The sequence below is a fragment of the Streptococcus sp. UBA4344 genome, from assembly GCF_002393675.1.
Lineage (GTDB): Bacteria > Bacillota > Bacilli > Lactobacillales > Streptococcaceae > Streptococcus > Streptococcus vicugnae.
Genome location: NZ_DGTE01000049.1, coordinates 1 through 54754, shown reverse-complemented (window position 1 = coordinate 54754; position 54754 = coordinate 1). Strand labels below are relative to the sequence as shown.

Below are 54754 nucleotides of genomic sequence, written 5' to 3'. Positions count from 1 at the left end.
TTGATTTCATTCAGTATATCCCAGCTGGGCTTTCTTTGGGATTGATTTTTAAATGGACAAAATCCATTTATTATCCGATTTTATTACATTTTCTAGTCAACTATGGTCCTAAAATCATTTTTATGATATTAACCTAAAACCCCAGCCATAATAATGACTGGGGTTCATTTTTATAATCCGACTTCTTTTAAGGCGTCTGCTAATTTGGCAAATTCGGCAATTGAGAGGGCTTCTCCGCGAATGGATGGTTTGATTTCTGCGATTTCAAGCGCTTGTTCAAGTTTGGCTTTGGTTTCGTCTGCTTTTCCAAAATGGCTTGTTAGGTTGTTCCAAAGGGTTTTGCGGCGGTGAACAAAGCTAATTTTTGAAACACGGAAGAAGAAATCTTCGTCTTTGACTTGAACGAGCGGTTGTTCACGGCGAGTCATTTTTAAAATCGCTGAATCCACATTTGGTGCTGGTACAAAGACTGTACGTGGTACAACAAAAGCAACTTTTGCTGTCATGTAATATTGCACAGCAATTGACAGTGAACCGTAAGCTTTAGTGTTTGGCTCTGCTGAGATACGGTCTGCCACTTCTTTTTGCATCATCACGACAAATTCCGCAAATGGGATTTTTGATTCAATCAAGTGCATCAAGATTGGTGTTGTGATGTAGTAAGGAAGGTTTGCCACAACCTTGATTGGAAGGTCTGGATTAGCAAATTCTTTGATACGGCTTTGAAGGTCTGATTTCAAGATATCTTCATTGATGACTTTGACATTGTCAAAATCGCGGAGCGTATCAGCTAAAATCGGAATTAAACGGTCGTCAATTTCAAATGCCATGACTTCGGCAGCATTTTCAGCCAAAAATTCAGTCAAAGCACCGATACCAGGACCGATTTCGATAACATTGACGTTCTTGTCAATTTCAGCAGTATCCACAATCTTTTGAAGAATGTTTGTATCTGTCAAAAAGTTCTGTCCAAATGATTTTTTAAACGTAAATCCATGACGCTCAAGGACAGCACGCGTCACGCTGTAATCTGCAATTCTCATAATTAATAATCCCTCATTAGTTAGGGAATGTCTTTCCTTTCATTTCTATCAATGCAAGTTACTATTGTATCACATCTGGCTCAATCGCAAAATGCTGCGACGTTTTCGCATGGTTGCTGTGATATGTAACTGTTTTTCAAGGTAATTGGTATTCAGTCGCTTTTTCTTTGCTTCTCTTGGCAAATAGAGGTACAGGCACTCACTACCAGCTTTCAAGATTTCAGCACCAAAATCCGTCTCTAGTAGTTCATTTAATATCTCTTGGTCAAGCTGGTCGTTGGTAAATACCAAGTGAACACGTGAGTCATCGTAGCTTTCATCAAAGGGACTTTCAGCAAGAGCCGTCGTAAACTGGGCTTGTGTTTTGAGGATAACCGATAAATCAGCACCGATTTTTGCCTGAATCGTGTCATGAATCAATGCACAAACGTCATCGTCAGACAAGGTTGTCTCAAAAACGATATTGCCACTTTGAATATATGTCTTAACATTTTCAAGACCTGCTTCTGTTAAAATCTCTGCCAGATAAGCCATTTTAGGAATACGATTCTGCCCAACTGGCGTAACTCCCCGTAAAAGCGCAACTTTTTTCATCCCTCATATCTCTCCATAGCTTCTTCTACTTCGGCTAAAGTGATGCCAAAGAGCTCTAAGCGTTTAAGAAGTTGTTTACCGTTACTATAGCCAATACGGAGTTCTTCTCCAAGGTATTCACGGCGTTTGCGGCTATCATTTCCCATTAAAAGCCCCATACGCATTAGGTCAGCTCTTGTGATGTCGAATTGATTATCATCATCAAAGTTTCCTAAAACACCTTTGAGAGCTTTTTGTAAGTCTTCAAAGCTAGCGTGTTCAACACCAAGTGAGCGACCTTTACTTTTTGATTTTGGAACGGCTTCACCACGATTTAAAAAGGCATGTTTGACATTAGGAATAGCATTCATGATGATTTTTCGAATGCGTTCCCCATTGTAATCTGGGTCCGTAAAGACAATGACCCCACGCAGGTCATTTAGTTTTTCAATGCGTTCAAGGTCATCGTCATTGATAGCTGAACCTCGTGTTTCGTAAGTGTCCACGTCGTAAAAGCGACGCAAATTTGCAGTATCGTCTTTCCCTTCAACGACCAAGACTTCTTGGATTTTAATTTTTTCAGTCACAGTTAAATAACCTCTTTGCATTGTCTGATGTTGCTTTTGCCACTTCTTCGCTAGTCAATCCGCGTAGCTCTGCAATTTTATCCACAACATAGCGTGTGTAAGCCGTGCGATTTTCACGGCCTCGTTTTGGAACTGGTGCAAGATATGGTGCATCCGTTTCAACTAAAATCTTATCAAGTGGCAATTTTTGCGCGGCTTCTTGAACATCAAGAGCTTTTTTAAATGTGACAACACCTGAAAATGAAATCATCATGCCAAGCTCGACAAAGCGCTCTGCCATTTCCAAAGAACCAGAAAATGAGTGAATAATGCCACCACGTGGTCCAACACCGACCTCTCTGATAACTTTGTAAGTATCTTCCATAGCATCACGAGTGTGCACAATAAAAGGCAGATTATGCTCTTTAGAAAGTTGAATTTGACGTTTGAAAACCTCAATTTGAACGTCTTCTGGGTCTTCCATCCAATAATAATCAAGACCAATCTCACCAAGACCAACCACTTTTGGGTGTGAGAGATTTGAAACAATCATGTCCTCAATTTCTTGATTATAAGAACCTGCTTCAGTTGGATGCCAACCGATTGTGGCATAAATTTCTGGGTATTCTTCAGCTAATTCAATAGCTCGTTTAATGGTTGGTGCATCAAAGCCGACGACATTGTGTCGAGTAACGCCCATTTCTTTAGCAAGAGCCAATTCTTCTGCTTCACGACCAGCAAAATCATCAGCGTTTAAATGCGTGTGTGTATCGAAAATTTCCATGATTTTATTATAACACAGACCGCAAGAGAGACCAAAGTATGTGAGAGGAAAACCAAGAAAAGTTAAGTAATAATTTTATGCAATCGTTTGCTTTATAGCGATATTTCTTTATAATAAAGGTATATTTAACAAAAGGAAATCTTGATCATGCTATCTTACTTGTGGAAGTTAAAAAAAGAAAATCTTATTTTAATCACTATTATCATTCTTTGGGTTGCAATAAATGTCATGAGTTCTCTCTCTTTAACATGGATACTTGATGCCTTAATAAAAAATAATTGGAACGATTTTATTTTTTGGTCTTGTATCGATATTCTTTGTTGGGCTGGCTATAGTCTTCTACAAATTTGGAAAGATAGTCTGAAAGAAAAACTCTGTCAAAAAGAAGTGAATTTCATACGAGATGATTTACTAAATTCCTTGATTGTTAACACTTATTCTGGCAATAACCATCACACCAAATCTGAATACAACTCATGGTTGATTAATGATATGAATCTTTTAAAAGATAATGGATTCAAACAATTTTATGATGCTATTGAAAGTATTGTAACAGTCGCTTTAAATGCTTTTGCCATTATCTATTTCCACTGGTTATTACTCATCGTCAGTATTATAATGACAACCTTCGTTTATTTTATTCCTAAAGTTTTTGAGGGAAAAATCGCTCTAAGAACCGAAGAAGTATCCAATACCTCTAATCAAGCATTAAATAGAACAAGTGACTACCTAGAGGGCTTTGAAATCTTCTATCACAATAATCAAACCGACTTTTTTAAAAATCGTATTTTAACTGATTTTAGTAAACTTATCAAAGCTAAAGTCACGCTAACTAGAGAATCAAGTAGCGCTAATTCCCTTTCCATGATGTCAAGTATTATCGCACAAGTTATAATCTTCATTGCAACAGGTTATTTAGTTATCAAGGGTGAAATCACTACGGGGGTTATCTTTTCAATTGCTAATCTAACTAGCTGCCTATTTAATTACACTAGAGGAGCTGCATACAATATCGTCACATATAAAGCAACTACTAAACTAATTGATAAATACCCTAAAACAATTTCAACCAAAAGAACTATTAGTCTAACAGATTTTAACCAAAACATCACTTGTCATCGGTTAAGTCTCCGTTTCGATAATGGAAAACAAATTACCTTTCCCGACTTTACAATTTCAAAAGGCGAAAAAGTTGCCCTTATTGGCAGCTCAGGTGCAGGGAAGTCAACACTCATTCGTATTTTAACTGGAGAATTAACAGATTATGACGGTGACATTTATTTAGATAGCCATAACTATCAAGAAATATCACTAGAAAGTTTACAAAATATTTTTGCTTTAATTCCGCAGAAAGCTCATCTTTTTAAAGATACATTACGTACTAACCTCACGCTTGGTCGTTCTGTGGATAAGAATTTTTTTAAAAAGGTTTTAACTTTTGCACATGTGGATAAGTTTATCGGCAAAGGCTTAGATACTACTTTCCAAGATGATTTATCTGGAGGTCAAGCTGCCAGAATTGCTATTGCTAGAGAATTACTCGGTAATAAGCCAATTGTCATTATGGACGAAGCGGTATCTAATCTTGATAAGCTAACTGCTATTGATATTGAAAGAAAGCTACTACAAACAAACGAACTCACTGTCATCATGATTACTCACCACTTATACGATGAAAATAGAGCTTTATTTGATCAAATTATAAAACTCTGAACATTCTTAGTTACCTCCTTTTTGTTATTCGTTTTTTATGTAAAAAAATACTATTTTACTTATTTTGAAAAATAAGATACAATAATATCCTAACATTATTTAAAATATTGTGTCTTAATATTCGTAAAAAGGAGAAGTAATGTCTACCAACAATCGTTATGTCATCGCAAGTTGTGGTGTTATCTTGCATTTAATGTTGGGATCTACCTATGCTTGGAGTGTTTATCGTAATCCTATTATTGCTGAGACTGGCTGGAATCAATCAGCGATTGCCTTTGCTTTTTCGCTTGCCATTTTCTGTTTGGGCATGTCGGCTGCATTTATGGGGCAAGTTGTGGAAAAATTTGGACCTCGTGTTACTGGTACCATTTCAGCTATCTTGTACGCATCTGGAAATATCTTAACTGGAGTAGCACTTGCTAATCATAGTCTTTTATTACTTTATCTAGGCTATGGTGTTCTTGGCGGTATTGGCCTTGGTACTGGCTATGTAACACCAGTCTCAATGATTATCAAATGGTTCCCTGATAAGCGTGGACTGGCAACTGGATTGGCAATTATGGGATTTGGCTTTGCCTCTCTTCTAACAAGTCCAGTCGCACATTTCTTAATCACCAAATATGATGTTATCAACACCTTTTACCTGTTAGGGGGAGCTTATTTTCTGGTCATGCTTATCGTCTCACAGTTTCTCAAATTTCCATCCTACAGTGAACAGGATGCTGACGACAGTCATAAGCAATTAAGTCAAGGTATTGGAGCTAAAAAAGCCTTAAAAACAGTTGAATTTTACCTGCTCTGGCTAATTCTCTTCATCAACATTTCTTGTGGGCTTGCCTTAATCTCTGTCGTCTCACCGATGGCGCAAGATTTAGCTGGCATGTCTGCTAACCAAGCTGCGATTATCGTTGGGCTTATGGGAATTTTCAATGGCTTTGGCAGATTGCTCTGGGCTAGTTTATCAGACTACATCGGACGTCCCTTAACTTTCTTGATTTTATTTGTCGTTAATATCCTCATGACGGTATCTCTCATCTTCTTCCATGCTCCAGCATTATTTACTTTTGCTATGGCTGTTCTCATGACCTGCTATGGCGCTGGTTTTTCACTGATTCCACCTTATCTGAGCGATATTTTTGGTTCCAAGGAACTAGCAACCATGCATGGTTATATTTTGACCGCTTGGGCAATGGCTGCGCTAGCTGGTCCGATGCTATTAGCTGTAACCTTCTCAGCAACCCAATCATACAAGACAACTCTTATTCTCTTCATTGTCCTATACCTTGTTGCTTTAGCTATAATGCTCTGGTTGAAACAACAAAAAGCCAATAAATACCTGGATTAACCAAACAACCCCTTAACCTATTCTTAGGTTAAGGGGTTCTGTTTTGTCTAGTTTTTTTCAGAGTTGATAAAAATTTTAAAAGTTATCCAAACACATTTTTAAGGAGTAAAGATTGTTGAATCAATGTAAGAATTGGATTAAGATTCCACCTAGAATGAGGACAATAGTCCCTCCTAGTCGATTCGCCATTTGAGCAAAGGCAATCATTTCCATGCGGTTTGCGGCTGAAAGTACAGCAATATTTCCGGTACCACCCATAGAATTATTAATCATACCAGAACCAATAGCTGTTTCAACTGGATACATACCTAGAACCTTACCAAAAATCCAGCTAGCAAGTCCCATTGAAACAACAGATGTTAGACTGATAAGAACGAATTGCCATGTCATAGCTTGCGCAAGTGATGTTAGATCAATCATTGCAAGTCCAATTCCAGCTAAAACAGCATGCGTTAAATTCACCATAATCACACGGTTAAACATGACTACAGCTTCTTCTAATGGTTTTGGAACGATATCAAGTGCTTTGAGGATAAACACAATGATAATCATAAAGGCGTAACTATGCACTTTAGGAATCAAAGCGTTCAAAATCACACCTACAAGGAAAAGAGCAAACGCAATCAACATTCCAACACCGATTTTAGTTGGGTCAGGTGTTACTGGTGCTTTTTCCAACTCATCCTTGCTAACAGGGATAAGTACACCGTGCCCGTTGAATTTTGTTTTAGCAAAACCACGCGCAATCACGATAGCTCCGATAATGGCAAAAATATTTCCTAATGTAGTTGCCGGTGCTAATTGTGACAAGATTGATGAGGCATCTGTGTGAAGTCCAGCTGCGTAGATTTTTGATAGAGGAACAATCCCTGCTCCCATACCACCTGCCATTTGCGCAAAGGAGATATACATGACAGAATGTCCAAAGCCCTGACCAAGAAGAGCTCCGACAGCACCTGTTGCAAAGAATCCGACAACCATTGATAAAAGAGCAACAGGGATGAATTTAGCAGAGGCTTTCACCAAAAGTTTACGATTCATTCCCAAAATTGAACCACAGATAAGGGCAGCGATATAAAAATCTAGAAAGCCCCAATCACTCATAAAAGTCGATGTTGCTTCAACAACAGATTTTGGCACGAGACCTGTTGCAGCAAGCACCGCTGCTAAAAGAAGAGTAAATACTGAGCCACCACCGAGGTATGTATTCCAAAACGGTAATCTTTCACCAAGGAAGTAAAAGAGATGCCCTAAAACAACTAACATAAAGGTAATTCCCACCATGTTCAGTGGCAATTTATCCATAGCGATAACAGCAGCTAAGACGATAACCAGAGCCGTATAAAGGGGCAATGAAATACCCGCGATTTTAACATCAGAGAATTTTTTCATACGAATGGTTATCCTCCTTCATTAATATTTTGGATACCATTTAAGGTCACGAACAGCTTTAGCCATATCTTTTTCTTCAGCTTGAGCTAAACCTTGTTCTTGAGCTTTTTTAGCAACAGCTTCCGCAACTTTGATAGAAACTTCAGCAACGTATTGGAATGGAGGAAGAACAGGTGCACCTGGTTGACCTGGATCTACAAGACCACTTAGTGAGTGAGCTGCAGCACCAATCATTTCATCTGTAAGAAGTGAAGCTTCTGAAGCCAACATACCAAGACCAAGACCTGGGTAGATCAAAGCGTTGTTAGCTTGTCCGATTTGGTAATCAACACCTTTGTAGCTTACTGTACCTGAAGGCACACCAGTAGCAACGAATGCTTTACCGTCTGACCATTCGATAACTTGTTGGGCAGTTGCTTCTAATTTCTTAGTTGGGTTTGAAATTGGGAAAATAACTGGGCGTTCAGTGTTTTCGCACATAGCTTCAACAACTTCTTTTGTGAAGGCACCAGCATCTGTAGATGTACCAACCAAGATTGTTGGTTTAACTGTTTTAATAACGTTAAGAAGGCTAGTCATATCACCGCAGTCAGCGAAATCTTCACGTTTTTTAGCAAATGGTTTTTGAGCAGGTGTCAAATCTTCCATGTCATCAAAAAGAAGACCTTGTTTATCAATCATGAAGAAGTGTTTGTAAGCTTCTTCTGATGTCAAACCTTCTGAAACCATTTCAGCGTGGACACGGTCAGCAATACCAGCACCAGCAGATCCACCACCGTAGCATAGGTAAACTTGATCAGTTAGTTTTTCACCAGTGATGTCCATGGCACCAAAGATACCACCAAGAACAACGATACCAGTACCTTGAATGTCATCGTTAAATGTTGGAATTTCTTTTTTGTATTTGTTAAGAATGTTAGCAGCATTTGAACGACCGAAATCTTCCCAGTGAAGGTACAATTTAGGGAACATGTTTTCAGCTGTTTGAACGAATTTGTCGATGAATTCGTAGTATTGGTCACCTGTAACACGTTCGTGACGGTTACCAAGGTACATTGGGTTTTCCAAAAGTTCTTTACGGCTTGTACCAGCATCGATAACAAGTGGCATAACTGATGCAGGATCAATACCAGCTGCAGCTGTGTAAATCATCAATTTACCAACAGAGATATCCACACCTTGTACACCCCAGTCACCGATACCAAGGATACCTTCAGCATCTGTTACAACGATCAAACGGATATCGCGGTCGCCAGCAGCATTACGCAATGTTTCTTCGATGTTTTCTGGGTGGTTGATATCAAGGTATGCAGCGTATTGTGGATCAACGTACAATTCACTGTATTCTTCGATTGTTTCAGCGATAACTGGATCGTATACAATTGGGTTGAATTCAACGATGTGTTGGTTGAATAGGTAGTAGAAAAGTGTACGGTTAGTGTTAAAGATTTCCATCAAGAAATGACGTTTTTCAAGATTTGATGGTTTACGCAAGAAATGTTGGTAAGCTTGTTCAGCTTGTTCTTCAATTGTTTGAACGTAAGGTGGTAAAATACCAAGCAAGCCAAGTTCTTTACGTTCTTCCATAGTAAAGGCAGTACCTTTATTTAAAAACGGGTTATTTAGAATTTCATGTCCACGCATGATTTTTCCTCCTGATAGTATATTAAATATGTAGAAAGATCTTATGCGGGTCATTATAAACTTCCAAACTTCTTATAGTCAAACCCATCAGTTTTAATAAATAATATTTATAAGTAGAATCCCAAAGAATATGATAAAATAAGTCAAGGAGGTAGGCATGAACTTACGTGATTTAGAGTATTTTTACCAGTTAGCCAAATCAAAATCCTATACTGGAACAGCGCAGCATTTCAAGGTCAGCCAACCGACAATTTCTTACGCTATCAAACGTTTAGAAAAAGAGTTGGACTGTGACTTAGTCATTAAAGATCCTTCGCACCGTACTGCCGAATTAACCTTACAAGGTGATATTTTCCAAAGTCACGTGGAGGATGTCTTACTACAAATCAAAACAGCAGTTAATGAGGTTCACCAATCACTCAATCCTATGACGACCGTTGGTTTCCCGCCCATTATCTGTAATTATATTTTGACTGAATTGCTGGAACAAAATGAAAACTTGGAACCTTTTTCACAGGTAAAAGCCATTCGTGGCGGTTCAAATAGCCTCATGATGAAATTGCTCGATGGACAAATTGATTTTAGTCTGCTTGGCTCACTAGCTCCTTTAAAAAATGACCAATTGGTCATCCGACAACTCTTCAAAAAAGATTTTTACGTTGTCCTTTCTAAAAATCATCCACTAGCTAAACAAAAAGAATTATCATTCCAAGATATTCTCTTTGAAAAATTCATTCTGCTAGATGAACACAACATCCACTTAACAGCTTTCAACCAGTTAAATCATCGCTATCACGACCAAGCATCTGTCTTATTCAAAATCGATGATGTGTCAGTAATCAAGCAAATGGTTGCTGAAAACATGGGAATTTCACTTCTATCAGATATTGCTTTAGCCAGTGATTCTGACCAGCTCGTCAAAATCCCATTAGCAAAAGAGGATAGCATCACATTCTACGTCAGTTATGCTCATTCAAAACATGCTGTTTTGTCGGAAGAAACTGAAAAACTGATTGAGTTAATTGAAAAAGTGTCATAGTGAATAAAACAAAAAACTCAACCTTATTCGGGTTGAGTTTTTTGTTCTGTTAAATTTTTTAATAGAATGAATCAGGCTCTTTGGTGTAATTTGCCCATTTTTTACTTAGAAATTGTTTGTTGATTTGGTAGCTTGGTTTACTTTGCTTTTCAGTCAAGAACGGGTTAACAGCCTTATCCATAGCTACCCAGCCATTCCAGCCCATGTGGATAGTATCTTGCATGAAGTAAGCCTTATCACCATCTCTTGAGAAATCAGCAATATTTTTAAATCCTTGACTTTGCAACTGGTATTTGATTTTTTCAACTGCTTTTTGGTACATGTCTTCGTTAAGCCCTGTATAATCTGACCATTTGCTATTAACAGGTGGGATAACAAAAAGAACATTCGTATTGTTTTGAGCAAATTGGTTCAATACCAATTGTAGATCGTTGTACTCCGGTGATTTTAAGTAGTTAAATTTACGTTGGGAATTTTTGAGGTCTTTCAATCTTGGCTTAATGCGGATATCATAAAAGCCATTATCGATGCCGAAAGTGTTACCGCTACTTGCCTTTTTACCAGCTGCTGTCGCCTCTTTTTCTAAACAGTGATATGAAAAAGCATTTGGGAGTTTTTTAGCTTGAGTAACTACTTTGCTATCGTAATGATCAATCACAGAAACGCGACTGAAAAAAGCATCTTCTTTTTGATAAACAACACTTTGAGTTCTGAGTTTTCTCTTATCAGCTGCTGATAATTTTTTGCCTTCAGCTACTTTTTCCATCATGTCTTTGAATGAAGACTCTGGATAAAGTTTCAAGAAACGTTTAGCAGCATAACGATCATAAGCTGTTCCTGTTTGGCTTTGCAAGAAATCAATGGCTTGTCCACTGCTAAAATAGGTTTGAAATGCAGCCGCATTTGCTCCTTTAGACGTAAACCACTGAGGTGAAATGAAATAAACAGCCTGCTTATTTTTCAGCTCACCATTAATTTGTTGAATGCCATAAAAGTGTGTCAATGAAGCAGATCCTCTTTGACCAAGCAAATATGGTGTATAAGAACGATTGTAAGCTTCTGCAATGACAGAAGGGTGCATTTTATCAAAGCGCAGCCACTCACTTGAACCAAAGAAAGGAACGAAACGATGATTTGGATCCGTTAAAGCACGAACCTTTTTATATTTGCTCTTAAAACCTGTTTTGCTTAAGGAAACAGCATCTTTCTTTTCAACTTCTAGGGAGTGAGATTTATTGGAAACAGAGACACTGCCAAGGATAATGAATACAAGTAACAGAGCACAAATAACTGGTCCTAGAATTTGCCAGAGGCGTTTAAGCATTGCGAAGTTCCTCTATTCCAGCAATGATTTTATTAGCAGTATTCCAATCATCACGTCCAAATTCTGAAATTGGAATTTCAATATCAAAATGACTTTCCAATTCAACAATCAATTCGACTGTTCCCATACTATCAAGGACGCCTGCATCAAACAAATCTTCATCCATCATGTCTGAAACGTCTTCCATAAAAAGATCATCAATAATTGCTAATACATCTGATTTAATATCCATTTGCTAAACTCCTTTATATTGAATTTTTATTTTGCAGGTGGTTGAGGGAACCGTAATTGATCCAAGAACCCTGAAAATAGTAAGAACGACAACATCACAACGTTAAATGTGATGAAAATACCAAGACCTTGTGTCCATTTATTATCAGGTAATGGCGATAAGCCTTGTTTTTTGCGCTCACGATTGATTTTTTTCTTCTTGCGAACCCATGCATCATTAATCACAAGACCCACACCATGAAATAGTCCATAAGCGATATAGTACCACGTTAAGCCATGCCAAAATCCCATGATTAACATGTTAATAATATAAGCGACGCTTGATGTGACATTGCGATTTTTAAAAACTTTGTGCTTAACCAAAACCTTAACCAAACGCATGAAAACAAAATCACGGAACCAGAAAGACAAACTCATGTGCCAACGGTTCCAAAATTCCTTCAAATCACGTGATTTAAATGGTTGGTTAAAGTTAACTGGGCTCTTGATTCCCATTAGATTTGAAATAGCTAATGCAAACATACTATAACCTGCAAAGTCAAAGAATAAATCAAAACCATAGGCGTACATCACACCCAAAGTTGCAATGTTAAACACACCGCCCATTTCTAGCGCTTCTTCCTTTAACGGCGCCATCAAAAGTGTTCCAAAGATGTAAGCTAGAATAAACTTATAAAGGAATCCCAGCATTAAATAACGAACACTCTCTTCAAGCATATCAAGCAGTTCATCTTTTTCAGGAATGTTCTCATAGTCTTCATCAAAGCGGTTAAAACGATCAATCGGACCACTTGAAAAAGTTGGCATAAAGAGAAGAAAACGCAAAAATTGCCATAAACTAAACTCTTTTAAAACACCATCTCGCATCTCCATAATCGTCCCAACCGCACGGAAGGTTAGGTAGGAAATACCTAAAAATCCAAAGAGCGATTGATGATTATCGATAGTCATTAATGGAGTAACCTTAGTCCAAGCCAAAGGTAAAATAGCTAGAAAAACACTAAGGTAAAAAATCCATTTGTTATTATGATTTTTTCGGTAAGTTTTGTAAGCAAAAACAAGAAATACTTGCCAGACAACATAAGCTAACAGAGAAGTTATTTGATGAAGATTTTTCCCCGTCAACATTAAAATGATAAAAGCCAGGCTAACCAAAGCTTCATAAACGGGAAATCTTTTTTTGAAAAAAAGTCCGATAAAGATAGGTAAAACTGCCACAATCAGATAAAGAAAATATTGCGGATTTCCGTAAGCTTCTAAGTGCGGCAATTGATGGAGAAACTCAATCATCGACTATTTACCTCGTTCATCAAGCCCTTGATATCAATTTTTCCATTTGGTGTCAACGGTAGGCTTTCGCGATAAAGGAATTTTGAAGGCATCATATAATCCATCATGATATCTTTCAAATCTTCTTTGATAGCCTTAGTGATATCCAATTGACGTTCAAATTGCTCTGAAACTCCCTCTTTCAACACCACATAAGCTAGGAGATTTTGTACCTTGTGGTCTTTGTTATAGCGAGGAACAGCGACAGCAGACTTGATGTATTCTGATTTGTTAAGATTTTGAGAAACTTCTTCAAGCTCAATGCGGTAACCGTTGAATTTGATTTGGAAATCCATACGTCCACCATATAGCAAGAGACCTTCATCAGTCATCACTCCTAAATCACCTGTGTGATAGGCTGGTAATCCTTCAAACTCAAAAAATGCAGCTTGGGTACGTTCTGGATTATTGAGGTATCCTTTTGAGACCGCTGGACCAGACACAATAATTTCACCTTGTTCACCATTTGGAAGAGCTTTACCATTTTCATCAATAACAAAGGTTGGTGAATCTTCTTTAGTATATCCAATCGGCAGACGTTTACATGTTTTCAACATCTCATCTGTGATAGCTACCGCAGAAAGCGCAACTGTAGCTTCTGTTGGACCATAAGCATTAACAATGCGTGCTTTAGGGAAACGGCTACGCAATTTTTGAGCTGTTTTTACTGTTAACTCTTCCCCATCGAAATAAAAATGTGTCAAATGTGGCAATGTCTCTTGATTGAAGTCAGTTGACAACATGGCCATATCAGCAAATGATGGTGTTGATGTCCAAACCTCAATCGGCAATTCATTAATGGTTGTGAAGAGTCGCTTGAAGTCAGTTGTTAATTCTTTCGGAAGAGCAAAGAGTGTCCCACCAAGTGCTAAAGTTGGTGCCCAATACATGACTGACAAGTCAAACGAATATGGTGGTTGTGCCAACATTTGTGGACGTTCTGGTACTGAAAACTCTTTATCCGAAATCATCCAATTGGTAAAGCTAAGCAGGTTATCATGGGAAATTTGAACCCCTTTTGGTTTACCCGTTGTCCCAGAAGTAAAGATAATATAATAATTATCATCACCTTTAACAGGATGAGTCAATTGATATTCAGATTTTTGTGCAAAAATCGTTTGTAATTGGTCAAGTGTAATCATTGGAATATTAGTTATTTCCAAAGGAAAGTCACCTACTGCAATAATCAAGCTTGGCTCAGCTACTTCTAAAATAACTTCAATACGTTCAAGAGCTGAATGTTGGTCAACTGGAATATAAGCATGTCCAGATTTTGTCAACGCTACAAAAGTAGCTAACATATCATACTCTTGTCCTCCAAAAACAAGAACAGGAGATTTTTCTTCCAGCTTCAAAAAATCAATATAAGCTGCTAGAGAATCTGAATTTTCCTTCAAGTCACGGTAAGTATGAACTTCCCCTAAGACATTGTAGACTGGAAAATCGCCTTGTATCTGAGCAAAATGCTCAATTTTCTCAATCATATCGTGTAACATGAACAGTTTACCTTTCTAAAACTCATTGTAGATGAAATTACCTTGACCACGACCAAGATAACTGAAAAAATAAATTAAAACCGTAAAAATTACAAAATAAAACAAGGTTTTTAATAGAAATCGAGTAGTATCCTTCATTGAAACTCCTTATTTAATTGGTAGTTGCACCTCAAACGTTAAATTACCGTCAACTTGCCAAACTTTGATACTGCCTTTGTGTTTTTCCACAATAGCTTTGGCAATCGCTAGTCCTAAACCAAAACTTGAACTACTGTTACGGGAATCTTCAGCTTGGTAAAAACGCTCAAAAATATTATTTAACACATCATCTGGGTAGACTTGGCTAGGATTTGACACTCGTAAAAGAGCCGTTTTCTTTTCTTGCAGCAAATCGACCTTAATCTTTCCCTTGTCCAAAGAATGCTTAATCGCATTATCCAAAAGAATAGTAATTAACTGTTTCAACTGAGATTCTTGTCCGAGAACTTCAATATTTTCTGAAATATTGTCCTCAATTAATTTGCCTTCTTCATAGGCTAAGCTTTCGTAACTCAGAATCATTTCTTGGCAAATGCTTGAAAAATTAATTTTGTCAAAATGAGCTCTGCCATCTTTATCAAGTTTAGATAAGCCAAGGAGCTCTTGAATCAAATGTTCCATTCGCTTCGTTTCAGAAAGAATATGATTCAAGTAACGATTAGGGGTAATTTGACTTTGCAAAACTTGAGCATTAGCACGAATAGAAGCAATTGGTGTTTTCAATTCATGGCTAGCGTCTGAAACAAAACGTTTCTCACGATCAATGGCATCTTGAGCTGGTTGAACAATAAATCGTGACAGATAAATACTAACTCCTGTAAGCAAAAGAAGGCCAAAAATGACATAAATCGTAACGAGAAAAATTTGAGCATAGGAAGCTGAATAATTTGAAAAATCAATAAAAACAACTTGCCAAGTTCCATCTTTCTTTTCCTTCAAAGAATAGATGTAATCATGCCATTTCCAACTCTTTTTCCCTCTGTTTAACAAATCTTTGCTGACTTCTTTAACCTCTTTATTGGCTAAAAAAGTGTTGTTAACTTGAATATCTGGTTTGTCATTTTCATCAATGGTGACAAAAGCAATGGCTTCGTCAGTATTTTCTTTGACATAACCATTAGCAGCCACCAATTTAACAATTCGATAAGTATCATATTCATCCCAATACCTATCGTAACGGTCGCTAATAACCAATAAAATCAAAACCATAGCCGTTAACATGGACATGGTAATGAAGACAAATTTTAGCCGAAGATTCTTCATGATGAGCCTTCTTTCTCTCCATCTTCTAGCGAATATCCAACACCTTTGGTTGTTTTAATGGCGGCACTTGCTGCCAAAAACCGAAGTTTTTTACGTAAAAAGGAGATAAAGACTTCCAGCTGATTATAATCGGATTCATCTAAAGGTCCCCAGACCTTCAAAATTAATTGGTTTTTAGGGATAATCTTTTTGGAATTTCGCAAGAAAGTTTCCATCAGCAGAAATTCTTTATTAGACAACTTAACTTCACGCTCTGCCACGCTTAACTCTCTCGTGTCCAGATTCAAAATCAAGTTGCCAAACTTGAGATGATTCACTTGCGTAATAGACGATTGACGTGTCCGCAAACGAATCCGTGCCAATAATTCTTCTGCCTCAAATGGCTTAGTCATGTAGTCATCAGCACCCAAATCAAGTCCCAAAACACGGTCTTCTAATTGAGATTTGGCTGTCAAAAAAATGATAGAAACTTCCATTCCCATTTGGCGAACGCGCTTCAAAACACTGACACCATCAAACTTTGGCAACATAATATCCAGAAGAATTAAGTCATAAAGTCCTGTTAAAATATAATCCAGTGCAGACTCACCATCAAAAACCAAATCAACTTCATAACGATGATTTTCAAGAATGGCTTGAATCGCCTCCGCAATTCCTTGCTCATCCTCGACCACTAAAATTCTCAACTGGCTCTCCTCCCTTTTTTACTCAAAACCTAGTATAAAACGCCAAAATTGAATTAACCTTGAAATTTTCTTTATTTTTTTAAGATTGCCTGGTTGAAACTACATCATTTTTACAGGGACTTATACCAAACCATTATAAGTAAGCCTAGCCCTAAAAGTCCGTGTAAATTGATGAAATTTTAAGGCAAAAATGTGGCAGTTTTCTTTATTCCTAGTTTATACTTAATCTCTCCAAATGTCCTTACAAAGCTGTAAGTTAAGCGAAAAAACCAAAAAAGCCTGAGACAATTTCTCAGGCTTTATAATTCAATCAATTATTACATGGCTTCAGAAGGTTTACTAGCTTTGCTACCTTCTGACCAAATTTTTTCATTCCATTTGACATTATGGTGTGTGTCACGGTATTTTTTAGGAGTGATTCCGACAACTTCTTTAAATTGCTGGATAAAGTGACTTTGAGATGAAAATGATAGATGATTAGCAATTTCAATCATTGAATAATCACTAAATTTCAACAAGTCTTTTGCAACTTCAATTTTCTTATTTTTAACATAAGTGCTAACAGAAACACCAACCTCTTTCTTAAATAAACGTGAAAGATAGCTTGCTGAAATGCCGAATTCAGTTGCCAATTGTTCCACCGTAATACGTTCTTTAACGTGACAATAGATATAATCTTTACAATCTGATACGTGTTTTGAAATGACATCTTTTTGAATTTCACGTCGCATACGTTCAGTGTAATCAATAACCATTTCATCATGTAAATTTTGAACTTCTTGAACAGTGTGAAGATCATCAAGTTTTTGAATATAAAAGTCACTAAGTCTAAACGCTTGTTCCAATTCCATACCATTTTGACCACACATGCGTGTAATCATTGCAGTTGTAATGACAAAATGATATTTCAAATTCGTAATTGGATTACGTGAAAGAGTTCCCACACCATCTTCTGACACAAAACGCTCTTGTTCACAATTTTTACGAACTGCCTCAACATCACCTGTTGCTACCGCTTGATAAAATAAGAACTCTTCCGTCAAAGGACGATGCTCCACATCATCCAAATTATCACTAATGGCTAAAAGTCTCCACTCATCCTTATAATTCATCCCAATCTCCTTTTTGTAAACGATTACTATTTTCTTATCATTTTACCACATTTCTGTACTTTTGATAAAAATCAAATGCAATGAAATAAATAAAATCTCCAATGGAGATTTTATTTCTATTCCTACAAAGAAGATTACCAGTTTTGAATATTAGCTTTTTTAAGATTCTTTATCATAGCTAATCCAATCATAGTAACCGTACAAAGGTGTCTTTCCATCATAATGATCTAGCCAATCATCAACTCCAATTCCTGGCCAAACGTTCATCATGATTTTACCTGGCGTGCTAGGTAGATTTTCTGTCACTGTATGAACCGCTTTTCCATCAACATACCAAGTAATATGGTCTTCGCGCCATTCAAAACCATAGGTGTGCCATTCTTCTGAAGCATCAAACCCCAAGTCATAAAGATACTCATGATTCCCAACACCATCAGTAAAATAGTTGAATTGAACTTTTGTCGTATCTTTTCCAAGAAACTCAATGTCAATTTCATCCCATTTTGTACCATCAGTTGGACCTGTGTAGGTGAAAAACGATGTCACCACACCAGTGTTCTTAATAGCTTTCATACGAACTTGATAAAAGCCGTAATGAAAATAGTCTCTTGTTCGCCATTCACCACCAGTATAACCAGCAGCATCACGATCAATCTTTAAACTAAGACCGTCACCTTCAAAATTAACATTGTCAGGTTGCCAAATGCAATCAAACATGTCGCCATTTGCACCTGTGCGTAATTCCATATAAGACGCATCATAAGTTTCAAAAGTTGTCTTAAAATGTGCTTCTTGATTTATCTTCATGTTTTTAACACTCATACTTTCTTGATATTATAATTTACCTTTTTTAAAAGGAAGTGCTAAGAAGCCAAGGAAGGCTACCAAGACACCAGAAATTGTCAACAATTTGCTTGGACGTTGACCAGTTTCTGGCAAAGCTAAGAATGAATTCTTAGCAAGACTAGCTGTTGATACAGATTGTGTGACTGCTGCTTGATTTGATGTTACTTGTGTTGATGAAATTGTTGATGTTGCAGAGGCTGTTGAAGCTGCCAAATCAGCTGCCGCAGCTTTTGCTTTTTGATATGCCTCAACCGCTGGATTTTCAACTTCTACTTTATTTCCGTTGTAAGAAATCCAATCATAATAAGCAACAAGTGGTGTTTGACCATCATATGGTGCCAACCAATCGTCAACGCCAATTCCTGGCCAAGCATTCATCATGATTTTTCCTGGTGTAACTGGGAGATTTTCAGTCGCTGTGTAAACCGCAACACCATCAACATACCAAGTGATGTGATCAGCTTGCCAATCAAAACCATAAACGTGATAGGCTTGTGAAGCATCAAATCCTAAATCATAAAGGTATTCATGCCCACCAACACCATTAGTGTAGTAGTTGAATTGAACTTTTGTTGTGTCTTTTCCGAGAAATTCAATATCGATTTCATCCCAAGGATTGTTGTCACTTGGCCCAGTATAAGTGAAGAATGATGATACAACACCTGGGTTACTAATTGGTTGCATACGAACAGAATACATACCATAACCAAAGAATTCACGCGTACGCCATTCAGCAGCATTATAACTGTAAGCACGTGTGTTGTTACGGTCAATTGTCAATGTCAATGTGCCATCTTTAACAACCGTATTATCTGGAACCCAGCGACAATCAAATGGATCACCATTGAACCAGTCAGAACGTTCCATTGTAGTATCGTCATAGTTATCAAAATCTACACGATAATCACCTGTGTGAAGAACTTGCTCAGGTGCTTCTGTTGTATCTTCAGAATCTGAATCAGTATTTTCTGTAGCAGTTAACTGAGAATCAGTTTGCTCTTGATTGTCAGTTGATTGAACATTAGTCTGCACTTGTTCATTAGAAGCCAGTACTGTTTGATTAGTGTCACCTGCTTCAGCAGAAGAAACTGCATTTGATTCTGAGGTTTGATTAGAGGCTTGGGCAATAGCTTGATTGCCTGCTTCACTGACATTTTCTTCTGTATTAGTCGTTTGAGCATTTGTCACAAGTGCTGCATTATCTGTTGATGCAACATTATTTACCTCATCAGCTGATACAAAATTAACTCCAATATTTAAACTGCACAAAGCAGTTGCGTAGCAAATGTACTTTACTACATCTTTCTTAGACATGAAATCTCCTTTTTTCTCTTATAAATTATTCCTTAACACCACCGAGTGTAACACCTGCAATGATGTATTTTGAAAGGAAAAGATAAACAATAATAATTGGAACGATAGCAACTAAAATCATAGTGTAGATTTTACCCATATCAAAGTTCATATAGTCTGCACCACGTAATGTTGCAATCAAAATTGGTACGGTCATCTTGCTCTTTGTTTGAATAACCAAGGCTGGAATGAAGTAGTTATTCCAAGAACCAACAAAGGTAAAGATTGCTTGAACCGCAATAGCCGGTTTCATAATTGGAAGGACAATCGTGTTAAATGTTCTAAATTCATTTGAACCATCAATACGTGCAGCTTCTACCAATGAAATTGGTAATGATGATTCCAAGTAGCTATACATGAAATAGAAGACCGCTGGTGAAGCAACTGATGGAATAATCAATGGAAGCCAACTATCGTACATTCCCATGTTAGTGATTAAGCGCAAGAAACCCATTGAAGTAACTTGTGTTGGCATAACCAAAATCGCCAAAATGAAAGTAAAGGCAACTTTTTTCAACTTAAAGTCATAAACATATAAACCATAAGCAGTCAAAGCTGAGAAATAAGTACAGATAGCAGCTGTCAAGCCTGAAATAATCAAGCTATTCAAAATCCCATGAAACATTGGGAAGCTACCATCATTAGCTACCTTACTCAGATTATCAAATAATGAAGCACCTGGTAGCGCTGAAAAGCCTTTTTGCAACTCAGCATGTGAGTGTGTCGCATTGATAATCAAGATATAAAAGAAGAATAGGCACATGAATGATAAGGTAATTAATACAAAATGTGCCACAATAACACGTAATCTGTTTTTTGCTTTTGTTGACATTATTTCGCCTTTCTACCTTTGTGTTTCAATTGGTGTTTGGTCATTTTAATTTCATTGTTAGTCATACGGTAAACGAACCAACAAAGAATAGCACTAACCACAAAGAGGTAAACTGATAGTGCACCCGCCATACCGTAGTTCTTGCTCTTCAAATGATTATTCAAGAACATAATCAAAGTAGTTGACGTACGGTCTGGTGAACCTTGTCCATTTGTCAAGATTTGAGGAACGTCGAACATTTGCAAACCACCGATGATTGAGGTAATCAATGTATAAGCCAAAATTGGTCGAATCATTGGCAAAGTGATATAGAAGAAACGTTGACGACTGTTACAACCATCAATTTCAGCAGCCTCGAAGATATCTGGACTAATCCCCATGATAGCTGCCATCAACATGATTGTTGTATTACCGAACCACATCAAGAAGTTCATCACACCAACCAATGAACGAGTTCCTAGAGCTGATCCCATAAAATCAATTGGTTCTTTAATCCAACCAAGTGATTCTAAAATAGAATTAATCGGACCATTTGTTGAAAAGAGTGTGAAGAATAACATGGCAAATGCTGAGGCCATGATTAGGTTTGGCAAATAAATGACAACTTTAAAAAATTGTCGTCCACGAATTTTAAGTCGTGCATCAACAAACCAGTTGGCAAGCAGCAAAGCAATGACAATCTGCGGAATAAATCCAATCAACCACATAATCATTGTATTTGCCGCATATTTCAACATGTCTGAATGCAGTAAGCTCACGTAATTTTTTAACCCAACAAAGTTAGGTCCAATTTCTGTCATCCCTGAACGATAATATTCAAAGAAACTATACCGAATGGTATCTACCAAAGGTATAAAAGAGAAAATGAAGAAAATTAGGAAGAAGGGAAGGATGAAAATATATCCCCATTTCCCATAATCTATACGCTTACGTCTTTTTTTCATCTTTATCACTCCTCCAAAATACGGGGAGCAAGTCAGAATACCTTCCATCTGGAATCGATTTTCTAACTCGCCCCCGCAAGGTCTACCAAAATTCTAAAAACCTCTATTAAGCGACTCAATCCTCTAAACTAATAGCATTTAAGTCTAGGACAATCGACCCAAACTCTTTAAGCTATTTAGTCTGGCCATTTTACATCTATAATTTCTGGATAACGTTCTTTAATGGCTGTTTCAAAGTTTGATTTAGCTTTGTTGTAGCTTACTTTACCTTGTAGGTAGTCATTAAAGGCATTTTGAATCAATTCAACACAACCTTGGTCATATGATGACAATGGCGCAATCTTGATTTTTTCTGCAACTGGTGCATAGTGAGAATAAGCATTTTCACCACCAAGGAAGTCTGATTTGAAGCTATCATCTTCGGCTGCTGCTTCCATACCAGATTTAGTATTTGTGAAGTCTTGGTAATCTTTAGAAATCTTCAATAGGTTATCTTTATCAGCTGTCAAAGCTTTGATGATTTCTTTAACATGTTTAGGGTTATCAGTACCTTCGGCACCGTGGATATATGAACCACCCCAGTTGTATTCTTGTGGTGGATTAGTAACTGCCCAGTCACCATCTGCGCCATCCCAGTTAGATTTCAAAGTAAAGTCAATACCCCAAGCTGGGAACAAGAATGCAAAGACTTTAGATTGAGAGCCCATAGCTTTATTCCAATCATCAGTCCATTGACCTTTAACTGTCTTATTGAAGTAACCAGCATCAAGCCATTCTTTAGAATCTTTAACCCAGTTCATGATTTGTGGGTCAACACGAACTGTTGTTGATCCTTCTTCAACCCATGGTTTAGAAATACTGTTACCATACAAACGGAAAGTATCTGCATATGAAGCAAATGTGTAGTAACCTTTATCAAGAAGTTCTTGTGATGTTGCTTTCATAGTATCCCAGTCTTTAACTTTTTCACCAACTGCTGTTGGGTCATCAGTACCAAATACTGCTTTAGCAATATCACGACGATAGATTAGAACACCTGGACATGTTTGCCAAGTTGAACCACGTTGCACACCATCTTCATCAGAAGCAGTTTCCTTAGTAAAATCATATTGGTCAGCCAAATCTTTCTTAGGATTAATTCCTAAATCTTTAAGTGGCATTGCAACGTTTGCTTCTTTTGAAGTGTATTTTGTAACGTAGTCAGTTTCTGATAAGAAAATATCAACTTTGTCATCTGCATCAGCTGAATCTTGTTTTCCAAGAGCTTCATCCAATTTTTGTTGATAAACACCGTCTTGGTTTGGATTGATAATCCAGTGGATTTCTGTACCATCTTTTAATTTAGTAACAGTTCCATCTTTAGAAGTTTCTTTAACTTCTGGATAAACGGCTTCAACACGTTGACGGAATTCATCATTCCAAGAATAGATGTTGATGACTTTGCCTTCTGCACCTGAAGCTGATGTGCTTGATTTAGAAGAGCAACCAACCATTGTCCCTGCTGCAAGAGCAATCGCTATAAAAGCGCTTACTTTTTTGTTCATAATCCTTCTCCTTTTTGAGGTTTCCCCTCATGTTTTTTGTAACTGCATTATACCCCGATTGACTGAAGTGTTATATTATAATATTTTAAAAAATATCATTTTTATGACCTAGTTTGAAAAATTTTTACAAAAAATCATGTTTTTCTAATCTTTTTAATAGGTAAACCCTTTCAATAAAATGTGCTTAGTTCCTTTTATATCAATGGTTTTAGTCGTTTTTCTAACTTTAAACCACGTCATTCCCTAATAAAAGTCCTTATGTACAAAAAATGACACTTCTTTAGTTAATATCATAATTATGATATTTTTCTCTTCTTTTTTGTTTTCTCTAAATTCAATTTCGACTAAAATATGTGGCAGAAGATAAAGGAGATAACTATGAAGCCATTAACATTTACTAATAACAAGGGAGATTTCAAACTTTCCCAAGCAGAAAATATCAGTTCTTTGTACTTTCCACTTGCATCTGAAGTGGGATTAAAAAGTGCAGTCACTCCTAACCTAGGCGGTGACTCAAAAATTAATCAAGAAACTTTCCTATTAGAACCTGTCAGTGTGGATAACCTCCACAACAATCGTTCAACTCGTAATTTCTGGGTTCGCGATGACAAAGGAAATGTTTATTCTGCTACAGGAGCATCGGCTCAACAAGAAGCTCTACGCTTCTCAGATCAAGAAGAAGAAAATACGATTGAAGCTGGTTTTATGTGGCACACTATTGAACGTAAATCAGCTAACTTACCATTGAAATCTACTATTACTTCCTTTGTGCCTCGTGATGAAAATGTCGAAATCATGCGTGTGACACTTGAAAACTTATCTGATAAGGATCAAACCTTAACTGCTTTTGGTGCTGTTCCAATTTTCGGACGCAGCGCCGATAATATTCGTGACCACCGAAACGTTACTTCAATGCTTCACCGCATTTCAACAACTGAAGATGGTGTTCTTGTCTGTCCAACAATGTCATTTGATGAACGTGGTCACCAACTTAACCACCAGATTTATTATGTACTTGGTTTTGATGATGCCGAAAAAACACCAGAAACTTTCTATCCAACCGTAGAAATGTTCATCGGAGAAGGTGGAACATTTACTCATCCAGCTACCATATATAAAGAAACAACTGGAGTTGCTAGCAATACTCGTATTGATGGTCGCGAAGCTATGGGAGCTTTCAAATTTGAAACCTTTACCCTAGCGGCTGGTCAAAGTAAAACCTTTATCCTATTAATGGGGATTAATGATAAAACTGAAAACATCCAAGCCGTCGCCAATAAATACAAAAATCTAGCAACTGTTGACAAAACATTACAAGAAACTAAAGAGTATTGGCAAGAAAAAGTCGGTGTTGACTTCAAGACAGGTGACAGTGACTTTGATGGCTACATGAAATGGGTATGTTTCCAACCATTCCTTCGTCGTCTCTTTGGTTGTTCATTCCTTCCACATCACGACTATGGACGTGGTGGACGCGGATGGCGTGACCTATGGCAAGATTGTTTGTCATTATTGCTAATGGAACCAAAAACTGTTGGTGACATGATTGTTAATAACTACAAAGGTGTCCGTCTAGATGGTACCAATGCTACAATCATTGGTGATGGCGACGGAAACTTCCTGGCTGACCGTAATGGTATCACTCGTGTTTGGATGGACCATGCCCTCTGGCCTTTGATGACAACTAAACTTTATATCGACCAAACTGGTGACATCGATATTTTGACAAAAGAAGTCTCATACTTCAAAGACCCGCACGTTAAACGCGGAACTGAAATCGACCAAGATTGGAACGATGCTTACGGTAACCAACAACGTACAGCTGACGATGCCATTTACACTGGTAGTATCCTCGAACACTTGTTGATTCAACATTTGACAGGATTCTACGAAGTTGGTAAACATAATATTTATCGTCTCCGCGGTGCTGACTGGAACGATGCTCTTGATATGGCTGATGAAAACGGTGAAAGTGTTGCCTTTACCGCAGCTTATTCTGGTAACTTAATGGATCTTGCCAACTTGATTCGCCTGTTAGAAAGTCAAACTAACACAGATTCTATCGAAATTCTTGAAGAAATTGGACTTTTGCTTAAGAAAGATTCAGATATCTACGATAACATCGAACGTAAACACCAAATTCTTGAAGCCTATACAAATCAATGTCGTCACAATGTCAAAGGACGTAAAATTAGAATTTCTCTTTCTGAACTTGCTCTTAACCTTATTCAAAAAGCCGCTTGGTTACGTCAACACCTTCAAAAACAAGAATGGCTTGACTTCAATGACCAAGAAGGTTGCTACAATAGCTACTATGACAACAGCAGCAAACCAACTGACGGCTTCTATAACGACCGTATGCATATGATGTTGACTGGACAAGTCTTCCCTATCATGAACTATGTCGCTACAGATGAACAAATCCGTAAAATCACCGCTAGCGCAGACCACTACCTCTACCGTCCTGAAATCGGTGGCTACCGTCTCAATACAGATTTCAAAGAAATCAAAACAGACCTTGGACGTATGTTTGGTTTTGCTTACGGTGAAAAAGAAAATGGTGCTGTCTTCTCTCACATGACTGTTATGTACGCTAACGCACTTTATCGTCGTGGATTTGCTAAAGAAGGATGGAAGGCCCTTAAAACACTCTCTGACACAGCATTAAACTTTGAAACTAGCCGTATCTATCCTGGTATCCCTGAATACTTCCGTGCTGACGGTCGTGGAGTTTACCACTACTTAACAGGTGCTGCAAGCTGGTACATGTTGACAATGGTTACTGAAGCCTTTGGTGTTCACGGAAAAGCCGGTGACCTTGTCCTTTATCCTAAACTTCTTGCAGAGCAATTTGATGAAAAAGGTCGCGCAAGCATTACAACACAATTTGCTGATAAGACTTTCAAAATTCACTACGATAATCCAAACAAAAAAGACTTTGGAAAATACATTATTAAAAAAGCTACTTGCGATAATAAAGAAATCGATATTACCGATGATGCTTTTGCCTTCATCACAAAAGCTGACCTCGCTAAACTCAGCGATGACGTTCATAAAATTGTCATTACATTAGACTAAGGAAATGAAAGGAAATCCTATGAAATACGGATACTTTGACGATACCAATCGCGAATATGTTATCGACCATCCCAATACTCCTAACCCATGGGTAAACTACCTTGGGTCACCTGAATACGGAGCTATCATCTCCAACAATGCTGGAGGTTATAGCTTTGCCAAATCTGGTGCTAATGGTCGTATTCTTCGTTACGTTTTCAACAACTTTGACCAACCTGGTCGCTATATTTACCTACGTGATGATGACACTAAAGACTTCTGGTCTGCATCATGGCAACCTGTTGGAAAAGATTTAAAAGATTACCACAGCGAATGTCACCATGGTATGGGTTACACTAAAATGATTGCCGATTATGCTGGTATTCATTCTCAAGCAAGCTATTATGTTCCAAAAGATAAGAGCTATGAAGTTTGGGCAATTACAGTGACTAACCGTTCTGAACAAACTCGTCACCTAACATTAACCGGTTACGCTGAATTCACTAACCATAGTAACTATGAACAAGACCAAGTTAACCTTCAATATTCTCTTTTCATCACACGCACACTCTTCCAAGATAACCGTCTCATTCAACAAATTCACGGTAACTTGGATACGCTTGATGATAGCGAACAAGTTGATGAAAAAAACGTTACTGAACGTTTCTTTGGACTTGGTGGTGCTAGTGTTAGCTCATTCTGTGGAGATAAAAAAGGCTTTTTAGGTCAATATAACGGTTACGACAAACCTGCTGGAGTCGCATCAGGAGACCTCGGAAATCAAACAAGCTACAACGAAAATGCCTGTGGTGCTCTTTCAAGTAAAGTCACACTTGAACCTCAAGAAAGTAAGACACTTGTCTTTCTTCTTGGTGAAAAACCATCCCAAGAAGCGGCGGACATCATCGCTCATTATGCTAATCCAGCTGAAACTGTTGAAGCAGAAATTCAAGAACTTCGTAAAGAATGGGAAGGTCGCTTAACTAACCTTCAAGTCAACACACCTAGCCAAGAATTTAACACAATGCTTAACACTTGGAATGCTTACAACTGTTATATGACCTTTATCTGGTCACGCGCAGCATCATTCATTTACTGCGGACTTCGTAATGGTTACGGCTATCGTGATACTGTCCAAGATATCCAAGGGATTATCCACTTAAAACCAGAAATGGCGGCGGAAAAGATTCGCTTCATGCTATCAGCTCAAGTCGACAATGGTGGCGGACTTCCTCTTGTCAAATTCACTCACAATCCAGGTCACGAAGACACACCAGACGATGCCTCTTACGTTCAAGAAACAGGTCACCCTGCTTATCGTGCTGACGATGCCCTCTGGCTCTTCCCAACAGTTTATAAATACATTTCTGAAACAGGTAACCTTGGATTCCTTGATGAAGTGATTCCATTTGCAAACAAAGGTGAAGCAAGTGTCTACGAACATTTGAAAGCTGCTATTCAGTTCTCACTTGACCACCTCGGACCTCACGGCATGCCTGCTGGGCTTTACGCTGACTGGAATGACTGTCTTCGCCTCGGTGCCAATGGTGAATCATCATTTGTCGCTTTGCAATTCTACTATGCCCTAAGCGTCTTGCGTGAATTTGCCAAAGCCAAAAACGATACTGACTACCTTGCTTTCCTTGACTCTGAACAAGATAAAATGGGACAAAAAATTCAAGACCTCTGCTGGGATAATGACCGCTTCATTCGTGGTTTCACCGAAGCAGGTGAACGTATCGGTGCAGCTGATGACCCAGAAGCTAATATGTGGCTAAACCCACAAAGCTGGGCTGTCATCAGTGGCTTTGCTGACAAAGAACAAGCAGACCTCGCTATGAATAATGTTTTTGAACAGCTTAACACAGATTATGGTGCTATCCTCATGAACCCACCATATCACGCTCACGCTTTCGACGGTGCTCTTGCTGTTATCTATAACCAAGGCACCAAAGAAAACTCTGGTATCTTCTCTCAATCACAAGGTTGGCTAATCCTAGCTGAAGCCCTACGCGGACAAGGACAGCGTGCCTTTACTTACTTTATGGAAAATGCTCCCGCTGCCCAAAACGACCGCGCAGAAATTCGTCAATTAGAACCTTACTGCTACGGTCAATTTACAGAAGGTCCTGCTAGCCCACACTTTGGACGCTCACACGTCCACTGGCTAACTGGTACAGCTTCAACTGTTATGGTTGGCTGCGTAGAAGGGATCCTAGGACTTCGACCTGATTTGAACGGTTTGAAACTCTCACCAGCTATTCCAAAAGAATGGGATAACTTCAGCATGACTAAGATTTTCCGCAGCAAAGAACTTCACATCACTGTGGAAAATCCAGAGCATAAAGAAACAGGCTTTACAAAACTCGTCCTCAACGGTCAAGAGCTTGACCAAGCCTACCTTCCTGAAGATCTCTTGCAAGAAACCAACCAAATCACTCTTACCCTTTAAAAAACTCAAAAATGCTGGGAATATATCCCAGCATTTTTTATGTTATAGCATTAAAAAAGTAACAGAACGTAACTTTGGATTACCTCTCTATTTTAAGATTATTAGAGAAACAGTTTTGACGCTCACTCTCTATAATCTCATATCTACTTTATAGTCCATTACAGCCATTCTACGAGCTTATTTTATCTTATCGAATATTTTATCATTCCTTCTCTTAATCAAGTAAAAAACGATTCAAAAACTCTTTCAATACATTAGTACAATTCAAAAAGGAACTGAGATAATCTCAGTTCCTTTTATCTTTAACGTTTTAAAAAGAAAGAATTTTAAAGAGTTATTTTGTTGAGAGAGATTTTAACCGATTTATTTGGGGAGTGTAGTTATAATCAGTTAAGTAAAAACAAATTGTTATTTGGTTACTGTCTAGCTTTATTAAAATTGGTCGTAGCTAATCCAGTCATAGTATGCATACAAAGGAGTTCGACCATTGTATGGAGCCAACCATGCATCTACGCCTTTTCCTGGCCATGCATTCATCATAATCTTACCAGGTGTGTTAGGAATATCGCTATAAGCAGTATAAACAGCATTTCCATCAACATACCAAGTAATATGATCTGCTTGCCAATCAAAGCCATAAGTATGGAAACCTTGAGAAGCATCAAAGCCTAAATTGTGAAGATGCACATGTTCGTCATTTTGACCTCTACCGTTAGTAAAGTAGTTGAATTGAACTTTTGTTGTATCTTTCCCTAAGAATTCAATATCAATTTCGTCCCATGGTTTGCCTTCACTTGGACCAGTATAAGTGAAGAAAGATGAAACAACCCCTGGGTTTTTAATAGGTTTCATGTTGACTTGGTAAAGACCATATCCAAAACGATCTTTACTACGCCACTCACCTCCAGTGTAACCACCGCGGCCATCACTATCAATTTTAAGGCTCATCAAACCATTATTAAATCCAACATTTCCAGGGACAAAATTACAGTTAAACATACTGCCATTAGAACCATTACGAAGTTCCATAGTGTTACCATTATAACCATTTAATTCTTGACTATAATGATATTTGCTCTGCGCATCAACACCTTGTTGAATCCCAAAGAAAGCCAAGAAGAGAACAATTAGACAACTAACTTTTTTCCACATAATAATACCTCAATTTAAATCATTTTAAAAAGGAGTTCTGTTAGAAAAAGGAACTAATCTCCTCTACTACAAATTGAAAACGCCTAATCAATCGTAGTTAAATTCACTTTTTCTTTTCAGTAACTTTTACTTCAAAAATGGGGCAATTTTTCTTTTTCATAATTCCGAAAAGAATGCTAGTCACACGAATAATGTTTCTCTCTAAAATCCTCCTTACACCGTTATGTCATAAGTATAGCGCTTTCATTTTTTATAATATATTATATTGTCACAAAAAATATCACATTTACGACCTGAAGGCAGAAAATTAAAAAGTCTTCTTAGAACCATTTTGTAAAATAACTCTAAGAAGACTTCTTAAAAATAAAGAAATAAGTTATCTGTTAAACGTGATGACTCAATTTCACTCGTTTATAAGACATGATAACTTGCATCAATGCTGACAAAAAGAAGATGACTGCAGCAAAAATCAAAACACTTTTCACGCCACTATCCAGAAATGCTAAAACCAACAAAATCAAATCAATAATTCTGACATAAACACTAATTTCTTTCATCAACATATCCTTCCTTCATAATTTTCTATGTTATGTATTTTTATAAAACCGCTTTCATTTATATTATACTACATTTTCCACTATTTTTTCATAAATTCTTAAATTTTTTTATAAAAAACCACAATTTCAAAGTGAAACTGTGGTTTAATTACTATTTTTTCTTATCTAATGCTTTCTTGATGCTATCAACACCCCCCTCAGAGCCTTCTTTGATATCATCAACAATTTCCCTACCTTTAGCCAGTGTTTTATCAACCAAGCCTTCAATTTCTACCTTTTTATCACCAGTTACCTTACCTAGCCCTTCCTTAAGACTTCCCTTAACTTGGTCCAGTTTAGCTTTGTATTTTTCGTCAGACATACCACTGTCCTCCTATCTTTAAGTTACCTAGAGTCTACCATTTTACTTTAGAAAAGTAAAAGAATTCGCTTTCATTTTAGTCAAAATAAAAGCCGCCAGACTCGAGCACTGGCGGATAGTCTATCATTAAGCAGATAAAACTTTACGTCCTTTACGACGACGAGCAGCAAGCACGCGACGTCCGTTTTTAGTTGACATACGGTGACGGAATCCGTGTTTACGTTGACGACGGATTTTACTTGGTTGATAAGTACGTTTCACGATGAATACCTCCTCATAGATTTTCGTATTCGTTTAGCCGGCTATATTTGATCAGTTACTAAACATACCATACTATTTTATAATAAGTCCGTCTAACTGTCAAGCTCTACTTTGAAATAGTTGATAATCCGATACCCGTCTCTGCAGATAATTCCTTCATTGTCTTTCCAAATTGTTTTCGTAATTCATTCACTCTATTATCCAATAAAACACCCCCTATGATACATTCAACAATTGTTTTGCTTTACGTTGTGAACCAATCAACAAAATCAAGAAGACTACACATTTACCTATGTAACTAAATCCTGAAGCATATGCTCCCAACCAGCTATCTTTATCCAATTGAACTAATGTATCAACTCTGAATCCTTGCCAAATAGCAAGTAGTAGAATTATTACTGCACCTTGAAGAGCAATTGCACCAAATGTTTTTAAAAAATTAATGGCAATATGCCGAGTACTATCACCCATCCAAAAGGCAACAATGACTGGTGCTATTGCTTTGAAAAAATACAATTCAATAAATCGTAATAGAACAATTACTCTTAAGGATAATGTTGCAGCTGCTCCAACAATGAAACCAATACCGTCAATCATTAATCTAATTCCATATTTACCGTGTTTAATTGGAACATATTGAAAACCTGCGCCTTTAAAATCAACACCAATTAACTTAGCAATGTCATTAGTGAACCACATAATAGCATTTAATACAGCACCTGATTGAGCAACTAGAAAGTATGCAATAAAGTATTTTATAGCAACTTCTAAAAACAACTTCCAAGTCATTTCGCCACCTTGATTACGAATAAATCGGTACCATGAAAGCATCTCAATTAAAAACAAAATTGACACCAAAATATAGCCAATTGCCATCAAAGACTTATTGATTGCACCGATTGATGAATTAACTGTTTTATTATAACTACCTAAAGTTTTAGTTAATTCAGAAAGAGTTTTATCCATACCTCTCCTTTCTAACAAAAAATAAAAAAGAACCTCGAAAGGTTCTTATCAAATCATTATTTGTATTCTTCTACTTTTGAAAAAGTAGCAATAAGAGCAAGTAAAACAATCACTATTCCAATAATCCAAGCATCCAAAACAGGGTGAGGGACAAAATTAGGGACTGCATTGAGGAAAAAATCTTTTCCTAGAATAAAATCCATAATCTCTCTAAATGGAGTTGGGAAAGTATTACTTTCTAAATCAGAACCATATTTTATATCTGTAATAATTCCAATAATAAATCCAAACATAAACTTAGAAACAAACCAAATGACAAATACACCGATCGCTGATTTGATGAGATTAAAGAAAAGCATTGTTAAGTATAGTGGAGACATAAGGATAAAGAATAAAGCTTTAAAAAACCACGTCCCAGAAAGCTTAAAGCATCTTTCAAATGTTCGCCTAAAGATGGCTTATAAGAAGCATTAATACGTTCCAATTCAGCTTGTGACTCCTCTGGTGTATGCCATTTAATACCAAAGTGTTCCCATTGAGCATTATCTAATTCATAAGCCGTTGGTGGACGTCCATTAGTGGCTTCAAAATCTTTGGCAAAAGCTACATAATCAAATTCCTTTCTCATTCCTTTTTCTCCTTGTAACCCTTTTACTTGCCTTTATTATACCATATTTAGAATGAAATTGCTCGCATAGCCGCAACAATTGCTGCTGCAACACCAGCTGAAATAACCGCAATAGCACCACCTGAAACCATTGAGGTCATTCCCTGGTCCATCATGGCTGGGTTACCATTTTTACGACCTGAGAAATAGTCAAAGGCTCCTGTGAGTACCCATCCAAGACCTACAATTGAAAGAATTGCTCCTAATGTTGTAACAACACGAACTGCTGTATCCATAATAAATTTCTCCTTTTAAGTGTAATAAAAAAAAGACTGTAAATTGTCTTATCAGTTATTTTTACAGTCTTTATCAATAGAGCCTTACCTGCTCCACGCAACAAGCCACCTAGGCGATTTATTTTGACACTATTTAGAAAAAAGGTGACTTGCTGGTTAGAGCAGGCAAAGCCTGTTTTAATAAAGTATTATTTAAATATCTATGATTTTAACAAATGGATTTCCTAAACCACGAGTATCCACACTTTGCGTACTTTGCTCATTCCAAAGTGAGACAATTGGATACCAACCGTTATTGGCTGAATTGTATGGGTCGTAAACATAAGTATTTCCATTTGAATAGCCTTTAAGAACAATCTCATGGCTTGTTCCCCATCCCCACGGAGAGAATTTGTCCTGTTGAACGGCAGCTACCACATGATGCCCTTCTTTAAGAGCACTTGTTAAGGCAGCTGAGGAATTAAGAACAGTCGGTGTCAAGCCCCATTGACGAGAGGCAACCAAGATACCATTTCCTGTTGTTCCTTCTGTTCCTCGATTAAACTCAACAGTATTGTTATAGAGGTAACTTGCTACTGTAGTTGGAAGCACTTCATTTCCTGTTAGAGATGAGAAGACCATGGCAAGACTGGTTGGGACGCAGCCTGTAGATGCCAAAGTGTAGTAACCATAGCGATTACCACCCCAACGACCATCACGTTGGTTGTAATAAGGTGTACTATAATTTGTACGTTTAACGGTAAAATCAGTAGACGTCAAGAAGTACATTTGACCATTATCAGACTGATACACATGTAGATGATAAGTTCCCGTACCAGAATGATTAGCAACATTAATGAGACCACTAGCACTTGTTCCTGAAGTTGTCGCATCATACCACTTAATGTCATCTTGTCCATTCGTATCAGACCAAACAGCGTATTTAACCGTTCCACTTGAATAAACACCTGAAACGTTAACGCTATAGACACCTGTTCCTTTATAAGTCGTTGACACACTAGCTGTTGTTTGTTTATTATTTAAGCCATACTGACCGAGATTATAACCAATTGTTTCACCATCTTTAGTTTTCACATAGACATGGATAGTGTAATCCGCTGAAATATTATGATGGTATTTTTCATCAACTGTAATCACAACTTTGCCATTTGACACCTTAGAACTTGTATACCAGTGAATATTTTTTTGATTAGGATCTGACCAAGCCGCAATTGACACACTAGCAACATCTTTCGAAGTTTCTGTCTCTGCAATTACTACTTGTAAAGTACCGTTAGCCGCATTATGATTCTGAACAGTTACCGTTGGTTTTGAAAGGCTTTGATTAAAGGTTAAATCAATCCCATCTGAGCCTGATAAAGCCACAAATGAATGTGTCACTTCACTTGTTCCATAGACATGGACATTATAATGACCCGCCTCAAAGTTATGATTTTTAGCATAGAACGTGTAGGTATAACTTCCGTCTGACTGTTTAGTAGCTTTATACCATTTCAAATCATCTTGATTATTCTTACTTGTCCATGTTGGCAATTGAATATCATGGATATAAATAGGGACGTCCGTCACTGTTACCTTAGCTGAGGTATCACTCACTTTAGTAATACTTACCTTAACTTCTGGTTTTGGGACATCGATGCTTGTTGCACTAATGATTTGCATTTGTCCTTTAACAACAGCATAGGTATGAATCAAATAAGGGCCATAATCACCTGTATAGGGAGCGGTTGTCTTACCACTATGATCAACTTTATACCATTTAAGATCATCTTGGTTATTTTTCATAGACCAGACCGCATGATAGACCGTTAAGTTTGTACTCACATCACTTGGCATAGTAATGTAAATCCCTTTTTCACCTAAAGAAGCTTGAACCTGTACATCTCCATATTGATAATCTGCTGTGAATCGTGTCCCAAGTAACCCTGTTAAGTTATTTGTCACACGACTATTACCGTACACATGAACGTTGTAAGTCCCTGCTTCTAAGTTGTGAGTCGCTTCACTAAAGATAACATAATAAGAGCCATCAGCGGCTTTTGTTGCCTTATACCACTGAATATCATCTTGACCACCTTTTTCAGTCCACGTTGGTATTTGAATACTATCAATGTAAACTGGTACATCTGTGACAGTCACTTTATAAGTTGTAGCACTTTCCTTGGTGATTGTTGCTTTAGCGCTTGGCTTTGGAACATCAATCGATGTCGCACTCAAGCAAACCATTTGCCCTTTAACCACGCCATAAGTATGAATCAAATAAGTGCCATAGTCACCTGTATACTTAGCTGTTAATTGACCATTTGAAGGAACTTTATACCAAACAATATCATCTTGATCGTTTTTAGCAGACCAAACCGCATGATAAACTGTCATTCCTTGGCTAACATCACTTGGCATAGTGATGTTAATACCTGTTTGAGCAAGACTAGCAGATACCGCAACATCTCCAAAAGCATAGTTGCCTTGGAAGCTTGTGCCTGTCAACCCTGTTAGAGAATTGGTAACAGCACTTGTTCCGTATACGTGAACATTGTACTTACCGCTTTCAAGGTTATGTTCGGCAACACTGATAGTTGCAGAGTAGGTTGTCGAACCATCCTTGGTAGTCTTATACCAAATAATATCATCTTGCCCCTTATTTTCCGTCCAAGTTGGCAAGGTTACACTAGTAATATAAACTGGTACGTCTGTAACAGTTACTTTATAAGTTGTAGCGCTAGCTTTTGTAATGGTTACCTTAGCACTTGGTTTTGGCACGTCAATTGTTGTTCCGTTCAGTCCAGTCATCTTTCCATTGAGATTTTGGTACGTGTGAACATTGTATTTACCGTATGAGCCCGTATATTTAACGGTTGCTTTTCCGTTGCTATCTGCGGTGTACCAAACTAAGTCATCTTGACCATTAACGTCAGACCAAACGGCAAACATGATTTTAGCGCCATTTGCAATGGCTTGATTGTATTGTAAGTTAAAGCCGCTGCTTGCTAGAGAAACGCTTGTGACTTCATTAGTCGCATTTCCAGTTGCTCCACGCTCAACAGTCACATTGTCAGCTGATTCTTCAACAGTTACTTCTTGTTCATCAGTTTGGACAGAATCTTGTGTGTCAGCTGCTTTATCTTCTGTTTGCTCTGCTATTTCACTATTAGATACTTCTATTTCAGCAGTCGTTTGTGAGCTTTCTTCGCTATCTGATGACACGTCTTTTGCTGTTTCAGAATCAGCGTTATCAGTTGTCATCTGTTCTTGAACATCAGCTTGGTTATCTTCAGAAACCGTTTCCTGTTCATCATTAACCGTGACAGTTTCTTCACTAACAACAGGCTCTGTTTCAGTAGCAGCTCCGTTGTTGTCTGCTTCCGTAGCAACTGAATCAGTTGCTAATTCAGTTGTCGTATTGGTTTCAATAGTTGTTTCATCTGCGCTAACACTTGCTGTTCCTAAGGTAGCAATTAAAACTCCCGATAGTAACAAGGTTCCAATGGCACCATAGGCTTTCGATTTTTTGATTGTTCCATGACCTTTTTGTTTCATAAACACTCCTTCATTCGATGATTAGTTTTGATTATTATAACAAAATCTTAAGCTATTTTTAAGGTAAACGCTTCATTTTCCTTAAAAATCAAAGACCGCACAAGGTCTTGTTCTATTGTGCAGTCTTTAAAAAGTAATCATCAGTCTTCTTTGCGTTTACGAACGCCAAGGATACCAAAGACAAACATTAGTACACCAATAAGTGATGCCATAATATTGAGTGGTGTTGTTTCGTCACCTGTCAATGGCAGAACACTAGATTGAACAACTGGAACATCTTCAACTGGTGTTTCAGGCGTTTCTGGAACTTCTGGGTCTGGCGTGTCAGTCACAACTTCTGTTTGGGAATCAACACCATTAATTGTATTGATAAGAATGTTATGAACGTCACCTGATGCAATACGTTCAGCTTAAAGCCAAGCGTTAACATCAAAAGTACCAACAATACCAAGTGATTGTAAGAAGTCGCTATCAACAACTAATTTCCAAACTCCTGCTTCTTCATCCCAAGTCACTTTGACGATAGAGTTAACAAACTCTTCATTTGTATCTTGGTTAAACGTGAAGTAGAAAGCGTACTCTGTTCCTTCTGGAATAACGTCACCTGCTTTAATAACTGTTCCTGAAATAGAACCATCTGCGTTAACAATGTTAACCCTACCCGCCTTAGAATTCATCACCTGCTGATTTTGTAAAAAATCATCCCAAGTAAATGTTTCTCCTGACTCGTCTGCTAAAACCGTCAGATGACTTCCAAAACTAAGCAATGTAAACGTGATGACCGTTGTTCTCACTGTAGCTTGGCATATTATCCCTTTCATCGCAATCGCCCTTTCCCTCATAAAAAGACAGTCCTTAAAAACTCCCAAAAAAAGAGAACAGAAACCTGCTCTTTTCTACGTGACTATCTCTAATATATTTGCTTTTTTACATTTATTTTCGGTAATCTCCCTAAAAGATACCAATGTCATCATATCATTTGATATAACTTTTTTCCACATATTTTGAGCATTTTTAAGCAGCTAAAAAGCCTCTTAAAAACATAGAGACTTTTATTAGTAGATTATCTATTGATCTATTTTTTCTTTCAATTTCTGGTTAATATTTTTTACGCGATTGTTAAAACTAATATAAATCACAAACCAAATAATCAAATACGTTAAGACAAATTCCCCTAAAAATTGCCATGACCAAATAAAGGATTTTGTAATACCAAGAAGTATATTCAACCAGCTATTCAAACTATAAACTAAACAAAAGTGAATAATGATTTCCCATATCATTGGGATGGCCTCAATTTCAAAAATCATACTGACCAAGCCAATCAAGCCACTTATAAAGACAACATAGGTTATCTGTTGAACAGTTTGCACCTCAACATGACATTGCCATAAGTAAAATAAGTAAATAAGACTTCCAAAACCAATCCCAATTAAAAAATACGCAACGCCTCGTTTAAGATATCTCATCAATCACACCTCACATTCCCAAAGCTTTTTCGACATTAGACAGATAACGTCTACTAACATCTGTCGTAATATCATTTGTCAGCAAAGCTAGCATATTTCCTGAAAAGCTACTCTCTAACGATTTTAAATGATTAATATTAATCAAGGCGTGCTTTGAGACCTGCACAAAATCTGGATTAGCTAGTCGCTCACGGAACTTGTATAAACGATCATTTGTCACAAGTCTCCCATTGGTCGTCTCTAAAACTAAGGAACTTCCGTCAACATCCACAAGAATCAAATCTGATACACGTAACATTTCTGTTCGAACCGATGTTTTAATTGGCAAAATTTCCATTCTACTCTGCTCAAATTTTGCTAAATAATCTAAAACCTCCTGAACAGCTTGGTTACATTCTCCACTTAGTACTAAAACTTCAATAGCATCTTTTGGTAAGTTACTATCCTCTTCAAACTGGTAGTGCACCCTTTAACTCCTCTTATTTCTTTTTAGTAATGACAATCTTTTAGCATATAAACTAAGAGCCAAAAGAACAATTACTCCACAAATGACAAGACTAACTAAAAGCATTTCTTGGTTCAAGGTCGTTAATCTTTTTAATTTTAAACCAATTCCTAAAAATTCTTTTGCATCTGCGTTTACGGCATCTTTTCCAATTAAGAGCTGACGATAGGCAGCTGAGACATAGGCAGCAGGCGTCAATTTAACCACTTTTTGTGCAAAATCAGGCAGAGCTCCAATTGGCATGTAAACCCCAACAAGAAAACCAGAAACAGTTCCAACAATTGTCGCCAAAGCTTCACTTGTTGATAAGGTTTTAATGAATTGCAAGACAAACAAAGCAATTCCTGATCCCATAATAGAACTTAGGAGCATGACTAAAAGGATTTGTGGTAAATAATCTAAATCAAAATTAACATCATCTTTCCAGTAGAAGTACAATTTCATAATGGCTAACATAATTAATTGCATGATAAAACCAATCACACTAGAAGAAATCAAATAGCCAAGATAAAGTTTTAAACGAGAAATGTCTGTTAATAAAAAGTCTTCCAATTTATGGCTTACCTTATCCTGAACCAATCGCGTAACCCCAGTCCAAGTTGTTGTAATACTCGTAACAGCTAACGTTCCACCTAGAACCCAATTATCAAGAAGTTCTTCCAAATTCGGTGTTCCTGCAAATGAATCCTGCATATTTTTCTGCAAGAAAATCACATAAAGAATAAAAGCAATCAAGGCTCCAAGTAATGAGAAAAAGACACTAGCCTTATTTGAAAAATAAAGTTTTAAGTTTCGTTTTGTCATTGCCCACATCTTACGCCATCTCCTTTCCCGTAATGTTCAAAAAGACATCATTGATATTTGCTTTAACATAATCAAAATCATTAATAACTGTACGTTTATCTGATAAAATGGCCAAAGCTTTTGCAGAATCTTCAACAATAATTTTCAAACGACCATCTCCCAAACGCTTACAGTCAAGGTCTGAGAAAGCAGCTACGTCACTTGTTTCAACCAATAAATATGGTTTTGAATAAGCTTCTTTTAATTCCTTAGCAGAACCTTTAGCCAAAACCTTCCCTTGGTCAATGATATAGGTCATATCCGCATTCTCTGCTTCTTCAAGATAATGAGTTGTCAAAAAGATGGTTAACTTCTCTTCGCGCTGCAAACGACGTAATAAATCCCAAATAGCCTCACGTGTCTGAATGTCAAGCCCTGTTGTCGGCTCATCCAAAAATAACAAGTTAGGTTTATTCAAAAGCGCACGAACAATATCAACACGACGTCGTTGCCCTCCAGATAATGTGCCATAAGCCTGATTAAGAAAAGTGTCCAAGCCTGTTAATTGAATTAATTTTTCTAACCAAACTTTATCTTTTTGATGATAAAGTGCTTGTCGACTCTTTAAATTATCCAAAACACTTAGTTCAGCATCAAGAACGCTATCTTGAAAAACCATTCCAATCTTCAAATCTGCTGCCAATTCAATCTCCCCTGAAGTTGGTTCTAATAAACCAGTTAGCATCTTCATCGTTGTTGATTTCCCAGCACCATTTGTCCCGATATAGGCTAACAATTTCCCTTCTTCCACTTCCAAATTTAAGTGATCAATTACTGTTTTATCTCCGAAGGTTTTGATTAGATTTTTTGTTCTAATTAGCATAATCGTCCCTCCCTTTTGACATTATTTTATCAAAAAAAGGCCCGATATAAAGCCTTTTTCGGTAAGCGGTTAAAAATACTTGCTAAGCGGTAAATAAAAAAGCCCTAACGGGCTTTTTCCTCTTATTGAACAGGTGTGACAACCACATAACGATTTGGATCGTTACCTTCAGAATAACTATCAACACCTTCGATACCAGTGATTGTTTTATGAACAATTTTTCGTTCACTATTACTCATTGGATCCATAACATAATCTTTACCAGTTTCAAGTACGCGACTAGCAGCTTTACGTGTGAATTCAATCAATGTTTCTGTACGATGTTCTACGTAATCATGAACATTTAAGATAACAGAGAAGTTCTTTGAATAACGGTCATGTAGGAAATTTTGTGAAAGCAGTTGAAGTGACTTCAAGACTTTTCCGTGATAACCAATGACACGACCTGCTTCTGGTGTTTCAATTTGTAAGTTAATTTGACGACGGTTGTGGCTTGTCTCAACAGTTGCCTCAATATCCATCTCATAAATCACTTTTTTAACGTAGTCAGCAACTTCTTCAGTTGCTTTTTCAATATCTTTACTCAATTCACGTTGAGCTGGAAATTCACTAGCAACAAATTCTTCAAAGCTTTGATCTGTATTAACAGGTTTTGGTGTGTCTGAAACTTCTTTAGCCTCTTGAGCAATTTCTTTAGCGTCATTTACTTTGCCAAGTGCTTCTAGAACTTCTGTATGACCAGCTTCTTCAAGAATGGTTTGTGTTTTTTTCTTGTGCATGACGATATCCTCTTTGACTGAGTCATCAATGACTTCGCCACGCTCTTCCATTTTCTTAATGATGCTAGCAACTTTTCGAAGCTCCATAGTATCTTCAAATTTTGATGATACTGGCTCATTTTTTTGATTAACTTCTTCTGGTACACCTTTAACTGCTTTTTGGTTTGCTCGGTGAGCAGTTACTTCGTTAATCCCTTCAATATCTACTTGAGCTGGTTTCTTACCAAAACCAAAGAAACCTTTTTTCTCACGAGAAACAACTTTAATGTGGGCTTTAAGACGTGAAAGATTTAACTCTTTCAAACCTTTTTCAATAGCATCTTCAACAGTCCGACCTGTGAATATTACCATATTCTTATCCTCTTACTTTCTTCTCTTTTGCGCTTTCTTCTTAGCACGACGAATTTTAGCGGCACGTTCTTTTTCAGCTTCTTCTTCTGCTTTACGCTTAGCAATAATTTTAAACGGATTGTTCAATAGAAGAATTTGGAAAACTTGGAAAGCATTTGATACTGCCCAATATAGTACAACCCCTGATGCCAAACGGAAACCAAAGAAGAAAATCATGATTGGCATCACGTAAGTCATCATCGTCATTGCCATGTTTTTCTCACGCGCAGCTTTATTACTCAACCAAGTTGAAAGGAAAGTAAAGAAAGCAGCCAAGACAGGCAAGATATAGTATGGGTCTGGTTGTGACAATTCAATCCACAAGAAAGTTCCAGTTTTTAGGAAAGCAACACGAGTCAATGCTTGGTACAAAGCCATCAAAATTGGCAATTGAATCACTAATGGAAGCATTGTCGCATATGGATTAACACCATATTCTTTATAAAGAGCTTGACTTTCCTCAGTCAACTTCATGCGGCTGTCAGTATCACGACCAGGATATTTTTCTTGTAATTTTTTAAGTTCTGGCTGCAAATCTTGCATTTTTTGACTAGATTTGATTTGCATATTAAACAATGGCATCAAGATTGCTCGAATGATGATTGTAAAGAGAATAATCCCCACACCAATACGACCATTAATTGAAAGCCATTGAATAGCTTTGGCAAAGAAGTAAACAATTTGTTCCCAACCATTTGTTGAGGAAGCGGTTACTTCGCTGCGCCCACAAGCAGCCAAAAGACCTAAAGTAAGACTACTTAATCCTAATAATTTAATCTTTCTTTTCACTATTGAGACCTTCCTGATATAAATTAGCAAGTTTTAAAACGTGCAATAGATTTTTTTTCACTTCATGGTAATCAAGTTCCTCGACACCTTTACGCGCAATGATGACAAAGTCCTGATTAATCAAGTTTGGTGACAATTCCATGATAACGTGACGAATTTTTCGTTTAATACTATTACGAGTAACTGCGTTACCAAGTTTTTTGCTCACAGAAAGCCCTACTCGATAGTGGCTCTGATTTTTTTCTAAATGATAAAGGACAAATTTTCGGTTAGCAACACTTGTTCCTTTGCTAAAAATCGCCTGAAAATCTTTGTCACTTTTGACACGATAGGTTTTCTTCAACGTACGACTCCATTCTAAATTATTTTTATTATACCATAAAATTCAAAAAAGCCCTAACCTCTAAAGAGTTTGGGCTTATTATCTTTAAAATATTTTTATTGGAAAATACGCTTAAAAATCTTGGAAAGCCTAAATGTCTATTAATCTAGATTTTGCAAGTCTTCATTGGCTAATTTAATTTGCCATTTCACTTGGTCAAAACCTGTACCACCTAGTGAATGACGACGTTCAACAGCTGTATGAGATTTCAATGTTTCATAGATATCTTCTTCAATCAAATCTGAAATTTCTTGATAGCGTTCAAACGGCACATCTTGCAAATAATAACCTGCTTTAGTGCATTCTAGAACCAATTTACCAACAATTTCATGTGCTTGACGGAACGGAAGACCTTTGCTTGCAAGATAGTCAGCCAACTCAGTTGCATTTGAGAAGTCTTTTTCAGTGGATTCAGCCATGTGCTCTTTGTTGACGGTCATTGTTTTAAGCATGCCAGCCAAAATATCGATAGCTACTGTAATTGTTTCAACTGTATCAAACATGCCTTCTTTATCTTCTTGTAAATCTTTATTGTAAGCCAAAGGTAAAGATTTCATGACTGTCAAAAGGCCAAATAAGTTACCGTAAACACGACCAGATTTTCCACGAATCAACTCAGCCATATCTGGATTTTTCTTCTGTGGCATGATTGATGATCCTGTTGAGAAGGTATCAGAAAGTGTCACAAACTTAAATTCATTTGAGCACCAGCTGATGATTTCTTCACAGATACGGCTCATGTGCATCATCAAAATAGAACTGTTTGACAAAAATTCTAGAATAAAATCACGGTCAGACACCGCATCAAGTGAGTTGCTGTATGGTTTAGCAAAGCCCATGAGCTCTGCTGTCATCTCACGATCAATTGGGAAAGTTGTTCCAGCAAGAGCAGCTGCGCCAAGTGGTGACATGTCAGCATGCTTGATGTTAAATTCAAAACGTTCACTATCACGTGTAAACATGTTGTAGTATGCCATCAAATGATGTCCAAATGAAATAGGTTGAGCATGTTGTAAATGCGTATAACCTGGCATGATAGTGTAGACATGTTCATCAGCTAAATGAACCAAAGTTTTACGCAAGTTCGTAAGCTTTTCAATCACTTCATCAAGCTTAGCCTTTAAGTACAAGTGCATATCAGTTGCCACTTGGTCATTACGTGAACGAGCTGTGTGTAATTTACCAGCTACAGGACCAATTTTTGCTGTCAAAAGACTTTCCATATTCATGTGAATGTCTTCATTTGACACATCAAATTCAATTTTTCCTGCCTTGTATTCTTCAAGCAATTCTTCAAGACCTGCTTTGATTTGATTGGCTTCTTCTTTTGCGATAATCCCTGTTTCACCAAGCATTGTCACGTGAGCAATTGAGCCTTTCAAATCAAACTCTGCCATTTTTTGGTCAAAAGAAATCGATGCTCCAAATTCTTCAACCCACTTTTCAAGACCAGCTTCAAAACGCCCGCCCCATAATTTATGATTTTCTGTTGTCATAGCAATGATACAATGAACTACCATCCAAAGTGGCGTTCAAAGCCTTTCTCTTTTCTTATCTAGTCATGAGTATAGCTGGTTCACTTGCTTTTAAAGCACGCGAAGCGACTATACTAAATAAGTCCAAGGAGCGACCTAGGACTTATAATGTGTTGCCTCACGGGGCGAATGTCTTAAATGATTCTCACAGGATATCATTATTTAAGCTCGATGCCACTCTCTGTTGACATTAACGAGGGTTTGGTAAGTTATAAGAAAAGAGTCTCAGATGGGGCTCCCTGTCCCCTTTTATCTGAAATTTTCTTTTCTTTTTATACCTTTATTGTTTATTTGGCTGTGACTGATTCACGCCCATGTTTTTCTTTTCTTTTTCATAATCGACTGCTTAAGCAGATGATTTATTTGTTGTTAACTTGTGAGTTAACTTGAGTTGGTAGTCCCCAAAGTTTGATGAAGCCTACAGCTGCATCTTGGTCGAAGCTATCAGCTGATGTGTATGTTGCCAAGTTTTCATCGTAAAGTGAATTTGGTGATTTACGAGCAACAACTTTTGCTGAACCTTTGTACAATTTAACTTTTGCAGTACCATTAACCACTTTTTGTGTTTCTTTAATATAAGCAATAATTGCTTTTGTTGCTGGGCTGAACCACAAAGCATTGTAAATAAGGTTTGACAATTCATTTTCAAGAATTGGTTTGAAGTGAGATACTTCACGAACCAATGTGATGTCTTCGATTTCTTTGTGAGCTGTCAAAAGTGTGATAGCACCTGGGCATTCGTAAATTTCACGTGATTTGATACCAACCAAACGGTTTTCAACGTGGTCAATACGTCCGACACCATGTTTACCTGCGATAGCATTGACTTCTTGGATAAGGTCAGCCAATTTCATTTCTTTGCCGTTAAGAGCAACTGGTTTACCTTCCTTGAATTCGATATCGATGAATTCTGGTGTATCAGGAGCTTCTTCTGGAGAATTTGTGATACCAAAGGCATCTTCTGGAGCTTGGTTCCATGGATTTTCAAGAACACCACATTCATTTGCACGACCCCAAAGGTTTTGGTCAACTGAGTATGGGTTATCTAGGTCAGCTGGAACTGGCACACCATTTGCTTTAGCGTATTCGATTTCTTCTTCACGAGACCATTTCCATTCACGAACTGGAGCGATAACTTTCAATTCTGGGTCAAGCGCAGCAATTGCCACTTCAAAACGAACTTGGTCATTCCCTTTACCAGTACAACCGTGAGCGATTGTTGTCGCACCTGTTTTATGAGCAATTTCTACCAATTTCTTAGAAATGACTGGACGGCTAAGCGCTGATACCAATGGGTATTTTTGTTCGTAGTAAGCGTGAGCTTGAAGTGCTGGAAGCACATATTCTTCAGCAAATTCATCTTTAACATCAAGAACGTAAGATTCAACCGCACCAACTTTAAGTGCTTTATCATGAATAAAATCAAGGTCTTTACCTTCGCCGACGTCCATACAAACGGCAACGACATCATAATCTTTCATAAGCCAAGTAATGGCAACTGAAGTATCAAGACCACCAGAGTACGCAAGGATAACTTTTTCTTTTGACATAGGACTACTCTCTTTTCTTATTTTGTGTTTTTATCAACTTTATGTGTATAATTATACATACCAAAAACAATCCTGTCAACACTTTTTTGAATATTTTTTCAAAAAAGCTTAATTTTTTATGATTTTATAACAAATATACAGTATATATACAAATATTCAGCGATTTTATGCAAAATAATAAACCTATAAATAGGTTTATTATTTATTTAGTCGTTTTTGGTAGTCAGATAGTTCAACTTTATTTGCCCAGACAAAATGATTTGGGCGAATTTCCACCATCTCAGGTTTATCTGTTGAGTAATCGTGTTGACTTGGATCATACACAATTAATTCTTTTTGACGTTCAAGAATAGGATCTGGAATTGGAACCGCTGAAAGTAATGAACGTGTATAAGGATGGATTGGATTATTAAATAGCTCTTCTGTCTCCGCTACTTCAACAATAACACCTTTATGGATAACCGCAATACGATCTGAAATAAAACGAACTACAGACAAATCATGTGCGATAAAGAGATAGGTTAAGCCTTTTTCCCTCTGGATGCGTTTCAAAAGATTTAATACTTGAGCACGCACTGAGACATCTAAAGCTGAGATTGGTTCATCTGCAATGATAAATTCAGGATCCATGACCAAAGCACGCGCAATTCCAATACGCTGACGTTGTCCCCCTGAAAATTCATGTGGATAACGTGTCAAATGCTCTGGCAATAATCCTACCTCAGTCATCATCTCTGCTACTTTACGTTTTCGATCAGCATCATCTTCAAAATGATGAAAATTATATAAGCCCTCCGAAATAATATAATCAACGGTTGCTCGCTCATTTAAACTAGCTGCTGGATCTTGGAAAATCATTTGAATTTTGGAAATCAAATCATTATGTTCAGCAGATGTTTTCTTACCGTTAATACGTTTACCAGCATATAAAATGTCGCCATTACTTGTCTCATTCAATCCGATGATAGCACGACCGATGGTTGTTTTCCCCGAACCTGATTCACCAACTAATGAGAAAGTCTCACCTTTATTGATGAAAAAATTTGCATTTTTAACCGCAACAAATTTCTTTTTTCCTTCACCAAAGGAAATTTCCAAATTTTTTACTTCAACTAATTTTTCAGTCATTTCCTTCCTCCAAGTTAATCATTTTTCGAGAAATCTTTTGATGTAGATTTTGAATGACCTCTGGTTTTTCAACCTTCGGTGCATCTGGATGAAGTAACCATGTTTTTGCCCAGTGAGTTTCGGTTACAGGAAATTTAGGAACATCCTCTTCAAAATCAATTTTCATTGCATAGCGAGAACGAGGAGCAAAAGCGTCACCTTTAATAGGTGTATACAATGAAGGCGGTGTCCCTGGAATCGAAAAGAGAACACCATTGTCATCAGCCAATTGAGGAAGGCTTGATAATAAACTCCAAGTATAAGGATGTTTAGGATCATAAAAAATCTCTTCAACTGTTCCATACTCAACAATATCACCCGCATACATGACAGCTACCTTATCAGCAATACTTGCAACCACACCTAAATCGTGTGTGATAAAAATAGTTGTGAAATTATATTCTCTTTGCAACTCCTTTAAAAGATTAATAATTTGAGCCTGAATTGTTACATCAAGGGCAGTCGTAGGCTCGTCACAAATCAAGATATCTGGCTTACAAGCCAAAGCAATCGCAATGACAATACGTTGACGCATCCCACCTGAATACTGAAATGGATATTCATTAAAACGTTTCTTTGCTTCAGGAATGCCTACTTTTTTCATATAATCAATTGCTAGTTCCTTAGCTTCACTCTTACTTGCTCCTTGATGTTTGATAATAGCTTCTGTAATTTGGCTACCAATCGTTTGAATTGGATCAAGACTCGTCATTGGATCTTGGAAAATTGTCGCAATCTTACCACCACGAATTTTTCCCCATTCTGAATTTGACTTAATTTTTGTTAAATCTTGACCGCGATAATTAATAGAGCCCTTAGCGATACGTCCATTTGATTCCAACATTCCTGTGAATGTTTTCGTTAGGACTGATTTTCCACTACCAGACTCACCTACAACAGCAAGAACTTCACCTTCATAAAGATCAATTGAAATATTACGAATAGCTGTTAAAATACGATCTCGAACTTCAAATTCAACAACCATATCTCGAACACTTAAAACTTTATTTTTATCAGTCATACTTACTCCTATCTATGCGTACGTGGATCGCTAGCATCAGCAAGATTTTGCCCAACAATATAGAGAGGAAGCGATACTAAAATGAGCGTTGCTAATGGAATCCAGAAAAGATAAGCATTTGTTGTCAAATTAGAAGAATAATTTGAAATCAAACGGCCTAGACTTGGTTCAGTGACTGGAAGTCCAATACCAAAAGCAGATAAGAAGGCTTCATATGAAATGTATGATGGCAACATCTGAGAAACCATAGTAACAATAACAGAGACTAATTGGGGTAAAAGGTTTTTGGTCGCAATTTTTATAGTTGGTGTTCCTAAAGTACGACTAGCAAGATTGTATTCCAAATCACGATAACGCATCACTTGAACACGAATAGAGTAAGCAATACCAACCCAACCTGTAATACAAAATGCCAAAATCAAATTCCAAAATCCTGAACCTAGAGAATACGTTAAAATCATAACGATTAAGATAAATGGAAGATTTGAAATAACGTTATAAATTTCAATCATGATTTTATCGACTGCTTTAGAAATCCCCCAAAGTAGTCCTACTACAAGCCCAATAACCATATTAATAATAGTAGCAATAACCGAAATCAATATAGAATTTCTAGCACCGTACCAAACACCATCAAACAGCGACTGACCATTCTTATCCGTACCAAACCAATACTGACTATTTGGCCAAACATAGCGTTTTGAAAAATCGTTAATATCACTGACATCATTGAAATCAAAATTTGAAAACATTGGATAGATAAAACTCATCAGAAGAATAGCAATTAGCAAAATAAGCATTGCTATTGTCGACTTTTTAGAAAAGAATTGTCTAAAAACTGATTTCCAATATGAATAAGTCGGTGTATCAATAACTTCAGAGGCACTACTATCTAACTCAACAAATTCAAATTTACTTTTGTCTATATTAGTCATCACTTACCTCCTTTTGATGATAGTTTTATACGTGGGTCAAGAACAGTCATCAAAATATCTCCTACAAGAAGTGCAAAAATTGCTAAGACCGCAAAAATAAATACTAAGCCGATAACCATTGTATTATTAGCAGAAGCAATAGCATCAATCAACATTTTCCCCATACCTGGAAAAGCAAAAATTTTCTCAGTCAGAGTTGCCCCAGCAATAGTTCCCACGATTGCTCCAGGAATGCCATTCACAATTGGAACCATAGCATGTTTAAACAAATGATCTTGACAGATTTCTGTTTCAGACAAACCTTTTGCACGCGCAAATCGAACAAAATCACTACCTTGCAAATCCACCAAATAGCGACGGAACCAAACTACAATACCTGGTGTACTCAAAATTCCCAAAATGATAGCAGGCATTACGTAAGAACGTATATCTCCAGCACCTAATAATGGAAATGTATCTGGTAGGCCAAACACATTAGCACCAATAAAACGAATCACGTAAATAGTAGCAATACTTGGCATAGCCAGCATGAAAGTGACAGTTGCTGTTGAAAAGCGGTCAAAGATACCATCTTTATAACGTGCCATTAAAAGACCAATTGGCAAACCAAGAGCATAGGCAATTAAAATTCCGACAATACCTGCTTTCAATGAATTTGAAATCATTGAAGGTTCGGTGTAATTATTTTGAGTGGCAGTGTAGGCATCTCCCTTACCATAATTTGCAATATCACGAGCATCAGCCTTACTTGGTGATTTATATGAACGCGTATAAATATCGACTGATGATACTTTAGTTACTCCTGTTGGGAATGTCACTTCTTGTGCTAAAGTTTTCCCTTGGCCCTGAGTGATAACCTGTAATACAGGAATATTAGCAAAGCTTGGATATGAAATACCTAAATTGAAAGTAATAATATTTTGATGAATAAATGGGAACTTGCTATTAAAATAAATGAGATATTTATGCTGTGTCCCTGATCCAACAAGCGCTGGTCCAACGGCGGGATCATTTTCAAAACGGATATAGCGCTCTAATTTTGGATTTTCTGGATCATTAATTTTCCACGGATGATCAATCACAATCAAATTAGAATAAAATTTCCAAAGACGTTCATAAATTGGAATTTCACGTGTTGCAAAATATTTTCCAGAATCAAATTTTTCTAACTTCCATTTGCCAGAAATAGAATCAAGATAGTTTTGATACAATTGCTTATCAGCTACTGTTCCCTTGTCAGTCACCGATTTGTCGATTTTTTTGCTACCATTTACAAGTTCTTTAGTATTAAGGTAGTCGATATAACCCATGCGCTCATAAACAGTGTTCTCATAGTCAACTTTTTTATCATGTGTGACAGCGATTTTGGTGTAATTAGGGTCTTGCTTGAAAATTAGTTTTCGTGGAACAAGCGAAAACACAATCGCATATGATAATGTTGTCACCAAGAATATAGAAACTAAGGATCTTAATATTCGATTAAAAACATATTTTTTCATACTTTTCCTCAAAAGTTCAAAAGAACTCTCTCCAAAGAGAAAGTCCTTTTGGAACATTCATTATTTTTCTACGTGTTTAGCTAATTCTTTTGCAGCCTTTTCATTGGCTTTTTCTTTATCATTAAGCCATTTATTACGAGCTTTTTCATATTCTTTAGCTGTTACAGGTTTATCTTGGAGTTTTAGATATTTATATTGATAAGTTCCACCTTTAATACCAACATATGACCAAGCTCTTGAAAATGGTTTTACTCTTGTCACTTGTGGACGAGCACCATTAGTAACTGTTGGAATAGCTAATGCACTGTCTGTCAACCATGCTTGAGCTTTTGCGTATGTTTCATAACGCTGATCAACCTGATCTGAATCTTTAAGAGCATTTGCTTCATCAAGCAAGCTTTGATATTGATCAAGACCAGTAGATTTAATCAAGGCGTCATTATCTGAAGAAATACCAAGACGATATGTCATTGCCGCTGTCTTACCTGTACCAAAGATATCAAGATATGAAGATGGATCAGAATAGTCTGGTGACCAGCCTGAGAAGCCTAGGTCATAATCATTTTGCTCAGGACTTTCTGCTTGATAAGTTGCTGATAAGTACTCATCTTCTGTGACTTGTTTAAGGTTAATCACTACATTTTCTTTACCGAGATTAGATTCAACTGACTGTTTTAATGATTGTGCACGTTGTACAGAATCGTTGTCAGTTTGAGCAACTGGGAAATCAAGTTGGATTGGGAAGCTGACGCCTTCTGATTCAAGAGCTGATTTGGCTTTAGCAAATTCTGCTTTTGCTTTATCTGGGTTATACAAACCATCTTGAGCATCTGTAAGGTCGACATCTTTCCACTCATCACCATAAGATGCTAGGTCACTTTTAACAACATCACCAAATTCTTTACCATCAACTTGAACAAATGCTGGTGGTACCAAGCTATTGCGCAATGCTTTATTTTTGGCTTCTTCACCTGCAGTTTGAGCATTCCATGAACCACGGTCAAATGCAAATGTCACTGCTTGACGGAAGTCTTTATTGTTCATAGCTTTATTAGAATCAGATAATTGCGCATCTGTTTTATCTGATAAATTATGCAAAGTACGATTTAAATTGAAGTAAATCATAAATGTTGAAGCATCTTGTTGAGCATAAATAATATTATCACTATATTTCTTTTCTGCTGTTTTATAGCTTGGAGATGATGGATACAAGGCTGCACTTGTATATGAACCTTCATCAAAATTATTAAAGAGTGAATCTTGGTCTGAACCGTCAAAATAAGTCAACTTAACATCATCGATATGGACGTTGTCAGCATCCCAATAATTCGGGTTCTTTTCAAATTCCATTGAAGATTTGGCTGTAATTGATTTTAGTAAGTATGGACCGTTATAAAGCAATGATTCTGGGTCAGTTTGTTTACCAAAATCATTACCTTTTGATTTTAAGAAGTCCGCATTTACTGGACACATAATACCGTAAGTTAATTTAGAATTCCAATATGATTCAGGGGCATTCAGCGTATATTGGACAGTATGGTCATCAACTGCTTTAACACCAACTGTTGAGAAGTCTTTTGTCTTGCCATCGATATAATCCTGCAAACCTTTAATTGAATCTTGCACAATATAAAGAGCTTCTGATTCAACATCTGCAGCGTGTTTGAGACCTGTAACAAAATCTTCCGCTGTTACATCCGCATATTCTTCACCATCAGCAGTATACCATTTGGCATCATCACGAATTGTATAAGTGTAAGTCAAACCATCAGCTGACACTTTCCAATCTTTTGCAAGTGACGGAATCAAGTCGCCATACTGGTCATTTTCCATCAAACCATCAATAAGATTTGCTGTAATGTTACTTGTACCAGATTGGTTCATCTTAATATAATCAAGTGAAACTGGTTCAGAATTGTAGACATAGTTGTAAGTTGACGTTGCAGAGCTTGAAGATTTACCATTACCACAAGCTGCAAGCACTGATGCAGATAGTAGCACAACACCAGCACTTAAAATCCATTTTCCTCTTTTATTCATAACGTACCCCTTTTTGGAATATTTAAATTTTTCACACAATTCAATGTGAGATTATGACTGATATTATATCACTTGCTTCTTCTGAAATAAACAAAAAATATCAGAAAATTCTATTTTTTTGTTTTAAAATTCTAAAATCATTGATATATCAACATTTGTAGCTATCACATTTTGTTATAAAAAAACATTATAACTCGTTATATTCAAAAATTAGAACAATTTTATGCAAAAAAACTCCCCAGCAAAAGCTAGGGAACTAATGTTTTTCATCTATTATTGAATTTTTTCAAAGCGTTCTGTGTAGAACAAAGCTGCTGTCATCACAATTGTACAGATGAACAAGCAAAGTGCCGCTACTGTCCATGAACCAAAGAGGTTAAAACTAAAACCAAAAAGTGTTGGTCCAAAGGCTGCTAGGAAGTAACCACCTGATTGCACCATACCAGACAATTGTGCTGTTTGACTTGGTGTGTGTGATTTCATTGAGAATGTCACAAGCAAGTATGGGAACAAAGCACTAACAGCAATACCGATTAAAATATTAACTGTCAACCAATAAGCAAAGCTGCTTGTTTGGAAGAGAAGCATTCCTGTACCTACAATGGCACAAGCTGACACAATCGCAAGCATAGTTTTACGGTTTTTACTTGAAAGATTTGTTGTCAAAGTTGGGATTGTCAATGAAAACGGCAAGCTAATCAATGAATAAATTGAAGCTAAGATACCTGCTGCTTCGCTTGAAAGACCAGCTTGGCTAGCCATTGTTGGCAACCATGTCATTCCTGTGTAGAAAAGAAGAGATTGCAAACCACCAAAGACAAGAAGCGCGATAGCGGATTTATTTTTCCAAAGTGATGATGAACGTTTTTCTTCATCTTGCTCTGTCATGTGATTGTGGAAAGTATTTGGGAACCAAACTGCCAAAGCTACCAAAATCAAGAAGCTAAGAATCAGAATCAGACCTTTCCAAGATGTTGCTTTAACAATCGGAACAGCAACTGAAGCGGCAATTGATGATGAAAGCCCCATAGCTGTTGTATAAATCGTTGTCAACAATCCGATACGGAATGGTTGGTTTGCCAAAATGATACTTGGGAACAAAACGTTCATCATGGCAATGCTGATACCGATAATCATTGTTCCGATGTAAAGACTTGGAAGGTTAAGCACGCGCATGCTTGAACCGATAAACATGGCAATCAGAACCATGGTGAATAATTTTTCAAGTCCAAACTTATCCGCTAAACGTGGTGCCAAAGATGAACAAAAGGCAAACATAATCAACGGAATACTTGTCAAAACACCCAAAGAATTGACTGAAACTCCTAAACCATCCGCAACATAGCTAAGGACAGTCGGAATTGTCGTAAATGGGATACGCATAACAGCGCCCACAAGAATAATTCCTGGGACGAAAAAGATAGAATAGTCTTTTTTCATGTAACTCCTCTTAACTTATAAATAACAAAATTTTAAAGCTTATTATAACAAGAAGTAAATGACTTTAGAATAGGTAACTGCAAAGAAAACGTTTTTCACAAGCAATTAAAATCTTTCTAAAAATTCATAATTTTAGATAAAAATACAACTTAATACATTTGCTTGATTTACTCTAAAATAACAGCGTCTTTTTCTGACATACCGTCTAAAGGAAAATATAAAAAGCCTGAGACATTCATCTCAGACTTTTATTGATATTATTTCAAGTTGTTAAGCATGTTTTCGATGTGTTCGATTGATTTTTCACGACCAAGAAGGTAGATAGTATCTGGAAGTTCTGGACCGTGCATTTCACCTGAAACGGCGATACGGATTGGCATGAATAGGTTTTTACCTTTAATACCAGTTTCTTTTTGAACAGCTTTGATTTGTGGGAAGATGTTTTCTGATTTGAAATCTTCGTCACTCATTGCTTCCAATTTAGCTTTGAAAGCTTCAAGAACTGTTGGAACTGTTTCACCAGCCATGAATTCTTTTTCAGCTTCTGTCAATTCTGGGAAATCTTCAAAGAACAAGTCAGTCAATGGAAGGATTTCATCAACAGATTTCATTTGTGGTTTGTAAAGTTCAACCAATTTTTCAGCTTTGTCAGTCAAACGACCAGCTTCTTCCAAGAATGGTTTAGCCATTGCAAAGACTGTATCGAAATCTGCATTCTTGATGTATTCGTTGCTCATCCAGTCCATTTTCTTTTGGTCAAATGCAGCTGGAGATTTACTCAAACGGTGTTCATCAAAGAGTTTGATCAATTCTTCACGTGAGAAGATTTCATCTTCACCACCAGGGTTCCAACCAAGAAGAGCGATAAAGTTGAATACTGCTTCTGGCATGTAACCTTTTTTACGGTAGTCTTCGATGAATTGAAGAGTGTTTGTGTCACGTTTTGACAATTTTTTACCAGTTTCAGAGTTGATAATCAATGTCATGTGACCGAATTCTGGTGCTTCCCAACCAAGTGCTTCGTAAACCATCAATTGTTTTGGTGTGTTTGCGATGTGGTCATCACCACGGATAACGTGAGAGATTTCCATCAAGTGGTCATCGATAACAACGGCAAAGTTGTATGTTGGGTAACCATCTTTTTTCTGGATAACCCAGTCACCACCGACGTTTCCACCTTCAAATTCGATGTCGCCTTTAACGATATCATGCCATTTGTAGATACCTGATTCGTTAACAGCCA

Annotated in this window: 51 protein-coding genes and 1 pseudogene; 6 read left to right on the top strand and 46 right to left on the bottom strand. The window is 37.1% G+C overall.

Translation table 11 applies throughout. From position 1 onward, the window contains the following. Positions 1-8 precede the first annotated feature (8 nt). Complete coding sequence (locus B4D49_RS09615) at positions 9-137, top strand: type II CAAX prenyl endopeptidase Rce1 family protein (RefSeq protein ID WP_349679004.1); 129 nt, start codon at positions 9-11, stop codon at positions 135-137. A gap of 33 nt (positions 138-170) precedes the next feature. Here B4D49_RS09615 and rsmA read toward each other — a convergent pair whose 3' ends face one another. The 4 genes from rsmA to B4D49_RS09585 form a co-directional block, all read right to left on the bottom strand. Beyond that, positions 171-1043 carry a 16S rRNA (adenine(1518)-N(6)/adenine(1519)-N(6))-dimethyltransferase RsmA gene (gene rsmA, locus B4D49_RS09600; RefSeq protein WP_009855016.1) on the bottom strand — a complete coding sequence of 291 codons (873 nt, stop codon included), beginning with the start codon at positions 1041-1043 and terminating at the stop codon, positions 171-173. A gap of 69 nt (positions 1044-1112) precedes the next feature. After that, on the bottom strand, positions 1113-1637 hold the full coding sequence (locus B4D49_RS09595) for a DUF1697 domain-containing protein (protein WP_132869797.1): 525 nt from the start codon (positions 1635-1637) through the stop codon (positions 1113-1115). After that, positions 1634-2203: a ribonuclease M5 gene (gene rnmV, locus B4D49_RS09590; protein WP_165942000.1), complete on the bottom strand. Its 570-nt coding sequence runs from the start codon at positions 2201-2203 to the stop codon at positions 1634-1636. The genes B4D49_RS09595 and rnmV overlap by 4 nt, the downstream gene beginning before the upstream one ends. Next, entirely contained in the window at positions 2196-2966 is a 771-nt protein-coding gene (locus B4D49_RS09585; RefSeq protein ID WP_132869800.1) for a TatD family hydrolase, read from the bottom strand. Before B4D49_RS09585 ends, rnmV begins: the two co-directional genes overlap by 8 nt. Positions 2967-3113: 147 nt before the next feature. Between B4D49_RS09585 and B4D49_RS09580 the strand changes: the two genes are divergently transcribed. After that, on the top strand, positions 3114-4679 hold the full coding sequence (locus B4D49_RS09580; protein WP_286784219.1) for an ATP-binding cassette domain-containing protein: 1566 nt from the start codon (positions 3114-3116) through the stop codon (positions 4677-4679). 139 nt (positions 4680-4818) lie between these two features. Then, on the top strand, positions 4819-6024 hold the full coding sequence (locus tag B4D49_RS09575) for an L-lactate MFS transporter (RefSeq protein ID WP_286784218.1): 1206 nt from the start codon (positions 4819-4821) through the stop codon (positions 6022-6024). 120 nt (positions 6025-6144) lie between these two features. On the opposite strand, the gene B4D49_RS09570 is transcribed toward B4D49_RS09575, so the two are convergent. Together B4D49_RS09570 and B4D49_RS09565 are read right to left on the bottom strand one after the other, a co-directional pair. Next, complete coding sequence (locus tag B4D49_RS09570) at positions 6145-7416, bottom strand: 2-hydroxycarboxylate transporter family protein (protein ID WP_286784217.1); 1272 nt, start codon at positions 7414-7416, stop codon at positions 6145-6147. 21 nt (positions 7417-7437) lie between these two features. Further along, entirely contained in the window at positions 7438-9060 is a 1623-nt protein-coding gene (locus tag B4D49_RS09565) for a malolactic enzyme (RefSeq protein ID WP_286784216.1), read from the bottom strand. A 157-nt stretch (positions 9061-9217) separates the two neighbouring features. Between B4D49_RS09565 and B4D49_RS09560 the strand changes: the two genes are divergently transcribed. Next, a complete protein-coding gene (locus tag B4D49_RS09560; protein ID WP_286784215.1) occupies positions 9218-10099 on the top strand; it encodes a LysR family transcriptional regulator in 882 nt (293 codons plus the stop codon). Between the two features lie 58 nt (positions 10100-10157). Here the strand turns inward: B4D49_RS09560 and dltD are convergent, their stop codons facing one another. The 13 genes from dltD to B4D49_RS09495 all read right to left on the bottom strand — a co-directional run bounded on the left by dltD (position 10158) and on the right by B4D49_RS09495 (position 23098). Beyond that, positions 10158-11423, bottom strand: coding sequence for a D-alanyl-lipoteichoic acid biosynthesis protein DltD (dltD, locus tag B4D49_RS09555; protein WP_199543461.1), 1266 nt, complete (start codon positions 11421-11423; stop codon positions 10158-10160). After that, positions 11416-11655 carry a D-alanine--poly(phosphoribitol) ligase subunit DltC gene (gene dltC / locus B4D49_RS09550; RefSeq protein ID WP_006530970.1) on the bottom strand — a complete coding sequence of 80 codons (240 nt, stop codon included), beginning with the start codon at positions 11653-11655 and terminating at the stop codon, positions 11416-11418. Before dltC ends, dltD begins: the two co-directional genes overlap by 8 nt. 26 nt (positions 11656-11681) lie before the next feature. Continuing rightward, positions 11682-12944 carry a D-alanyl-lipoteichoic acid biosynthesis protein DltB gene (dltB, locus tag B4D49_RS09545; RefSeq protein ID WP_286784214.1) on the bottom strand — a complete coding sequence of 421 codons (1263 nt, stop codon included), beginning with the start codon at positions 12942-12944 and terminating at the stop codon, positions 11682-11684. After that, positions 12941-14479 (bottom strand): D-alanine--poly(phosphoribitol) ligase subunit DltA, encoded by a 1539-nt coding sequence (gene dltA, locus B4D49_RS09540; protein WP_286784213.1) that lies wholly within the window; start codon positions 14477-14479, stop codon positions 12941-12943. Before dltA ends, dltB begins: the two co-directional genes overlap by 4 nt. A 15-nt stretch (positions 14480-14494) precedes the next feature. After that, positions 14495-14617 (bottom strand): teichoic acid D-Ala incorporation-associated protein DltX, encoded by a 123-nt coding sequence (locus tag B4D49_RS09535; RefSeq protein WP_286784212.1) that lies wholly within the window; start codon positions 14615-14617, stop codon positions 14495-14497. A 9-nt stretch (positions 14618-14626) separates the two neighbouring features. After that, complete coding sequence (locus tag B4D49_RS09530) at positions 14627-15784, bottom strand: HAMP domain-containing sensor histidine kinase (protein WP_349679003.1); 1158 nt, start codon at positions 15782-15784, stop codon at positions 14627-14629. Then, positions 15778-16467 carry a response regulator transcription factor gene (locus B4D49_RS09525; RefSeq protein WP_286784210.1) on the bottom strand — a complete coding sequence of 230 codons (690 nt, stop codon included), beginning with the start codon at positions 16465-16467 and terminating at the stop codon, positions 15778-15780. Before B4D49_RS09525 ends, B4D49_RS09530 begins: the two co-directional genes overlap by 7 nt. A gap of 317 nt (positions 16468-16784) precedes the next feature. After that, positions 16785-17579 (bottom strand): helix-turn-helix domain-containing protein, encoded by a 795-nt coding sequence (locus B4D49_RS09520; protein ID WP_132868952.1) that lies wholly within the window; start codon positions 17577-17579, stop codon positions 16785-16787. A 159-nt stretch (positions 17580-17738) separates the two neighbouring features. Next, positions 17739-18386 carry a beta-glucanase gene (gene bglS, locus B4D49_RS09515; RefSeq protein ID WP_132868951.1) on the bottom strand — a complete coding sequence of 216 codons (648 nt, stop codon included), beginning with the start codon at positions 18384-18386 and terminating at the stop codon, positions 17739-17741. Between the two features lie 27 nt (positions 18387-18413). Next, positions 18414-19739, bottom strand: coding sequence for a beta-glucanase (gene bglS / locus B4D49_RS09510; protein WP_286784209.1), 1326 nt, complete (start codon positions 19737-19739; stop codon positions 18414-18416). Positions 19740-19764: 25 nt separating this feature from the next. Beyond that, positions 19765-20610 carry a carbohydrate ABC transporter permease gene (locus B4D49_RS09505; protein WP_074482398.1) on the bottom strand — a complete coding sequence of 282 codons (846 nt, stop codon included), beginning with the start codon at positions 20608-20610 and terminating at the stop codon, positions 19765-19767. Continuing rightward, complete coding sequence (locus B4D49_RS09500; protein ID WP_058832839.1) at positions 20610-21554, bottom strand: carbohydrate ABC transporter permease; 945 nt, start codon at positions 21552-21554, stop codon at positions 20610-20612. The genes B4D49_RS09505 and B4D49_RS09500 overlap by 1 nt, the downstream gene beginning before the upstream one ends. Before the next feature lie 176 nt (positions 21555-21730). After that, on the bottom strand, positions 21731-23098 hold the full coding sequence (locus B4D49_RS09495) for an ABC transporter substrate-binding protein (RefSeq protein ID WP_286784208.1): 1368 nt from the start codon (positions 23096-23098) through the stop codon (positions 21731-21733). Positions 23099-23476: 378 nt separating this feature from the next. Here B4D49_RS09495 and B4D49_RS09490 point away from each other — a divergent pair, with 378 nt between their 5' ends. Continuing rightward, positions 23477-26176 carry a GH36-type glycosyl hydrolase domain-containing protein gene (locus B4D49_RS09490; RefSeq protein ID WP_286784207.1) on the top strand — a complete coding sequence of 900 codons (2700 nt, stop codon included), beginning with the start codon at positions 23477-23479 and terminating at the stop codon, positions 26174-26176. 19 nt (positions 26177-26195) lie between these two features. Continuing rightward, positions 26196-28607, top strand: a complete 2412-nt coding sequence (locus B4D49_RS09485; RefSeq protein ID WP_286784206.1) for a GH36-type glycosyl hydrolase domain-containing protein — start codon at positions 26196-26198, stop codon at positions 28605-28607. A gap of 432 nt (positions 28608-29039) precedes the next feature. On the opposite strand, the gene bglS (B4D49_RS09480) is transcribed toward B4D49_RS09485, so the two are convergent. The 27 genes and pseudogenes from bglS (B4D49_RS09480) to gltX all read right to left on the bottom strand — a co-directional run. Continuing rightward, on the bottom strand, positions 29040-29759 hold the full coding sequence (gene bglS, locus B4D49_RS09480; RefSeq protein WP_286784205.1) for a beta-glucanase: 720 nt from the start codon (positions 29757-29759) through the stop codon (positions 29040-29042). A gap of 383 nt (positions 29760-30142) precedes the next feature. After that, entirely contained in the window at positions 30143-30316 is a 174-nt protein-coding gene (locus B4D49_RS09475; RefSeq protein WP_199543493.1) for a hypothetical protein, read from the bottom strand. Positions 30317-30467: 151 nt separating this feature from the next. Further along, on the bottom strand, positions 30468-30677 hold the full coding sequence (locus tag B4D49_RS09470) for a CsbD family protein (protein ID WP_286784204.1): 210 nt from the start codon (positions 30675-30677) through the stop codon (positions 30468-30470). Between the two features lie 126 nt (positions 30678-30803). Next, positions 30804-30938: a 50S ribosomal protein L34 gene (gene rpmH, locus B4D49_RS09465; protein WP_002885866.1), complete on the bottom strand. Its 135-nt coding sequence runs from the start codon at positions 30936-30938 to the stop codon at positions 30804-30806. A 106-nt stretch (positions 30939-31044) separates the two neighbouring features. Beyond that, the gene (locus B4D49_RS09460; RefSeq protein ID WP_246454261.1) at positions 31045-31143 is read right to left on the bottom strand and encodes a helix-turn-helix domain-containing protein; all 99 of its coding nucleotides are present in this window, start codon (positions 31141-31143) and stop codon (positions 31045-31047) included. A gap of 11 nt (positions 31144-31154) precedes the next feature. Further along, positions 31155-31904, bottom strand: a complete 750-nt coding sequence (locus tag B4D49_RS09455) for a hypothetical protein (protein ID WP_286784220.1) — start codon at positions 31902-31904, stop codon at positions 31155-31157. A 56-nt stretch (positions 31905-31960) separates the two neighbouring features. After that, a pseudogene (locus B4D49_RS09450) lies at positions 31961-32532 on the bottom strand (hypothetical protein). A gap of 47 nt (positions 32533-32579) precedes the next feature. After that, entirely contained in the window at positions 32580-32807 is a 228-nt protein-coding gene (locus B4D49_RS09445) for a hypothetical protein (protein ID WP_286784203.1), read from the bottom strand. Between the two features lie 192 nt (positions 32808-32999). Further along, positions 33000-36344: a GBS Bsp-like repeat-containing protein gene (locus B4D49_RS09440; protein WP_286784202.1), complete on the bottom strand. Its 3345-nt coding sequence runs from the start codon at positions 36342-36344 to the stop codon at positions 33000-33002. A 140-nt stretch (positions 36345-36484) separates the two neighbouring features. Further along, positions 36485-36676 carry an LPXTG cell wall anchor domain-containing protein gene (locus B4D49_RS09435; RefSeq protein ID WP_286784201.1) on the bottom strand — a complete coding sequence of 64 codons (192 nt, stop codon included), beginning with the start codon at positions 36674-36676 and terminating at the stop codon, positions 36485-36487. A 78-nt stretch (positions 36677-36754) separates the two neighbouring features. After that, positions 36755-37186: a hypothetical protein gene (locus tag B4D49_RS09430; RefSeq protein ID WP_286784200.1), complete on the bottom strand. Its 432-nt coding sequence runs from the start codon at positions 37184-37186 to the stop codon at positions 36755-36757. A 225-nt stretch (positions 37187-37411) separates the two neighbouring features. Beyond that, a complete protein-coding gene (locus B4D49_RS09425) occupies positions 37412-37813 on the bottom strand; it encodes a DUF3021 domain-containing protein (protein WP_132868985.1) in 402 nt (133 codons plus the stop codon). Between the two features lie 10 nt (positions 37814-37823). Continuing rightward, the gene (locus B4D49_RS09420) at positions 37824-38279 is read right to left on the bottom strand and encodes a LytTR family DNA-binding domain-containing protein (protein WP_286784199.1); all 456 of its coding nucleotides are present in this window, start codon (positions 38277-38279) and stop codon (positions 37824-37826) included. A gap of 3 nt (positions 38280-38282) precedes the next feature. After that, complete coding sequence (locus B4D49_RS09415) at positions 38283-39131, bottom strand: ABC transporter permease (RefSeq protein WP_286784198.1); 849 nt, start codon at positions 39129-39131, stop codon at positions 38283-38285. A 1-nt stretch (position 39132) separates the two neighbouring features. Next, positions 39133-39984, bottom strand: coding sequence for an ABC transporter ATP-binding protein (locus tag B4D49_RS09410; RefSeq protein WP_286784197.1), 852 nt, complete (start codon positions 39982-39984; stop codon positions 39133-39135). 122 nt (positions 39985-40106) lie between these two features. Next, the gene (gene jag, locus B4D49_RS09405; protein WP_286784196.1) at positions 40107-41114 is read right to left on the bottom strand and encodes an RNA-binding cell elongation regulator Jag/EloR; all 1008 of its coding nucleotides are present in this window, start codon (positions 41112-41114) and stop codon (positions 40107-40109) included. Between the two features lie 12 nt (positions 41115-41126). Further along, the gene (locus B4D49_RS09400; RefSeq protein WP_024344383.1) at positions 41127-41942 is read right to left on the bottom strand and encodes a YidC/Oxa1 family membrane protein insertase; all 816 of its coding nucleotides are present in this window, start codon (positions 41940-41942) and stop codon (positions 41127-41129) included. Beyond that, positions 41926-42285, bottom strand: coding sequence for a ribonuclease P protein component (rnpA, locus tag B4D49_RS09395; RefSeq protein ID WP_286784195.1), 360 nt, complete (start codon positions 42283-42285; stop codon positions 41926-41928). Before rnpA ends, B4D49_RS09400 begins: the two co-directional genes overlap by 17 nt. 140 nt (positions 42286-42425) lie before the next feature. After that, complete coding sequence (gene argH / locus B4D49_RS09390; RefSeq protein ID WP_132868987.1) at positions 42426-43820, bottom strand: argininosuccinate lyase; 1395 nt, start codon at positions 43818-43820, stop codon at positions 42426-42428. Between the two features lie 398 nt (positions 43821-44218). Next, positions 44219-45409: an argininosuccinate synthase gene (locus B4D49_RS09385; protein WP_074560967.1), complete on the bottom strand. Its 1191-nt coding sequence runs from the start codon at positions 45407-45409 to the stop codon at positions 44219-44221. Between the two features lie 198 nt (positions 45410-45607). After that, a complete protein-coding gene (locus B4D49_RS09380; protein ID WP_015695756.1) occupies positions 45608-46537 on the bottom strand; it encodes an ATP-binding cassette domain-containing protein in 930 nt (309 codons plus the stop codon). Next, positions 46530-47597 (bottom strand): ABC transporter ATP-binding protein, encoded by a 1068-nt coding sequence (locus B4D49_RS09375; protein ID WP_015695757.1) that lies wholly within the window; start codon positions 47595-47597, stop codon positions 46530-46532. Before B4D49_RS09375 ends, B4D49_RS09380 begins: the two co-directional genes overlap by 8 nt. Positions 47598-47605: 8 nt before the next feature. After that, entirely contained in the window at positions 47606-48532 is a 927-nt protein-coding gene (gene oppC / locus B4D49_RS09370; RefSeq protein ID WP_015695758.1) for an oligopeptide ABC transporter permease OppC, read from the bottom strand. Then, the gene (locus B4D49_RS09365) at positions 48532-50031 is read right to left on the bottom strand and encodes an ABC transporter permease (protein ID WP_039691323.1); all 1500 of its coding nucleotides are present in this window, start codon (positions 50029-50031) and stop codon (positions 48532-48534) included. The genes oppC and B4D49_RS09365 overlap by 1 nt, the downstream gene beginning before the upstream one ends. Before the next feature lie 60 nt (positions 50032-50091). Next, positions 50092-52071, bottom strand: coding sequence for a peptide ABC transporter substrate-binding protein (locus B4D49_RS09360; protein WP_074564538.1), 1980 nt, complete (start codon positions 52069-52071; stop codon positions 50092-50094). A 273-nt stretch (positions 52072-52344) separates the two neighbouring features. Further along, on the bottom strand, positions 52345-53511 hold the full coding sequence (locus B4D49_RS09355; RefSeq protein WP_286784194.1) for a CynX/NimT family MFS transporter: 1167 nt from the start codon (positions 53509-53511) through the stop codon (positions 52345-52347). A 257-nt stretch (positions 53512-53768) separates the two neighbouring features. Further along, positions 53769-54754, bottom strand: a 986-nt coding sequence (gltX, locus tag B4D49_RS09350; protein WP_286784193.1) for a glutamate--tRNA ligase, incomplete at its 5' end; no start/stop codon positions are given.

Bases quoted from the DNA above. Each gene is read 5' to 3' on its own strand.
- oppC (WP_015695758.1), bottom strand. From the start codon at position 48,532: ATGACTAATATAGACAAAAGTAAATTTGAATTTGTTGAGTTAGATAGT.
- dltD (WP_199543461.1), bottom strand. From the start codon at position 11,423: ATGCTTAAACGCCTCTGGCAAATTCTAGGACCAGTTATTTGTGCTCTG.
- dltC (WP_006530970.1), bottom strand. From the start codon at position 11,655: ATGGATATTAAATCAGATGTATTAGCAATTATTGATGATCTTTTTATG.
- B4D49_RS09505 (WP_074482398.1), bottom strand. From the start codon at position 20,610: ATGTCAACAAAAGCAAAAAACAGATTACGTGTTATTGTGGCACATTTT.
- bglS (WP_286784205.1), bottom strand. From the start codon at position 29,759: ATGTGGAAAAAAGTTAGTTGTCTAATTGTTCTCTTCTTGGCTTTCTTT.
- B4D49_RS09575 (WP_286784218.1), top strand. From the start codon at position 4,819: ATGTCTACCAACAATCGTTATGTCATCGCAAGTTGTGGTGTTATCTTG.
- B4D49_RS09520 (WP_132868952.1), bottom strand. From the start codon at position 17,579: ATGAATTATAAGGATGAGTGGAGACTTTTAGCCATTAGTGATAATTTG.
- B4D49_RS09380 (WP_015695756.1), bottom strand. From the start codon at position 46,537: ATGACTGAAAAATTAGTTGAAGTAAAAAATTTGGAAATTTCCTTTGGT.
- B4D49_RS09470 (WP_286784204.1), bottom strand. From the start codon at position 30,677: ATGTCTGACGAAAAATACAAAGCTAAACTGGACCAAGTTAAGGGAAGT.
- B4D49_RS09445 (WP_286784203.1), bottom strand. From the start codon at position 32,807: ATGGATACAGCAGTTCGTGTTGTTACAACATTAGGAGCAATTCTTTCA.
- B4D49_RS09475 (WP_199543493.1), bottom strand. From the start codon at position 30,316: ATGAAAGAAATTAGTGTTTATGTCAGAATTATTGATTTGATTTTGTTG.
- B4D49_RS09425 (WP_132868985.1), bottom strand. From the start codon at position 37,813: ATGAGATATCTTAAACGAGGCGTTGCGTATTTTTTAATTGGGATTGGT.
- B4D49_RS09415 (WP_286784198.1), bottom strand. From the start codon at position 39,131: ATGTGGGCAATGACAAAACGAAACTTAAAACTTTATTTTTCAAATAAG.
- B4D49_RS09430 (WP_286784200.1), bottom strand. From the start codon at position 37,186: ATGAGGGAAAGGGCGATTGCGATGAAAGGGATAATATGCCAAGCTACA.
- B4D49_RS09500 (WP_058832839.1), bottom strand. From the start codon at position 21,554: ATGAAAAAAAGACGTAAGCGTATAGATTATGGGAAATGGGGATATATT.
- B4D49_RS09455 (WP_286784220.1), bottom strand. From the start codon at position 31,904: ATGGATAAAACTCTTTCTGAATTAACTAAAACTTTAGGTAGTTATAAT.
- B4D49_RS09385 (WP_074560967.1), bottom strand. From the start codon at position 45,409: ATGTCAAAAGAAAAAGTTATCCTTGCGTACTCTGGTGGTCTTGATACT.
- B4D49_RS09440 (WP_286784202.1), bottom strand. From the start codon at position 36,344: ATGAAACAAAAAGGTCATGGAACAATCAAAAAATCGAAAGCCTATGGT.
- bglS (WP_132868951.1), bottom strand. From the start codon at position 18,386: ATGAAGATAAATCAAGAAGCACATTTTAAGACAACTTTTGAAACTTAT.
- B4D49_RS09375 (WP_015695757.1), bottom strand. From the start codon at position 47,597: ATGACTGATAAAAATAAAGTTTTAAGTGTTCGAGATATGGTTGTTGAA.
- dltB (WP_286784214.1), bottom strand. From the start codon at position 12,944: ATGATTGAGTTTCTCCATCAATTGCCGCACTTAGAAGCTTACGGAAAT.
- B4D49_RS09365 (WP_039691323.1), bottom strand. From the start codon at position 50,031: ATGAAAAAATATGTTTTTAATCGAATATTAAGATCCTTAGTTTCTATA.
- B4D49_RS09490 (WP_286784207.1), top strand. From the start codon at position 23,477: ATGAAGCCATTAACATTTACTAATAACAAGGGAGATTTCAAACTTTCC.
- B4D49_RS09565 (WP_286784216.1), bottom strand. From the start codon at position 9,060: ATGCGTGGACATGAAATTCTAAATAACCCGTTTTTAAATAAAGGTACT.
- B4D49_RS09360 (WP_074564538.1), bottom strand. From the start codon at position 52,071: ATGAATAAAAGAGGAAAATGGATTTTAAGTGCTGGTGTTGTGCTACTA.
- rsmA (WP_009855016.1), bottom strand. From the start codon at position 1,043: ATGAGAATTGCAGATTACAGCGTGACGCGTGCTGTCCTTGAGCGTCAT.
- B4D49_RS09595 (WP_132869797.1), bottom strand. From the start codon at position 1,637: ATGAAAAAAGTTGCGCTTTTACGGGGAGTTACGCCAGTTGGGCAGAAT.
- B4D49_RS09485 (WP_286784206.1), top strand. From the start codon at position 26,196: ATGAAATACGGATACTTTGACGATACCAATCGCGAATATGTTATCGAC.
- B4D49_RS09535 (WP_286784212.1), bottom strand. From the start codon at position 14,617: ATGAAGGATACTACTCGATTTCTATTAAAAACCTTGTTTTATTTTGTA.
- B4D49_RS09355 (WP_286784194.1), bottom strand. From the start codon at position 53,511: ATGAAAAAAGACTATTCTATCTTTTTCGTCCCAGGAATTATTCTTGTG.
- dltA (WP_286784213.1), bottom strand. From the start codon at position 14,479: ATGTTACACGATATGATTGAGAAAATTGAGCATTTTGCTCAGATACAA.
- B4D49_RS09495 (WP_286784208.1), bottom strand. From the start codon at position 23,098: ATGAACAAAAAAGTAAGCGCTTTTATAGCGATTGCTCTTGCAGCAGGG.
- B4D49_RS09560 (WP_286784215.1), top strand. From the start codon at position 9,218: ATGAACTTACGTGATTTAGAGTATTTTTACCAGTTAGCCAAATCAAAA.
- B4D49_RS09585 (WP_132869800.1), bottom strand. From the start codon at position 2,966: ATGGAAATTTTCGATACACACACGCATTTAAACGCTGATGATTTTGCT.
- jag (WP_286784196.1), bottom strand. From the start codon at position 41,114: ATGGTAATATTCACAGGTCGGACTGTTGAAGATGCTATTGAAAAAGGT.
- bglS (WP_286784209.1), bottom strand. From the start codon at position 19,739: ATGTCTAAGAAAGATGTAGTAAAGTACATTTGCTACGCAACTGCTTTG.
- B4D49_RS09580 (WP_286784219.1), top strand. From the start codon at position 3,114: ATGCTATCTTACTTGTGGAAGTTAAAAAAAGAAAATCTTATTTTAATC.
- B4D49_RS09570 (WP_286784217.1), bottom strand. From the start codon at position 7,416: ATGAAAAAATTCTCTGATGTTAAAATCGCGGGTATTTCATTGCCCCTT.
- B4D49_RS09410 (WP_286784197.1), bottom strand. From the start codon at position 39,984: ATGCTAATTAGAACAAAAAATCTAATCAAAACCTTCGGAGATAAAACA.
- argH (WP_132868987.1), bottom strand. From the start codon at position 43,820: ATGACAACAGAAAATCATAAATTATGGGGCGGGCGTTTTGAAGCTGGT.